The organism is Jiella avicenniae, from assembly GCF_021390325.1.
Lineage (GTDB): Bacteria > Pseudomonadota > Alphaproteobacteria > Rhizobiales > Rhizobiaceae > Jiella > Jiella avicenniae.
Genome location: NZ_JAJUWU010000021.1, coordinates 1 through 56,874, shown reverse-complemented (window position 1 = coordinate 56,874; position 56,874 = coordinate 1). Strand labels below are relative to the sequence as shown.

Sequence of the window (56,874 nt, the reverse complement as noted above, 5' to 3'; positions counted from 1 at the left end):
CGCTCGCGATCATTGCGGCGATGACGAATTCGAACGGTGGGCTCTACGTCGCGATCGTCGGTCAGTACGGCAAGGCCGACGACAAGGCGGCCTATTCGCTGCTCGCTTTGAACGACGGGCCGTTTCTCACCATGGTCGCATTGACGATCTTCGGCGCCATGGGCTTCGTGAATGGGCTCTTCTCGATCGTCTCCTTCGTCAGCGTGCTTTTGCCGATCGTCGTCGGCATCGTCCTCGGCAACCTCGATCCGGACCTGCGCAACTGGTTTGCCAGGGGCAGCGACATGCTGATCCCGTTCTTCGCTTTCGCGCTCGGCATGGGCATCGACTTCGGAGCGATCATCGCGGGTGGCCTCGCCGGCATCGCAATCGGCGTCATGACGACGCTCTTCACGGGCACCGTCGGCTACCTTGTGTTCCGGGCGATCGGCTGGAACCCCATCGTCGGTTCGGCGGAAGGTTCGACGGCCGGCAACGCTGTCGCTACGCCGATGGCGATCGCCGCCGCCAACCCCGTCTTCCAGAGCGTCGCCCAGCTTGCCACCGTCCAGGTCGCGGCCTCGACGGTCACGACGGCGATTCTGCTGCCCCTCTACGTGTCGTTCCTCGTGTCGCGGACGGATGCCCGGCGGATCGAAACGGCGCGGGACGACGAGGCGCTGGACGCTGCGGAGGCAGGGACGCAGGCCCGATGACCGGCCCCGCCGAAACCGCGGCGGCTCGGCGTTCCGCCTCTATCCTCGTTTTGGCGGACGATCTCACCGGGGCGGCCGATTGCGGACTGCAGTTCACCGCGTCCGGTCTGAGGACGCGGGTCTTTCTCGATACTGCAGCAACGGCCGAGACGTCCGGCTGCGATGCGATCGTCATCGATTGCGAGAGCCGGGCGCTGGAAAGCGATGCCTCGAGGTCCGCCATCGAGACCGCGATGAACGGCATCGCTCTCGACGGAGTGCGGCTGTTCAAGAAGATCGATTCGACCATGCGCGGCAATGTCGGCGCCGAAATCGACGCCATGGCCCGCAAGTCGGGATGCCGAACCGTTCTCGTGACGCCCGCCTACCCTTCCATGGGCCGGACCGTCGCCGAAGGGGTTCTCCTGGTCGATGGCACTCCGGTGGACAGGACCGCGATCGCGCGGGATCCCGCTACCCCCGTCGTCGAGAGCAGGATCATCGACCTGATCAGTCCGCAGATGCCGGATGTCCGCATCGTCCCGGTCTTGCCGGACGAGTTGGGCGACGTCGACCGGATCCGGCAATGGGCCACGGCGGCGGCGCAGGCCGGAACCTATCTCTGCCTCGTCATCGACGCGAGAACCGACGATGATCTGCAGCGTGCCGCCGCGCTCGGCGGCGAGATGGAGGGTGTGGCCGGGCCCATTCTGTGGGCCGGGTCCGCCGGGATCGCCGAACACCTCTCGAAGCTCTGGGGTGGCTCGGCCGGCGCCGGGCCGACCGACCTTCCGCCGGCGAGGCGTCCGGCTCTCCTCGTCTGCGGCAGCGTCAATCCCGTTGCGATCGAACAGATCGACGCAGCCTGCGCGGCGCATGGGATCGAACCGGTCGTCATGTCGGCCGAAGCCCTCATTGACGACGCACTGGAGGTCGAAGCCAAACGCTGCGCCGACGAGGTCGCGGCGATCTATGCCCGGTCGAGCAAGATCGCCGTCCTGACCACATCCCATCAGAGCCAGCAGATCCGACGTGTCATGGAGCTCGCGGCGAAGAAGGGGCTCGGCCGCAGGGAGGCCAGCCGCCTCGTCGCCAACGGTCTTGGCCGCGTCGCCAAACTCCTCCTGGATGCAGGGACCATCGGACGGCTCGTCGCCACCGGCGGCGACACCGCCCGCGCCACCATGGAAGCCTGCGGAATCACGGCCGTCGACATTCGCGGAACGGTCCTTCCCGGCATGCCCCTCGTTACGGCAATCGGGCCGCTCGAGTGCCATATCGTCACCAAGGCCGGCGGCTTCGGCCACCGCGAAGCTCTGGCGGAAGCGATGACATATCTGATCGAAGGAACAGTGAACCCATGAAGCCGACCATTGCCATCACCATGGGGGACGTTTGCGGAATCGGCCCGGAGATCGTAGCCCGCACCGTCATCGACCCCGTAACGCTGGAGCTCTGCCGACCGGTCGTCGTCGGCGACGCTGCCGTTCTGGAAAAGGCGCGACAGATCGTCGGCGCGCACTTCCGCATCCAGTCCTTCGAACCAGAGGAAGCCATTCCCGGAAGCGAGGGCGGGACCGTCCTCTGCGCCGATCCTGGGCTCGATCTCGGTGACCTGCCATTCGGCGAGGTTCGGGCCGAGGCCGGCAACGGGGCGTTCCAGTTTCTGAAAGCGGCAGTCGAGATGGCGAAGGCCGGCAAGGTCGCGGCGATCGCGACGGCGCCGCTCAACAAGGAAGCCCTCCATGCCGGAGGCCACATCTACCCCGGCCATACCGAGATCCTCGCCGAGCTGACCGGAACCGAAAGCTACTCGATGATGCTGGCGGCGCCGAAGATGAAGGTCATCCATCTCACCACCCATGTCGGCCTTCTGGAGGCGATCCGCCGGATCGACCCGGATCGGACCTATCAGGTGATCCGCCTGGCACAGGACACGCTGGCGGCGGCCGGCAACCCGCACCCGAAGATCGCCGTCTGCGGCATCAATCCGCATGCTGGCGAGAACGGGCTGTTCGGCGAGGGCGAGGAGGAGAAAAAGCTCGTTCCAGGTATCGAGAAGGCGCAGTGCGAGGGCATCGACGTCAAGGGACCTCTTCCCGCCGACACCCTCTTCTACCGGGCGATGCGCGGCGACTTCGACGTCGTCGTCGCCTGCTATCACGATCAGGGCCACGCCCCGGTGAAGGCCGTCGCCTTCGACGAAGGGATCAACATCACCGTCGGCCTCAAGGGCGGCATCATCCGCACTTCCGTCGATCACGGCACGGCCTTCGACATCGCGGGCAAGGGCGTCGCGCGATACGAGAGTCTCGTCGCCGCGATCCGCTATGCCTGCGAACTCGCGCCGAAGCCGCGCGAGGTCCACGCCGTCCTCTGACGGGACGCGCACCGCCAGCACCGGTCAAAACTCCCTGTTGACAGTCGCGATCGATCAGCGTTTGATCCTGGTATCGTTTGCAGCAAACGTTTGCTGCAATCGCTTGCAGCACGCCATGCGACCTTTGGGAGGAGGGCCATCATGAGCGAAGCGAGGATGGCTTCCGTCGAGTGCCGCGGCGTCTCGAAATCCTATGGGGCGACCGTCGCCCTCGAGGATGTCTCGATCTCCATCGGCCCGGGCGAAGTCCACGCGCTGCTCGGCGAGAACGGTGCCGGCAAGTCCACACTGGTGAAAGTGCTCGGCGGTGTCGTCGAGCCGGACCGCGGGACGATGTCGCTGACCGGCGAGCCCTATGCCCCGAGCTCGATCCTCGGCGCACGCCGCTGCGGCGTCGCCATCGCCTTTCAGGAACTCAGCCTGCTGCAGAACCTGACGGTGGCCGAGAACTTGTGCCTGCCCAAACTGCCGGCGGCAAAAGCCGGACTGTTTTCACGCGGCCGTACGATCGAGAAGGCATCGCAGATTCTGGCGCGTTTCGACCTTCCCCTCGATCCGGAGGAAGCGGTGGGTCGGCTTTCGCTTCCCGATCGTCAGCGGCTGGAGATCGTTCGGGCCTTTTCCCACGGAACGCGGCTTCTGATTCTCGACGAGCCAACCGCTTCACTCTCGGATGTCGACTGGCTCTTCCGGCTGATCGAGAATGCCAGGAAGGCCGGGACCGCGGTTCTGTACATTTCCCACCGGCTGGCCGAAGTCCGCTCGATCTGCAGCCGGGCCACGGTTCTGCGGAATGGCCGAAGCATCGATACAGTCGATCTCGCCGGCGCCGACGACAACCGCATCTTCGAGATGATGGTCGGCCGTTCCGCGAAGAAGACCCTGTCGACCCATGCCGGCAAGCCGAAAAGCTCCGGGGCGGTCTTGTCCGTCAGCGATCTGACGACCGACATACTGGACAGCGTGTCCTTCGAGCTGAAAGAGGGCGAAATCCTCGGCGTGGCGGCCCTCGAAGGGCAAGGGCAGCGGGACCTGTTCCGCAGTCTCGTCGGTCTCGAGAAGCGCCGTTCCGGCTCGATTTCGGTCGATGGCAAGGTCGCCGACATCCGCAGCCCCAAAGGCGCCCTCGCCTCCGGCCGCGGCATGGCGTTTCTTCCCGAGGAGCGGAAGACCGAGGGGATCTTCGCGAGCCTCACCACCGCATCCAACATGACGCTGCCCGTCGTCGGGAACGTCGCCTCCTTCGGCGTCGTCTCCCGGTCGAGGGAGCGCGATGCCGCCGGCGAGACGGCGGACGTCGTCGATCTCGCCCGACGCTATCTCCCGTTCAGGATTTCCGACCTTTCGGGTGGCAATCAGCAGAAGGCGCTGCTTGCCCGGACGGTAATGACCGGCGCGCGGATCCTTCTGCTGTTCGATCCCACCCGCGGCGTCGACGTCGGGACCAAGCAGTCGATCTACGAAGCCATTCGCCAGTTCACCGAAGATGGCGGTTCGGTCCTGTTCTATTCGTCCGAGCTGCCCGAGATCACCAGCCTCGCCCAGCGTTGCCTCGTCCTTTACGGCGGGCGGATCGTCGAAGCGTTCGAAGGCGACGCCATCGAGGAGCAGAACCTCGTCGGGGCGATGATCGGCCATCGGGAGGACAGCGCCGCATCGAAGGGAGCGTACTCGTGAGCTACGCCGCCAGCCTCGCGACAGAACGGACCAGTCGGCCGACACTGCGACTGAAGCGCATGCTGTCCGGCGGCGCGGCGGTGGTCTTCGTCCTCTATCTGGCGATGTACGCACTCTATGCCTGGTTCGAGCCCTCGGCCCTGTCGCTCTACACCTTCACCAATCTGATGAACAATTCCGCGCCGCTCGCCATCGCGGCGGCGGGCGAGACGATGGTGGTGCTGGCGAGAGGATTCGACCTCTCCGTCGCCGGCGTGATCTCACTGACCAACGTCTTCATGGCGATTTATCCGATCGAGGGCCCGCTCGGCGCCCTCGCGAGCCTTGCGATCTGCATGGCGATCGGCGCGGCCGTCGGGGCGATCAACGGGTTTCTGGTGGCGAAGCTCGGCCTGCAGACCATCGCCGCAACCCTCGGCACGATGATCGTCTGCCAGGGGCTTTCCCTCGTCTTCCTCGACGCGCCGGGCGGCTACGTCGCCCAATGGGTCTCCTACGAGCTGACCGACACCCTGTTTGGCGTCCTGCCGATCTCGGGCCTCATCGTTCTGGCTGTCGCGCTTCTGTGGGCTGGATTCTCGCGCACCAACACCGGCCTCGGGATCTACGCCGTCGGTGCGGACGAGCAGGCGGCGTCCCTGTCCGGCATCTCGGTGACGGCGACGCGCTTCGCGGCCTTCGTCGGCGCCGGCATTCTCTACGGCCTCGCCGGTTTCATGCTGAGTGCCCAGACCGCGACGGGCGATCCGAACGCCGGGGAATCGTTCCTGCTGCTCGCATTCGCCGCCGTGGCGCTCGGCGGGACATCACTTTCGGGCGGCCGCGGCGGTATCCTCGGATCGATATTCGGCGCTGGCGTTCTCATGCTGCTGCAGAAAGTGCTCTTCGCCGCCGGGGTCTCGTCCTTCTACACCGGCATGTTCCAGTCGGTCATCCTCGTCGCGGCGATCGTCCTCGGCAACCTGATCGGCCGGACCTTCTCGAAGGGAGCGGTGCGATGAACCAGACGACCGGAAACGACGGTTCGGCCACGGACACCTTCGCGCACGTCGAGGACAGGCGCGCCTCGAGCGGGATCGATCGGGATCTCGTCAACATCGTCGCGGTGTTCGCCCTGTCGGCGGTGCTGATCCTCTGCTCGCGTTTCGTCAGCCCTGCCCTCGGATCATGGAACCAGGTCCTGACGATCCTGACGCTGTCGTCGTTCCTGATCGTCCTGTCCTTCGGCCAGGGTCTCGTCATCCTCGTGGGTGGGCTCGATCTCTCGACGCCCTCGCTCGTCGTCATCGGCGGTGTCCTCGCGACCGTCTACGGCAGCGACGGCAACGCCTTCTACGTCCTGCCGATCGCCCTTTGCGTCTGCGCGCTGATCGGGCTCGTCAACGGCGCGGGCGTCGTGATTCTCGGCATCCCGCCCTTCATCATGACGCTCGCATCGTCGATCTTCGTCGCCTCGGCGGCCCTCGGGCTCACCGGCGGTACGCCGCGCGGCAATTCTCCGGAAATCCTCGCGTTCCTGATGAAAGAGCGTTGGCTCGGCATTCCGGTCGTCGTCTATTTCGTCGTCCTCTTCGCGATCGTGGGCTGGATCGTCCAGAGCCGGACGACGCTCGGCCGCCGCCTCTACGCGATCGGCGTCAACCGGGAAGCCGCACGCATCGCCGGCATCGATGTCGGGCTGACCGAAGCCATTCCCTACGCCATCAGTGCGGCCTGCGCCGGCTTCGTCGGCATGATGCTGGTCGGCTATTCCGACGGCGCGACGCTGCGGATGGGCGACAGCTACCTGCTTCCGGGGATCGCCGCAGTGGTGATCGGCGGCTCCTCGATCCTCGGCGGCAGCGGAAGCTTCGTCGGCACGGTCGGCGGCGCAATCCTTCTGACGACGCTCGGAACCGTCATATCCGCCATTGGTCTCGACCAGGGATATCGGACGATCATCGAGGGTTCGATCATCCTCGTCGCGCTCGTCCTTTTGCGCGAGGACCTTTTTTCCGGGCTGCGGCTGCGCAACCGGAAGGCATGAACGCGGTGCCATTGGGAGGGCCGCGTCGACCCCGATGGAGGGAGGTTCCATCGATCTGCCACGTCCCCCGCACAGGGGACGGACAGCAACAGGGAGTGAAGACACGATGAGATTGAACAAACTGATGAAAGGCGCCGCCTCCGCGACGATGATCGCGGGATTGGCCGCGACGTTCGGCGCGACGCTGGCGCAGGCCCAGGACTCGGGCTCCGACAAGAAGTACAAGATCTATCTCGCCATGAGCTACAGCGGCAATTCCTGGCAGTCGGAAGCCGCCAACATCGTCAAGGCGCTGGCCAAGACCCCGCCTTACGACAAGCAGGTCGAACTGACCGAAGTGATCTCGGGAACCGATCCGCAGGCGCAGATCTCCGCCTATGAGAGCATGATCCAGGCCGGCGCCGATGGCGTCATCAGCTTCCCGATCTCCGCCACCGCCCTCAACCGCACGATCAAGCGCGGCTGCGATCAGGGCGTGAAGTTCTTCATGTACGACGCGACGGTCACCGAACCCTGCGCCTACAATGTCAGCTTCATCACGGCTGGCTTCGGCGAGAACACCGCCCAGGCGCTCGTCAACGAACTCGGCGGCAAGGGCAAGATCTTTCTGTCCCGCGGCGTTCCGGGCAATTCGGTCGACAAGCGCCACACCGACGGCGCCATGCACATCTTCGACCAGTATCCCGGCATCTCGGTCGCGGCCGAATATTACAGCTACTGGGACGACCGCACGACCCAGCAGGAAACCGCAAAGGCCCTCGCTGCTCATCCGGACGTCGACGGCATCTGGGCGCAGGCCGGTGAATACGGTGCCGTCCAGGCTCTTCTCGACAAGGGCGGCAAGCTCGTTCCGATCACCGGCGAGAATTCGGACGGTTTCCGTCTGGCTCTGGCCGATCCGAAGATGCAGGATATGGGCCTGAAGGGCGTCTCCTCCGGTTCGCCGCCCGCCTCTGCCGGCTATGCCTTCAAGATCATGATGGAAGTCCTCACCGGCAAGCGCGACCTCGAGCCGATGAACATCCAATATCCGCTGCCCTGGGTTCCGGCCGCGGACGTGAAGCTCTGCGAGGGCGACACCTTCGAGAACGGATGCAACGTCTTCCCGTCGGAGAAGGTCCCCTCCTCCTTCGTCACCGAGGTCTTCAACCCGACGCTCCTTCCGGAACTGACGCTGACCTCCGCCCTCGACGGCAATCCGACGCCTGGGGCGACCATTCAGCCGCTCCCCGAGGAGATCACGAAGGCACCGGACTCGCCGGGCATCAACTGCCAGCGTTGCGAGGCGCCGGAGAACCAGTATGAGTTGACCAAGGTCAAGGCAACCGTCCAGCCCTGATCCCTGCCCCGTCGGGACGGCCCTGGTCGGCCGTCCCGTCCCATCCGATGACGCCCACCCGATCACAGAGCCGTCACTCTCGAACCGATGAGGAACTCCGATGCCAACCTTTCTCAAGAAGGGTCAGAATCCCGACGAGACGGCCGCGGCCGACAAGAAGACCCGCGAGACGGTCGAAAGCATTCTGTCCGACATCGAAAGCCGTGGCGACGCCGCGGTCCGGGAGTTATCCGAGAAGTTCGACAAGTGGTCGCCCAAGGCGTTCAGGCTGACCGAGAGCGAAATCGCGGACGCGATGTCGAAGGTCTCCGAGCGCGACCTCGACGACGTCAAGTTCGCCCAGGCCCAGGTCCGGAACTTCGCGCAGAAGCAGCGCGAGTGCCTGAAGGATCTGGAAGTGGAGACCCTTCCCGGCGTCATTCTCGGGCATCGCAACGTGCCGGTCGAATCCGTCGGATGCTACGTTCCAGGCGGCAAGTATCCGATGGTGGCCTCGGCCCACATGAGCGTCGTCACCGCGAAGGTGGCCGGCGTCAAGCGCATCATCGCCTGCGCCCCGCCCTTCGAGGGAGGCCCGCATCCGGCGATCGTCACCGCCATGCATCTCGCCGGTGCCGACGAGATCTACGTTCTCGGCGGCGTCCAGGCGGTCGGCGCGATGGCTCTCGGCACGGAGACGATTGCGCCGGTCGACATGCTGGTCGGCCCCGGCAACGCCTTCGTCGCAGAAGCCAAGCGGCAGCTCTACGGCCGCATCGGCATCGATCTGTTCGCCGGGCCGACGGAGACCCTCGTCATCGCCGACGACACCGTCGACGGCGAGATCTGCGCGACCGACCTCCTCGGCCAGGCCGAACACGGGCCGACCTCGCCGGCCGTCCTTCTCACGAACTCCGAAAAGCTCGCCCGCGACACGATGGAGGAGATCGAGCGCCAGCTGAAGGTCTTGACGACCGGCGAAACCGCCCGGCAGGCCTGGGAAACCTTCGGCGAGGTCATCGTCTGCGACAGCCAGGAGGAGATGCTGCAGGAAGCCGATCGCATCGCTTCCGAGCATGTGCAGGTCATGACCCGCGACCCGGACTATTTCCTCAACAACATGCGCAACTACGGTGCGCTGTTCCTCGGCCCGCGCACCAACGTCGCCTATGGCGACAAGGTCATCGGCACGAACCACACTCTGCCGACGAAGAAGGCGGCGCGCTATACCGGCGGTCTGTGGGTCGGCAAGTTCCTCAAGACCTGCACCTACCAGAAGGTGCTCACCGACGAGGCGAGTGCCGAGATCGGCGAGCGGTGCTCGCGCCTGTGCATGCTCGAGGGCTTTGCCGGGCATGCCGAACAGGCCAATATCCGCGCCCGCCGCTACGGCGGACGCAACATGGCCTGACGGGTTGGATCCGGCGGTGAGCACCTTTTCGAACGACCAGGAAATGCGGGCGAGGATCACCGCCAAACAGCTCGCCCGCGACCTCGGCATGTCGATCTCGACCGTCTCGCGTGCCTTCGACCCGAAGTCGGTGGTCGCTACCGAGACCCGTCGCCGCGTGCTGGAGCGGGCGGCGGAGATCGGCTATACGCCCAATCCCCTCGCCCGGAGCCTCGTCACCCGGCGCACGCGGATCATCGGGCTCGTCGTCTCCGACGTCGTCAATCCGTTCTATCCCGAGATGATGGCGCGGTTCACCTCGAGCCTCCGGGACGCCGGCATGAACGCCATGCTGCAGGCATCGAACCCCGACGAGATGATCGACGACGCGGTGCGCATGCTCCTCGACTACCAGCCGGACGCCGTCGTGGTGATGGCAGCGACGCTTTCCTCCGCGGCCGCGCTCGACTGCCGGCGGGCGGGCATCCCCGTGGTGTTCTTCAACCGGCTTTCCAGCGACCCGCATTCGTTCGGCATCGCCTGCGACAATGTCGAAGGTGGACGACGCGTCGCGCAATTCCTGTTCGATAGCGGTCACCGGAAGCTCGCCTACGTCTCGGCTCTGAAAGACGCCTCCACGAACATCGAGCGCTGCCGGGGATTCCAGGAACGATGCGCCGATCTCGGGCTTGAAGAGCCAGCCGTCGTGGAGGCGGGATCGTTCTCTTACGAAGCCGGCTACCACGCCGCCGCAAACCTTGCCGAGCCCGGCTCCTGCGACGGCTACTTCTGCGCCAACGACATTCTGGCGATCGGCTTCATCGAGGGAATCCGCCAGGAAACGAACCTGCGCATTCCGCAGGATTTGTCCGTCGTCGGCTTCGACGACATCGCGATGGCGGCATGGCCCTCTCACGGGCTGACGACCATCCCGCAGCCCGTCGACGAAATGCTCGCCGAAACCTTGAAGACGCTGGAGGGCCTCGGCTCCGCCGGCATGTCGCGGGAACCGTTCGTCCGGCGCATCGCGCCCGGGGAGGTCATCGAGCGGAAGACGACGAGGAGACGTGATGGCTGATTTCAGAACGGATCCGGGCTTTCTCGACCGTGCGGTCACCATCCACCGCGCCGACTGCGAGGCGCTGGCCCGGACGTCGGGCCCTTCGCCTGCCGAAACGCCGCCGTCCCCCGATCTCGACGAAGCCGTGGCTGCCTACGTCCTCGCCGCGCGGCGGGCTTATGACGGGATGCGTCGACAGATCGGCCATCTCGCCGGACTTCTCATTCTGGCCGAAGCGGGCGGACGGGAGGTCCTCGCCGTAGCCGCCCTGTCGGACGCCAGGGAAAAATGGGACGCGATCGAGGCCGTCCTCGAGACGGCCAGAACGCCGCCGCGGCTCGACCACCACCGCGAAAGCCTCCGTCTGGCTCATCACCTCATCGGCACGGCCCTGTCGGCCTTCGACCAGATCGGCCTGCGCGGAAAGGGCGCCGGACCGGCGATCTCGGCGCAGCTCAACGGGGCCTATCGGATTCTCCAGGGCATCGCCGAACCGAGGGCCGGGATGACGATGGTCGATTTCTCTCACGCATGCTGCAGCTGCGCCCAGCATGCCAACCGACGCTGAAGGCGCAAAGACGACAAAAGGGAGGATTCAATGGCAGATTATTCGATCTGGGTGCTCGAATACAGCTACGTCAAGGACTACCACAAGAGCGGCGTGCTCTACGGAGCGCATAACCAGGGTTACGTGAAGCTGCCCTACTGCTACGTCCTCATCAAGGGCAACGGCCATACGGCGATGGTGGACGTCGGCTACAACGACAAGGACTACGGCAAGCATCTCGCCGACAAGTTCGGCGTCGAGAACTGGCATTCGCCGAAGGAGGTTCTCGCCGGGGTCGGTGTCAGCCCCGAGGAGGTCGACACGGTCTTCGTCACCCATTCTCACTTCGACCACTTCGGCAATGTCGAAGCGTTTCCGAACGCGCATTTCTACATCCAGGAGCGCGAAATCTCGAAGAACGTCTGGGCCATGGCCCTGCCCGACCGGATGCGCTGGATGATGACGGCAGTCGATCCGGGCGACATCCTGCGCGGCGTCGGCCTTGCGCAGCAGAAGCGCCTGACCATGGTCGACGGGTCGCTCGAGGACGCGCTGCCGGGGATCGATCTGCACGCCGCCGTCGACAGCCACACCTACGGCTCGATGTGGGTGACGGTGCGCAACGACGGCAAGAAGCAGTCGAGCGACACCTGGGTCCTCGCCGGCGATCTCGTCTACGTCTTCGAAAACGTCGAGGGCAGCGGCTCGGCGGTCGACGTCGACACGCTCTACGTGCCGGTCGGCCTCGCCGCGGGCAGCCAGACGAACCTCGTGCTCGCCACCGAGGAGATGATGAAGCAGACCGGCTACGAAGCGCGGCGCGTCATCCCGATTCACGAAGAGCGTCTGAAGGACACCTTCCCGTGCCGGATCACCGAGGACGGGCTGCGGATCTCGGAGATCTGCCTTGCCGACGGTGAAAGCTCGAAGGTTTGAGGCCCATGAAGCCCATCGAAAAGGTCGCGATCGTCGGATCGGGTCTCGTCGGCCGAGGCTGGACCATTGTGTTCGCCCGCGCAGGCATCGACGTCGGCGTCTACGACAGCGACGTCACCATCAGGGCCGAAGCCAAGGATCGTATCGCGACGAGCCTGGCCGACATGAAATCGGCCGGCCTGATCGACGACGTCGACGGCATCCTCGCCCGCATCCACGTGGTGGACGAACTGGAGGGGGCAGTGGCCGAGGCCGACTACATTCAGGAGTCGGTCCTCGAGCGCACGGATGTGAAGACACAGGCGAGTCTTGCGATCGACGCCGTCATGCGCAGCGACGCGGTCGTCGGCAGCTCGAGTTCGGGCATTCCGGCCTCGGCCTTCACGCAGGCGTGCCGGAACCGTGGCCGGTTCCTGATCGCCCACCCCGTCAACCCGCCGCATCTCGTGCCGGTCGTGGAACTCGTACCGGCACCCTGGACCGACGCTCAGGTCCTGCCGTGGCTACGCGCCGAGATGGAACGGACCGGCCAAGCCCCGATCGTCGTCGATCGCGAGATCGAGGGCTTCATCCTGAACCGGCTTCAGGGCGTGCTCCTGATGGAGGCCTGGAAGCTCTTCGAGGAGGGCTATGCCAGCGCAGCCGACATCGACCTGACGATCTCCAAGGGCCTCGGCATGCGATGGTCCTTCGCGGGACCCTTCGAGACGATCGACCTCAACGCCCCCGGCGGCGTGCGCGACTATGCCGAGCGGCTGGGTCCGCTCTACCAGTCGATCGCAAAGGCGCGCACCGATCCGAAGGTCTGGTCGGACGAACTGATCGCCCGCGTCGAGGCGGAGCGTCGCTCGATCTTGCCGGAAACGGAGCTTCGCCGACGCAGCGAATGGCGGGACCGGCGTCTGATGGCGCTCGCCGCCCACCAGAAAGACCAGCCGCGATGAGGGAGCGACGATGACGGAACAACTCGCCGGAAAAGTCGTGCTTGTGACCGGGGCGACGGGCGGGATCGGCTCGGCGATCGCCACGCGGCTGGCGGCCGCCGGCGCAGACCTGATCCTCGGCTATCGCTCCTCGCGGCAGAGCGCCGAAGCCTTGCTGCAGAGACTCGGCGGCAACGGCCATATGATCGCGAAGATCGACGTGGTGAACTCCACCGACCTTGCGGCGGTCATGGCCGGGGTGGCCGACCGCTATTCCAAGCTCGACATTCTCGTGAACTGCGCGGGGACGACCCGGTTTGTCCTCCATGACGATCTCGATGCGTTGGACGACGAACTGATCGACCGCATTCTTGCCACCAATGTCCGTGGCGCGATCGCCGCGGCCAGAGCAGCAAAACCTCTGCTGATGCAGTCCGAGGACGGCCTGATCGCCAATATCTCGTCGATCGCCGCCCAGACCGCAATGGGTAGCAACATCGCCTACTGCGCTTCGAAGGCAGCGTTGGACAATCTGACGAAATCATTGGCGAGAGCGCTGGCGCCCGCCATACGGGTCGTATCGATCTCGCCCGGTCTCGTCGACACCGAGTTCGTCGCGGGCCTCGATCCCTCGTGGCGCGACAGGCAGCAACTCGCAACGCCGCTCGGCCGTCTCGGTCGCCCGGCGGAGGTCGCAAACGCCGTCCTCGCCGCGGCGACGATGCTGACCTTCACGACCGGATCTGTCATTCCCGTAGATGGGGGACGGCCGCTTCAATAAAGTATGGATGATCCCCGTTGGGATGCCACGGTCTTCGTCGCCGCCCGTTCCGCCGCCAACTCGTCCTCGCTCGAGGCTGCCTCCGCATCCTCGATTGACGCGACCGGACAGCCAATACTTCCCGAGGTCCGCCGAAGGCCGGGCAAGCGTGTCGCTCTCGGCTCTGCCAACGCGAGTGGCAAACGCATGACGGTAAACGCCGAACCGAAGCCGGCAAGGTCGACCTTCCGCCGGACCTCCCGGCGTCATCCGGCCAGCATCGCGGCAGCGAGAGCCGCCAGCCCCGCGAGCACGGTGAGCGGCAGGCCGAGGCGCACGAAATCGCCGAAGCGGTAACCGCCGATGCCCATGGCGAGGGTGTTGTTGTGGTGGCCGAAGGGGGTGGCGAAGTCGAGCGACGCGCCGACGGCGACCAGAAGGAGCAGCGGCTCGATCGGGACTCCGGCGGATCGTCCCATGGCGATCGCCACCGGCGCCAGGGCGACGGCCGCCGACACGTTGTTGACGAAGGGCGTGACGAGGATGGTCGCCGCCAGCACGACGAGGGCGACGCCCCAGGGTCCGCTTGCTCCCGAGGCGGCGAGCAGGCCGTGGGCGATCACGTCCGCCGCGCCCGTCGTTTCGACCGCCGTCCCGAGCGGGATCATCGCCGCGAGCATGATCAGGATCGGCCAGTTGAGATCGGCGACCGCCTGGCGAAGCCGGACGACGCCGGCAAGGGCCAGCACCAGCACCGCAAGGCCGAAGGCGACTTCGGGCGTCAGGAGATCGAGGGCCGATGCCGCGACGGCGGCCGCGAAGGCGGCGACGGTGATCCAGCCCTCGGGCTCCGGCGCGCCGAAGCCTCGCGGGGTGACCGCGAGACAGTCGACTTCCGCCAGCGCCTCGCGCACGGCCGCCGGATCGCCGCGCAGCAGGAAGACGTCGCCGACGCTGAGCGACACGTCGGCGAGCCGACCCTCGATCCGCCGGGCCTGCGGCGAGACGGCGACGAGATCGACGCCATAGCGCTCGAAGGCCGCGATGTTGCCGGCTGCGGTTCCGACGACCACGCTCTGGGGCAGCACCACCGCCTCGATCCATTCGCGCTCCGCGCCGGCGCCTCGCCCCGGCAGCATCTCGGCCTCGCCCTTCCGGCCGAGTTCCATCGCCGTGGCGACGTCCGTCTCGGCGAGCAACACGTCGCCGGCGAAGATTCGCCTCGCCTCCCGGCGACCGAAGACATGCCGGTCGTCCCGGAGCTGCGAATGGACCGTGCCCGCCATCCGCGCTTCGAACTCGCCGAGGCCGAGGCCGACGAGCGACGAGCCTTCCGGGATGCGGAACTCGGCGACGAAATGGCGCGGGCCGGCGATGTCCGGCTTTGCGGCTCCGAGGCCCCGCTCACTCAGAATGCGGCCGGAGAACAGGCAGAGATAGGCCACGCCCGCGATCGCGGCCGCGCCGCCGACCGTCGCCGTTTCGAAGAAGCCGAAGGGCGCCGCCACCGCGTCGCGCGTGAAGCCCGAGACGACGAGGTTGGCGGGCGTCCCGACCAGCGAGCATGTCCCGCCGAGGAGCGTCGCGAAGGATAGCGGCATCACCACCGTGCCGGGGCGCGTCCCGGTGGCGTGGCACAGCGAGAAGGTCAAAGGCAGCATCAGCGCGAGAGCGCCGATATTGTTCATGAACACCGACAGGCCGGCTCCGAGGCAGCAGACCGCGGCAAGGACGGCCGTCTCCGTGTGAAGCCGCTTCGCGAGGCCCTCTGCGAGCCAGTCGACGAGGTGCGAGCGCACCAGCAGCTGCACGATGATCAGAATCTCCGCCACCGTCAGGACGGCAGGGCTGGAAAAGCCGGAGAAGACCGATCCGGCCGGAACGAGGCCGAGCCCCGCGCCGACTGCGAGGCCGCAGAGCGCCACCAGCTCGATCCTGAACCGATCGAGCGCGAAGGCCGCCAGGAGGGCCACCATCAGGACGACGACGGCCGCCTGTTCCGTGGTCATGTCCACCTTCTTCCTTCTCGCGCGCTGGTGTCCAATGAGACGCGGGACAGGAAGCCAGTCATGCTACGGGCAATGCAAGAGGCACCGCCGACACATCCTTGCTGCCCACAGTTCGTTGGGGTGCGGCGGCGGAGTTTCTTGCGGCAAAGCGGTCTGTCTGCTCACCCGAGGCGTCTCAGCGATTCCGCGGCCAAGGGGCCCCGGCAAGCGACGCCCCGATCTCGCGGCGGACGGTCCCCAGAACCCTTTCCGGTTCGAATGGGAGCCAGCCGTGACGGCTGGCGATGGCGCGGCAGCAGGTGTCGCGCGCCTCGCGGGCGGCGGACGACAGGGGCGCCGTGTCGTGCGAGACCCGCCACCTGGCCGCAGCCAGCTCGGCGAAGAGAAAGACGTCGATCTCGACCCTGGAGAGGCGGCCGAACCGCCGCGGCAGCACGACGAGGCGGCACCGTGTCTGCGTCAGCGTCCTGCCGCAATGCCACAAAAGGTAGTTGCGCGGCTCGGCAGACCGGATCCTCCAGCCCGTTTCGGCCATGCCTGCCGCCAGACGGGCGACGGTCGGATCGACAGGGCGATCGGGCTTCCATGGGGTGGTGGTGAGAGAAAGAAGGAGGCGGCCGCCGACGGAAAGGTCCGTTCCGTCCATCGCGGCTGGCATGGCGAGCGAGGTGGAAATGTCCCGTCCCTCCCGCATCCCGTCCCTCCCGCAACGGCCACGTCGTCTATGCGGGAAACACCTGCCACTTGCGTGGCCGCAGGCCGACATGGCCGACAAAGCTGCGCTGGTCGTCGGCCGGCAGCTCGATCTCCAGCCGGTCGCGCCCGGCCACCTCGACCTCGAGCATGCGGGCTCCGGCTGTCCGCCTGACGCCGGAGACGACGCCCGCGATGGCTCCCTCGCCGGCATCGACGACATCGAGATCGTGGGGCCTCAGGAAGAGCCTACCCGCCCCGTCGGGAGCGCCCTTACTCAGTATCCCCTTGGGAGCGGCGTTGCCAGCAATCTCGAGCGGGCGCTCATGCAAGAGGATGCTGCCGTCCTGGATGGTCACCGGCAATTCGTTCGAATCACCGATGAAGGAGAAGACGAAGGGCGTCGCCGGACGGTCGTAGATCTCGTCGGGGGTGCCGACCTGTTCGATCCGCCCCTGGCTCATCACCACCACCCGGTCGGAGAGCTCGAGGGCTTCCTCCTGGTCGTGGGTGACGAACACCGTGGTATGGCCGGTCCGGTCGTGAAGCTCGCGCAGCCACCGGCGCAGCTCCTTGCGCACCTTGGCGTCGAGAGCGCCGAAGGGTTCGTCGAGGAGCAGCACCTGCGGCTCGATCGCCAGCGCCCTCGCCAGCGCCACCCGCTGGCGCTGGCCGCCGGAGAGCTGGGACGGATAGCGGTTGTCGAGGCCGGGCAACTGGACGAGGTCGAGGAGGTCCGAAGCCCGCCTTCGGATCTCCTGCGCCGACGGCCTCGTCCGCCGATCCCGCACCTTCAGGCCGAAGCCGATATTGTCGGCGACCGTCATGTGCTTGAACAGGGCGTAATGCTGGAAGACGAAGCCGACGTTCCGGTCCTGAACGCTTTTGCGCGAGGCGTCCTCCGACCCGAAGAAGATCGAGCCAGACGTTGGAAATTCGAGCCCGGCGATCAGCCGGAGGAGCGTCGTCTTGCCCGAGCCCGAGGGGCCTAGCAGGGCGATCAACTCGCCCGAGCGAATGTCGAGCGAGACGTCGTGGAGGGCGGGATATCGGTCGAATTCCTTGCGGAGGCCGCGGACGCTGATCTGCATGGGAAAACCTTCGTGCCTCCGCCGCCTAGTGCCCGCGGACGGCCTTGAGGCCGTCGGCATGGCGCCATTCGAGGAAGCTCTTGATGGAAAGGGTGACGAGCGCCAGCAGCGCCAGCAGCGAGGCGACGGCGAAGGCCGCCGAGAAGGAGTATTCGTTGTAGAGGATCTCGACATGCAGCGGCATCGTGTTGGTCAGCCCGCGGATGTGGCCGGAGACGACGGAGACGGCGCCGTATTCGCCCATCGCCCGGGCGTTGCAGAGGAGGACGCCGTAGAGCAGCGCCCAGCGCACATTGGGCAACGTCACCAGCCAGAAGGTCTTCCAGCCGCTGGCCCCCAACGAGATCGCTGCCTCCTCGTCGCCGCTTCCCTGCTCCTGCATCAGCGGGATCAGTTCGCGGGCGACGAAGGGAAAGGTCACGAAGATCGTCGCGAGCACGATGCCGGGCACCGCGAAGACGATCTCGATGCCGTGCCGGGCGAGCCAGGGGCCGAGAAAGCCCTGGCTGCCGAACAGAAGCACGTAGACGAGGCCCGAGATCACCGGCGAGACCGAGAACGGCAGGTCGATGAGGGTGATCAGAAGGTTCTTGCCCTTGAACTCGAACTTGGCGATGGCCCAGGCGGCGGCGAGACCGAAGACGAGGTTGCACGGCACGGCGATCGCCGCGACGAGGAGCGTCAGCCGGATCGCCGCGACCGCGTCGGGTTCGACGAGGGCCTCGAAATAGACGCCCACGCCGCTGCGGAACGCCTCGACGAAGACGGCGACCAGGGGGAGGACGAGGAAGAAGCCGAGAAAGGCCAGCGCAACCCCGATGAGCGTCCACTTGACGGCGGGGGATTCGGCCGTCGGGGAGCGCCAGGGTGCGGCGGCCACGGACGGGTGGATGTCGAGCGACGCCTCAAGCGCCATGGCCGAACCTCCTGCGGCTCCATGCCTGGATGAGATTGATGATCAGCAGCATCGTGAACGACACGCCGAGCATGAGCGCGGCGACGGCCGTCGCGGCGGCGTAGTTGAACTCCTCGAGGCGGATCACGATCAGCAACGGCGCGATCTCCGAGACGTAGGGGATGTTGCCGGCGATGAAGATCACCGAGCCGTATTCCCCCACCGCCCGCGCCAGGGCCAGCGCATAGCCGGTGAGGAGAGCCGGCAGCAGCGCCGGCAGGACGACCCGCAGGAACGTGTGCCGACGCGTCGCCCCGAGCGTGGCGGCGGCCTCCTCGACATCGCGGTCGAGATCCTGGAGCACCGGCTGCACCGTTCGGACCACGAAAGGCAGGCTGACGAAGGTCAGCGCAACGATCACGCCGAGCGGCGTGTAGGCGACCTTGAAGCCGAGCGGCGTCAGAACCTGCCCCACCCAGCCGTTCGGCGCGTAGAGCGAGGTGAGCGCGATGCCCGCCACGGCGGTAGGCAAGGCGAAGGGCAGATCGATGACGGCATCGACGAGACGCCGCCCCGGAAAGTCGTAGCGGACCAGCACCCAGGCCAAGAGCAGTCCGAAGACGACGTTGATGCTGGCCGCGCCGAGCGAGGCGAGGAACGACAGCCTCAGCGCTGCGAGCGTCCGCGGGTCGGTGGCAAGCTGCCAGAAGTCGCTCCAGCCGAGGCCGGCGGCGCGCAGGGCGAGCGCCCCCAGCGGGATCAGCACCACGATCGACAGATAGAACAGGGTGAAGCCAAGCGCCGGCCCGAAGCCCGGGACGACGCTTTGCTGCTTGAGCCTCGGGAGGACGGCTGCGGGCATCGACATGGTCTACTGGCCGGGCTTGTAGATCTGGTCGAACACGCCGCCATCGGCAAAGAAGCGCGGCTGCGCCTTCTTCCAGCCGCCGAAGTCGTCGATGGTGGCGAGTTCGAGCTCCGGGAAGCGCTGCATGTCCGACGGGTCGGCGAGTTCCGGCTCGAACGGGCGGTAATAGTGTTTGGCCGCGATCGTCTGCCCCTCCTTGGAGTAGAGGTAGTCGAGATAGGCCTTGGCGACCTCCGTCGTCCCCTTCGCCTCGGCATTCTCGTCGACGAGCGCGACGGGCGGCTCGGCCTTGATCGAGATCGAAGGGACGACGATCTCGAACTGGTCGGGGCCGAGTTCCTCAAGCGCCAGGAACGCCTCGTTCTCCCAGGCGAGCAGCACGTCGCCGATGCCGCGCTGGACGAAGGTCGTGGTCGAGCCGCGGGCTCCGGTGTCGAGCACCGGCACGTGACGGTAGACCTGCCCGACGAATTCCTGCGCCTTGGCCTCGTCCCCCTCGAAGTGCCTTTCCGCCCATGCCCAGGCGGCGAGGAAGTTCCAGCGCGCCCCGCCCGAGGTCTTCGGGTTCGGCGTGATCACCGCGACGTCGTCCTTCACGAGGTCGCCCCAGTCCCGGATCGCCTTGGGGTTCCCCTTGCGCACCAGGAAGACGATCGTCGACGTATAGGGGCAATTGTTGTTGGCGAGACTGCCGCGCCAGTCCGCCGGGATCTTGCCGGTCTTTTCGGCGATCGCGTTGATGTCCGCCTCGAGCGCCAGCGTGACGATGTCGGCGTCGAGACCGTCGATCACCGCCCGTGCCTGCGCACCGGACCCGCCATGCGACATGCGGACGGACACCGCCTCCTTGCCTTCCGCCTCCCAATGCTTGGCGAAGGCCGCGTTGAAATCGCGATAGAGCTCCCTCGTCGGATCGTAGGAGACGTTCAGGAGCGTGGTCTGTGCGCCGGCCGAACCGGCCAGGAGCAGCGTCGCCGCAGCAGCGCCGAACAGGCTTCGTCGAGAAAGGATGATCATACCCCGTAATCCTCACCAGTTTGATCGAGTATCTTTATCTCGACTGACTTGGTAGGCTTTGTCAACTGGGTTTTCGACCAGCTTCTAGCCGGTCGCCTCGATCTCGTCATCGATGATCGGAATGGGCCCGGGACGCCGGAGCGAATCGGCGATCGTCGTGCGGTCGAGGACGTCCCGGGCCGAGGTCGCGACCCGCGCGAAGACCCGGCGGATCTCGCAATTCGTCTCGCTCTGGCAGTCGTCGCAGCGCCGATAGGCGATCCGGCTGAGGCAAGGGAGCGGTGCGATCGGACCGTCGATCAGCCGCAGCACCTCCCCAAAGGTGATCGCGTCGGCCGGCTTCAGGAGGGCATAGCCGCCGAGCTTGCCGCGGCGGCTGTGGACGATGCCCACGCGCTTCATGTCGAGCAGGATCTGCTCGAGAAACTTGCGCGGGATCTTCTGCCGCTCGGCGATCTCAGACGTCGTCATCGCATCCTCCTCGCTGGTCGCCAGCGCAACGAGGGCCCGCAAGGCATATTTGGCTTTTTGGCTGATCATGAGAGAGAGTTTATACTGTTTCCGACGGAGTTAGTAGACATAAAAGGCCTCGTCTGGAGAGGCCACCATCACTTGCGTCGGGCGCCCACCGACGCCGGCCTGCTCTCGCCGGCTGCGGAGCACCAGTTACGATCGACGAGATTGCAGGCCGGACGGACGCGGTCGTCGCGGATCGTCGTCCGAGCCGAGCGACAGCGGCACGACTGGTCGACGTCGAGGCGACGACTGGTGGAGCGAGATCGTGAGTGCGCTCCCAGAGTGCCTCGACGGCATCCGACGCCGCCAAGGCGTCGTAGTCATCGCCGCCTGCAACGACGCGAGCAAGTCGGATCCTGCGCTCATCCGCAGCGGCGGGCTATAGGAAGGCTCTGTCGCGGGCAATGGACGACATCTTCGGAGAAGGCCATGGCTATGTTCGCCCCCTGTTCCGGCACACAGCAGCGAGCCGGCTGATCTGGTCCGGCGAAAAGCTCGATGAGATCGCGAACCACTCGTCGATGTCGATTGAGATGTTGATCCGGACATACGGCCACGACCATCCAGAGGCCGAGATGGCGGTCGTGCGGGCGTTCACCGAGGGAAGCGCCGGTCACAGGAAGGGGCGGTCAAGTCGCGAACGTGGTCTCGAGTCGCCGACGAAGGTCGCGTGCTTTCCGCCGGCGGAATGAGGTTTCCGCCGCAGTTTCCGCCGCATCGTCCGAGGCTATTTCGGGAAATTCGGGCTAAGCCCTTGAGAAAGCTGGTCGGAGTGGCAGGATTCGAACCTGCGACCCCCTCGTCCCGAACGAGGTGCGCTACCAGGCTGCGCTACACTCCGTGACCTGCGGCGCGGTATATAACGGGGCCTTTCCCGGACCGCAAGCATGCGATGGCGATTCCTGAAAATTCCTCGTCCGGCCGGCTCCGACCGGCCTCAGACGCCGGCTTCCACGGCTTCGCCGGCCGCCGCGCGTTGGCGGCAGAGGCTGCACAGGCCGGAAATCTCCAGCGTCGTCGTTCTGGTCAGGAAGCCTTCTGCCTCGGCCCAAGCGCTGAAGCGGTCCTCGATCTTCGAATCGGAGAATTCCCAGACCCCGCCGCAGGTCTCGCAGATCGCGAAGGCCACCATCTCCTCACCGCCATGCTCGTGCGGATGCGAGCAGGCGACGAAGGCCTTGAGACTGTCGAGCCGGTGCACGAGGCCGGTCTCCAGCAGCTTGTCGAGGGCGCGATAGACCTGCAGCGGCGCCCGGAACCCCTCGCCTCGCAGACGATCGAGAATGGCATAGGCGCTGAGCGGCTCGACGGCGGCCGTGAGAGTCTGGAGCACCAGGGTCTGGTTGCGGGTCAGGGCCGGCTTGGCGGTCATGGCGCCCCCTCCTCCGTCGTTCTGCGGCGCGCAAGTCTCGGCAGCGGCAGCAGCGCCAGGAGAAACAGCATCAGCGCGGCGACGACGATCGAGGGGCCGGACGGGGTGTCGTAGCCGAGCGAGAGATAGAGCCCGCCGGTCGACGCCATCGCGCCGACGACGGCGGCGACCAGCGCCATCGTTTCCGGCGAGGTGGCGAAGCGTCGCGCCGTCGCTGCCGGGATGATCAGCAGCGCGGTGATCAGGAGGATGCCGACGATCTTCATGGCGATGGCGATGACGAAGGCCAGAAGCAGCATGAAGGCCGCGCGCGCCAGTTCCGGCGACTGTCCCTCGGCGCTCGCCAGTTCGGCGTTCACCGTTCCGGCCAGAAGCGGCCGCCAGAGCAGGAACAGCGCCGCGCCGACGACGGCCGAGCCGCCCCAGATCGCCGCCAGATCGGCTCGCGTGACCGCCAGGATGTCGCCGAACAGATAGCCGAGGAGATCGACCCGCACCCATGGCATGAAGGCGAGCGCCACGAGGCCGATCGCCAGCGTCGAATGGGAGAGGATGCCGAGCAGCGAATCGGTCGAGAGCCCGCCCCGCCGCTGCAGGAGGATCAGCGCCAGCGAAACGACGGCGGCGATCAGAAAGACCGCCGGCAGCGTCGCCCATTCGAAGGCCAGCGCCAGCGCGATGCCGAGCAGCGCCGAATGGGCCATGGTGTCGCCGAAATAGGCCATGCGCCGCCAGACGACGAAGCAGCCGAGCGGGCCGGCGATGACGGCGATGCCGAGGCCGGCGAGCAGCGCGCGGGTGAAGAAGTCGTCAAGCATGATGGTCCTCCACGGCGCGTGCGTCGGCTTCGTCCGCGTCGCCGGGCCGGCCGGCCGCGTCGGCCTCCCGGGTCGTGCCATGCGCGTGACTGCACGGTCCGTCCCCGTGGCGATGGCCATGGGCGTAGCCGTCGCCGTCATCGTGATCGTGACGAGCCGGGTAGCTGATCTCGCCGCCCGGCAGATGGGTATGATCGTGGTGGTGCCGATAGACGGCGAGAGCCTCCGCGGCGCGATCGCCGAAGAGCTGCCGATAGGCCGGCGAGGCCGCGACCGAACTCGGGCTGCCCTCGCAGCAGACATGGCCGTTGAGACAGATCACCCGGTCGGTCTTCGCCATGACGACGTGCAGATCGTGGGAGATCAGGAGAACCGCGCAGCCCTCGCTGTCCCTCAGCTCCGAAATCAGCTCGTAGAGCGCGATCTCGCCGGAGAAGTCGACGCCCTGCACCGGTTCGTCGAGGACGAGGAGATCCGGCCGTCGCAGCATGGCGCGGGCGAGCAGCGCCCGCTGGAACTCGCCGCCCGACAGGTCGTGTACCTGCGCCCTGGCCAGATGGGCGATGCCGACCCTGTCGAGCGCCGCCTCGACGGCGCCCGCGCCCGCTTTCGTCGTCAGCGTCATCATCCGCGCGACCCGCATCGGCAGCGAGCGGTCGATGGCGAGCTTCTGCGGAACGTATCCGACGACGAGGTCGCGGGCGCGATCGACCCGGCCGGAGTCTGGTTTCAGAATGCCGACGGCGGTCTTCGCCGTCGTCGTCTTGCCGGAGCCGTTCGGCCCGATCAGCGTGACGATCTCGCCCGGCCGGATCACGAGATCGACGCCTTGCACGAGCCAGCGGCCCGAGCGGGACACACCGACGCCGCGCATGTCGATCAACGGTTGGGCGCGGGGGCGGCTCATCGGGTCTGTCATTTTCGAATGGTCCGTTTCTGGCCTTGCTATGCCATGCGTTATAGCATAACGCAAACGATGTAATGATATAACATTGGAGTCACAAGCGATGCCACATCCGCGAAACCTCGTCGAACCGGTCCGAGCTCGGGCGCGGACCTCCGGCCGGACACGACGCGGCGCCAGGGCGACGACGCCAAGTGCCGGCAAATCGCGCCCCCCGGAGGCCGGCGGCGGCTTTCTGGCCGCGAAGGCCTTCGTCGCCGCGCTGATCGCCGGCCTCGCCCTCGCCTCGCAGTCCGCCGAGGCCCAAGAGGCACCCAAGGTCGTCGCCTCGATCAAACCGGTGGAATCGCTCGTCTCGGCGGTCATGCAAGGGGTCGGCAAACCCCATCTGATCGTCGAGGGTGCGGCCTCCCCCCATACGGCGGCGTTGAAACCGTCCGACGCGAGCGCCCTGTCCGAGGCGCAGGCGATCTTCTGGATCGGACCGCAGCTCGAGAACTTCCTGGTCAAGCCGATCGGCTCGCTCGGCAGCGATGCCCGGATCGTTCCCCTCTGGGACGCCGAGGGCGTCGAGAAGCTGAAGGCACGGTCGGGCGCGATGTTCGAGCCCGACGACGACCACGATCACGGCACGGCCGAAGACGACCACGAGAAAGGCGCCAGCCACGAGCACGAAGCCGGCGAATCCGCGGATCACGACCATGATCACGGTGAAAGCGGCGTCAACGAGCACGTCTGGCTCGATCCGGAGAATGCCGTCGCGATGACGAAGGCGATCGCCGCGACGCTGTCGGACGTCGACCCGGCCCATGCGGCCACCTATCGCGCCAATGCAGACGCCTATGTGGAGCGCTTGAAGACGCTGGAAGAGGACGTTCGCGCCAAGCTGCAGGATGCTCCGAAAAAGCCCTTCGTCGTCTTCCACGACGCCTATCAATATTTCGAAGAGCGGTTCGGCGTGCCGGCGGCCGGCGCGATCACCGTCAGCCCCGAGCGGGCGCCCGGCGCGGCGCGGATTCGCGAGATCAAGGACAAGCTCGAAAGCGTCGGCGCCGCCTGCGTTTTCACCGAACCGGAATTCGAGCCGAGCATCGTCGCGACGGTCACCGAAGGCACGTCGGCGACGGTCGGAGTTCTGGACCCCCTGGGTGCCGACCTGCAGGACGGCCCCGATCTCTACCCCACCCTCATCGGGAACATAGCGCAGGGGTTGAGTGACTGCTTCCGTCGCCAATGACCGAGCGGCCCGCCGACCGTCTCCAGTCACCGTGACTTTCACATCAGCAGTTACAAGAATTATTGCGCTGCGGGACAATCTTCCGCAGCGCACTGGCGTTCTGCACCGGCAGCTTCGGCGCCCATTTCTTTAGTCCAAAGTATTATAGCTTGAATTCGTCCCCTCGTAGACGATAGGCACGAATAGGTGATGGTCCCGATGCGGGAGGAGACGGCTCGCGGCCACCACTGTTCGGCTTTCAATTCGGGAGGAGAAGCATGGCTATTGATACGTCGGCCTGGAGCCGCCGCAGACTTCTGAAGACGGGCGCCGCCCTCGGTGCCGGTCTGGCGACCCCGCACTTCTTCGTGCGCAATGCCTGGTCGCAGGATCAGGCCTTCTGCAACAATCCGACCGGCGGCAACGTCGTTCTCGGCTTCAACGTCCCGCAGTCCGGCCCCTATGCCGACGAAGGCGCCGACGAGCTGCGGGCCTTCCAGCTGGCGGTCCAGCATCTCAACGGCGAAGGCGACGGCGGTCTCGTCAAGACGCTGCAGCCCTCCAGCCTCAAGGGCAACGGCATCCTCGGCAAGAAGGTGACCTTCGTCACCGGCGACACCCAGACGAAGTCCGATGCCGCAAGAGCTTCGGCCAAGCGCATGATCGAGGCCGACAAGGCGATCATGATTTCCGGCGGTTCGTCCTCGGGCGTCGCGGTGGCCGTGCAGTCGCTCTGCCAGGACATGGGCGTCATGTTCATGGCCGGCCTCACCCACTCCAACGACACCACCGGCAAGGACAAGCGGCGCTACGGCTTCCGCCACTTCTTCAACGCCTACATGTCGGGCCAGGCGCTCGGCCCCGTCCTCGGCGAGGAATACGGCAAGGACCGCAAGGCCTATCACCTCACGGCCGACTACACCTGGGGCTGGACGCAGGAAGAATCGATCAAGAACGCCACCGAGGCGCTCGGCTGGGAGACGGTGCAGGCCGTGCGCACGCCGCTCGGTGCCGGCGACTTCTCGCAGTATCTGACGCCGGTGCTCAATTCCGGCGCCGACGTCCTGATCCTCAACCACTACGGCGGCGACATGGTCAACTCGCTGCGCCAGGCCGTCACCCAGTTCGACATGAAGAACAAGCAGGTGAACGGCAAGCAGTTCGAGATCGTCGTGCCCCTGTTCTCCGAACTCATGGCCCAGGGCGCGGGAGAAGCGGTCAAGGGCATCCTCGGCACCGCCAACTGGGACTGGAAGCTCGACAACGAGCCCTCCAAGATCCTCGCCAAGTCGTTCGGCGAAGCCTATGGCTCGCCGCCCTCGCAGGCGGCCCAGACCTGCTACGTCCAGACGCTGCTCTACGCCAATGCCGCCGAAAAGGCCGGCACCTTCTACCCGCCGGAACTGATCAAGGCGCTGGAGGACTTCGAGTTCGACGGCATGGGCAACGGTCCGACGCTCTATCGCGGCTCCGACCACCAGTGCTTCAAGGACGTGCTCGTCGTGCGGGGCAAGGAGAACCCGACCAACCAGTTCGACCTCATGGAGATCGTCAAGATCGTGCCGCGCGATCAGGTCACCTACGATGCGTCGATCTTCGGCGGTGATCTCGGCCCCTACGAGGTCAAGGGTTGCGCCGCCTGACCCTCGTCGACTGAAAAGCTGCGGGCGGGTGGCGGAAACGCCGCCCGCCCGGTCGCTCGAAATGACTCCGGCGGGACGCCGCACGACGACGCGCGGCGCGGCACCGGACCCCTCCCGGACAACCGGACATAGCCGACGATGCGGCGCGGCGACCGCCCCCGCACGACCCGGTCCCCGGCAGAAGGCTCACTGGTAGGCTCGATGGACGCCATCATACTTCAGATTCTCAACGGTCTCGACAAGGGCGGCGCCTATGCGCTGATCGCCCTCGGCCTGACGCTCATCTTCGGCACGCTCGGCGTCGTCAATTTCGCCCACGGCGCGCTGTTCATGCTCGGCGCCTTCTGCGCGGTGGCCTTTTCCAGGCTGCTGACGATTTCCGAGCGGGTCCGCGACGAAAGCGTCACCTTCTTCGAGGCCTACAAGGAGATTCCCTATCTGACGCTGTGGTACGGCGATACCGGCCAGGCCATCGTCGACTGGGCGGTGCCGCTGTCGATCCTCCTCGCCATTCCGGTCATGCTGCTCATCGGCTTTGCGATGGAACGCGGGCTGATCCGCTTCTTCTACAAGCGCAGCCACGCCGAGCAGATCCTCGTGACCTTCGGCCTCGCGATCGTCCTGCAGGAAATCGTGAAATACTTCTTCGGCGCCAATCCGATCCCGATGACCGCGCCGCCCGCACTGGCCGGCAGCGCCGACATCGGCGCCCTCTTCGGCATGTCGAACATCAGCTACCCGATGTGGCGGATCGTCTATTTCCTGTTCTCGCTCGCCGTCATCGCCCTCGTCTTCGCCTTCCTGCAGCTCACCACCTTCGGCATGGTTGTGCGCGCCGGCATGGCCGACCGCGAGACCGTCGGGCTCCTCGGCATCAACATCGGCCGAAAGTTCACCATCGTCTTCGGCATCGCCGCCGTCGTCGCCGGCCTCGCCGGTGTGATGTACACACCGATCCTCGCACCGAACTACCATCTCGGCATGGACTTCCTCGTCCTGTCCTTCGTCGTCGTCGTGGTCGGCGGCATGGGCTCGCTCGGCGGGGCGGTGATCGCCGGCTTCCTTCTCGGCATCCTGCAGTCGCTCGCCTCGATGACCGAGATCAAGGCGATCGTGCCCGGCATCGACCAGATCATCATCTATCTCGTCGCCGTCGTGGTGCTCCTGGTTCGCCCACGCGGCCTGATGGGCCGGCGCGGTGTCATGGAGGCCTGACCGATGAGCCAGAGTGTCATGACCCCCGACGAGAACTTGAGCAAGAACATGGGCCGAAGCCCGGCCGAGGGCCACGAGCCCAAGGGCGAAGGCCTGCGCGGCTTCATGAGTTCGAGCCGCAGCGACTATCTGCTGCTCGCGATCTTCGCGCTCGCCATCCTCACCATGCCGATCTGGCTCGCGCCGATCGGCGCCGGCTACCCGGACATCCTGCAGAAGTTCGCGATCTTCGGCATCTTCGCCCTCGGCTTCAACATCCTGTTCGGCTTCTCCGGCTACCTCTCCTTCGGCCACGCCGCATTCCTCGGCACCGGCTCCTACGCCGCCGTGTGGATGTTCAAGCTGTTGTCGATGAACGCGGTGATCGCGCTCGTCTTCGCCATCGTCGTCGCCGGCGTCTTCGCCCTTCTGATCGGCTATGTCAGCCTCAGGCGCTCGGGCATCTATTTCTCGATCCTCACCCTCGCCTTCGCGCAGATGTCCTACAATCTCGCCTATTCGGTGCTGACGCCGATCACCAACGGCGAGACCGGGCTGCAGGTCTCCGGGTCCGATCCGCGCATCCTCGATCATATGTTCGGATCGCCGTCGGGCCGCGGCGTGCCGGACTTCTTCGGCATCGAGCTGCAGGGTTGGCCAGGCTTCTACTTCTGCGCCATCCTGCTCATCCTCGCCTTCTTCGTGACGATGCGCATCCGCAACTCGACCTTCGGTCTGATGCTCTTCGCCATCAAGTCCAACCAGAACCGGATGAACTACACCGGCTTTGCGACGCGGCCCTATCTGCTCGCCGCCTTCGTCATCTCCGGCATGTATGCCGGTCTCGCCGGCGGCCTCCTCGCCGTCACCGACCCCCTCGCCGGCGCCGACCGCATGCAGTGGACGGCCTCGGGCGAAGTGGTGCTGATGACCATTCTCGGCGGCGTCGGGACGCTGCTCGGCCCGGTGATCGGCGCCGCGGTGATGAAGTATCTCGAACAGATCTTCTCCTCCTTCAACGAGGGCGTCCTGCACCGGACCTTCGACTTCCTGCCGCATGGGCTGCAGGAGTTCATGGTGACGATCACCAGCCCCTTCGTCGGCGAAGGCTGGCAGCTCACCCTCGGCCTGTTGTTCATGATCGTGGTGATCTTCCTGCCCGGCGGCATCATGGAAGGCGTGCGGCGCATCAGCCATCGCTTCCGCCGCGGCCGCGGCGAGACCAATGCCGCCCCCGCCCATGACGGCCACTGAGGATACCGCCCCGATGACCAGCGAAATTCTTTCGATCAAGGGCGTCTCGAAGCGCTTCGGCGGCCTGCGTGCCCTCGACGACGTCAATCTCGGCGTCCGCCAGGGCAGCGTCCATGCGATCATCGGCCCGAACGGCGCCGGCAAATCGACGCTCTTGAACTGCCTCGTCGGCCGGATCACGCCCGACGAAGGCTCCGTCACCTTCGACGGCGGTTCTCTGCTCGGGCACAAGCCGCACCAGATCAACCAGGCGGGCATCGCCCGCGTCTTCCAGACGCCGGAGATCTTCGGCGAACTCTCCGTGATGGAGAACGTCATGATCCCCGCCTTCGCGCGGAAGGACGGCGCCTTCCGGATCAACGCCTGGGGCCGGGCGCGCGAGCGCGGCGAAGTGCGCGACGAGGCCGAGCACATCCTCGACGACCTCAATCTTTGGTCGCAGCGCGATCAGATCGTCAATTCGATGTCGCGCGGCGACAAGCGGCGGCTCGAACTCGCCATGTGCCTCGTCCAGCATCCGAAGCTTCTGCTCTTGGACGAGCCCACCGCCGGCATGTCCCGCGCCGACACCAACAACACGGTCGATCTCCTGAAGAAGATCGCCGAGCGCGGCGTCACCAAGGTGATCATCGAGCACGACATGCACGTCGTCTTCTCGCTCGCCGACAAGGTCAGCGTCATGGCCCAGGGAACGGTGATCGCCGAAGGCACGCCCGAGGAAATCAAGGCGAGCCCGAAGGTCCAGGAAGCCTATCTCGGGGGAGCCCATCTATGAGCCAGACACTCGCCCGCCCCTCCGAAGCGCCGCATGCGTCGAGCGGGGCCGCCGCGAAACCGTTCTTTTCGGCGCGAAACATGCACGCCTATTACGGCGAGAGCTATATCGTCCAGGGCGTCTCCTTCGACATCCGCCATGGCGAGATCCTCGCCCTTCTCGGCCGCAACGGCGCCGGCAAGACCTCGACGCTCAGGACCATCGCGCGGGCCGGCACGCCGGAACTGAAGCAGGGCGAGATCTGGCTCGACGGCGAGGCGCTGCACGACATGCAGGCCTATCAGGCGGCGCGGGCCGGCGTGCAGCTGGTGCCGGAAGACCGGCGGATCATCCCGGGCCTCACCGTCGAGGAAAACCTCAAGCTCGCCCGCATCGAGCCGCCGGTCGGCTGGGATCTCGACCGGATCTACAGCCACTTTCCCCGGCTCGCCGAGCGGCGCAACCAGGAAGGCACGACCATGTCCGGCGGCGAGCAGCAGATGCTCGCGGTGGCGCGGGCTCTCGCCCGCGAGGTGAAGCTCCTCCTCCTGGACGAGCCCTATGAGGGGCTCGCCCCGGTCATCGTCCAGGAGATCGAGAAGATCCTCGAGGAGATCAAGGAGATCGGCATCACCACCATCCTCGTCGAGCAGAACGCCATCGCCGCCCTGCATCTGGCCGATCGCGCCATCATCCTCGACATGGGCGAAGTGGTCTTCGACGGCTCGGCCCGGGAGATCATCGACAACGCCGATCTGCGGATGGAATATCTCGCCGTCTGATCTTCCAGGCACACGCGGACTCGAGGCATCGTCCGATCCGGGCGAGGAGACCGGTCCCCTACCTCGTCGGAGTACTTGCGCCACGGTGGCCCGTGGTGGATGGTCGACATGACGTCAATGCGAGACCTGGATCGAGACGACGATGCCCCCGAGCGACGATCCGGTCCGCCGCGGTCGCGGCCGGCCGGTCGAGGACAGCCTCCTCGAAGCGGCTTGGCTCTACTATGTGGAGGAATGGAACCAGAGCCGGATCGCCGATCGGCTCGCCGTCTCCCGCGCCACGATCGTCAACTATCTGCAGCAGGCGCGCGAGCAGGGCTATGTCGAACTGAGGGTCGATCTGGCGGTGTTCAATCGCCAGCGTCTGTCGGCGGCCCTGCGCGAGCGTTTCGGTCTTGCCGCGGCGCTCGTGGTTCCGGGCCGGTCCGCCTCGCTTGCCGCCGTGGCGCTGGCCGCCGCCCGCTACTGTCCGGACCTCATCGAGGAAGGCGACGTCCTCGGCGTCTCCTGGGGGGAAACCATCTACGAGATGGCCGAGCGGATGCTGCCGCGGGTCATCGCCGATCTCACCGTCGTCCAGATGGTGGGCTCCATGCCCAGCCCCTACATCTTCACGTCGGAGGGCTGTTCGACCAACGTCGCCCTGAAGCTCTCCGGCCGGGTGATGAACCTCTATGCGCCGGCCGCCCTCTCCTCGCCTGAAGCGGCCGCGATCCTGCGCGAAGAACCCCTGATCCGTCAGCACTTCGCGCTGCTCGATTCGATGAGGAAGGCGATCTTCGCCGTCGGCTCGATGGATGCCGACAGCCACGTCGTCAGAAGCGGTATCGCCACCGTGGAGGACGTCGCGCACTATGCGCGGAACGGGGCCGTCGGCGTCCTCTGCGGCCGGTTCGTCGATGCCTTAGGCCGACACGTCGAAGGCCCGCTCGATGCACGGATGATCGGCGTGACGCCGGACCGGCTGGCCGGCCTTGCGGCCGGCATGCTGGTCGCCTCTGGGCCCGACCGCGCGCCGGCGATGCGGGGCGTCATGGCGGCGGGCTACGTCACCCATCTCGTCACCGACGAACCGACGGCCGAGGCCGTGCTCGATCTGCCCGAATGAGCCGGGCTTCGCGCCGGCCGTCAGGCCTGCTTTCGCGCGAGTTCGGGAAACAGCGCCGCGAGGCCGGCTTCGCTCGCCTCGCAGACGCCGCGCTCGGTGATCAGGCCGGAAACCAGCCGCGCCGGCGTGACGTCGAAGGCGTAGTTGGCGACCGGCGTCGTCTCGGGGGCGATCCGCACCCGCTCGACCACCCCGTGATCGCTCATGCCGACCACATGCGAGACCTCTTCGCCGCCGCGCTGTTCGATCGGGATCTCGGCGACGCCGTCCCGCACGGTCCAGTCGACGGTCGAGACCGGCAGCGCGGCATAGAACGGCACGCCGTTGTCGCGGGCGGCGAGTGCCTTCAGATAGGTGCCGATCTTGTTGCAGACGTCGCCCCGGGCGGTCGTGCGGTCCGAACCGACGATGCAGAGATCGACCATGCCGTGCTGCATGAGGTGCCCGCCGGCATTGTCGACGACGAGTGTGTGCGGCACGCCGTGATTGCCGAGTTCGAAGGCGGTCAGCCCGGCACCCTGATTGCGCGGCCGGGTCTCGTCGACATAGACGTGGATCGCGATGCCCTTGTCGTGGGCGAGATAGATCGGCGCCGTCGCCGTGCCCCAGTCGACGGTCGCCAGCCATCCGGCATTGCAATGGGTGAGGACGTTGACCGGTTCGCCCGGCGACTTTTCCCGAGCGATCGCCTCGATGAGCGCGAGCCCGTTCTCGCCGATCTGCCGATTGGTCGCCGCATCCTCGTCGCACATCCTCGCCGCGAGCGTCCAGGCCGCCTGCGCCCGATCCGACACCGGCAGCCGGCCGACTTCCTGGCGAACCCGGTCGAGCGCCCAGCGCAGGTTGATCGCCGTCGGCCGCGTGGCGTGGAGCGTGTCGTAGGCGTGTCCCAGAGCGGCGTCGGAGGGATCGCTCCGCAGCGCCAGCGCCATGCCATAGGCTGCCGTCGCGCCGATCAGCGGCGCGCCGCGCACCCACATGTCGGCAATCGCCTTCGCCGCATCGTCCAGCCGCGTCAGCCGAGCGATTTCGAGGGCGTGTGGCAGCTTCGTCTGGTCGATGATCTCGACGCAATCGCCGTCCTCGCCGGGCCAGATCGAACGGAAGTCGCGGTCGCCGATTCTCATAGCAGGTTCCTTTCGCGTCGGATCGCTCGGGCAAGGCAGCTGAGGCCGTAGATGTCGCCGAACGTCGTGCGGTTGACGAGAAGCTCGCGGCCCATCAGCAGCGCCTTCACCTCGCAGGCGGCCCGCCTGTCGGGATCGCCGATCGATTCCATGTCCTCGACATGGGCAAGCCCGACGAGGCGGCGAACCATCTTGGCGCCGGCGAAGCCGACCGCATCCTCGAACACCCCGCCGAGGAACCGATGCAGCCCGATCGTCGCCCCGGTCTCGTCGCCGGCATCTTCGAAGAGCGCGCGCGCATAGAGAATCCCCGTGCGCTCCTCGCGCCACAATCTGGCGAATGTCTCGGAAAACACCGACCAGACGTTTTCGGCCGTCTCCAGCAGCCATTCGCCGTAGGTATGCCGCTCGTCGGGACGGGCCTCATGTCCGTCCTGCGCGAAATAGGCCAGGAAGAGATTGGCGAGAAACGCGCCGATGTCGAAGCCCATCGGCCCGTAAAAGGCGAATTCCGGATCGATGACGCGGGTATCCGACCCCGTCACCATGACCGAGCCGGTGTGCAGATCGCCGTGCAGGAGCGCCTCGCTCTTCGTCGTGAAGCGATACAGCATTTCCTGAACGCCGACCTTCACCGCCCGGTCGCTTTGCAGGGCGCGGGCCGGTCCGTCGAGCTGCGGCCGGGTCCAACGGTTCAGCGGCGCGTCGAAATAGGGCTCGGTGAAGACGAGGTTTTCGGTGATCGCGCACAGTTCGACATTGTCGGCGAATAGCGCCATGTCGGCCTTCTTCTTCGCCTTGTCGAGATGAAAGTCGGAGCCATGAAACAGCGTTTCGGCGAGGAATATCCCCATGTGTTCGGCGAGATGGTCGAAGCGCTTGCCGGCGATCAGTTCCTTGCGGAGGATGACGTGGGGGGTCAGATACTCCATGACGATGAGCGCATTGAGCGCGTCGAAGTGGAACAGGCGCGGCAGCCGGTGGGGCTGGTGTGCCGCCTGACGGGTCAGGGCGTTCCACTCGAAATAGGCGCGCTCGAGCGGAAGCGGCCAGCTGTCGCCGACCAGCCGGACATAGGGAAGCGCCTGCTTGACCACCACGGCGCCGCCCGGCCCTTCGACGATGAAGACCAGATTGAGATTGCCGTCACCGACCTCGCGGGCACGCATCTCGCCCGGCGTCTTCGTCCCGAGTCTTTCCGCGACCTCCTCCTGACCGGCGACGTATTCCTTGACGCTGTCGACGTCGAACGCCCTGTAGGCGCGGCCTCCCGCCAGACTTTCTTCGCTCCTCGCCATCCTCCGAACCCTTCCGCTTCCGCCCCGGTGCATCGCAGTCTATCAATACCTTCGGCAGTCGGAGCGTCCATAGGCCTGACGTCCCGTTTTTCGATTGTCAATTGCTGTTGACTTAAAACACATTTGGCATACGGTCGCATCCGGGAGGATCGAGACGGCATGACCGTGGGAGAGACTGGCGCGTCGCCCGTGCTGGAAATCGCCGCGCTGGAGCGGGCGTTCGGGCAGAACCGTGTGCTGAAAAACGTCGACCTTGCCGTGTCGCCGGGCGAAGTTCTCGTGCTGATGGGCGCCAACGGCGCCGGCAAGTCGACGCTCGTCAAGATCATCGCCGGCGTCCTCGCACCCGGCGCCGGCCGTATGACGCTCGCCGGGCGGCCCTATCGTCCGGCTCGCCCGATCGACGCGGTCGCGGCGGGGCTCTCGGTCGTCCACCAGCAGATCAACGACGCCGTCGCGCCCGATCTGTCGGTCGCACAGAACCTGCTTCTCGACCGGCTGTGTTCCGGCCGGACCGGCGCGTTCTACTCGCCGCGCCGGGCGCGGCGCGAGGCGGAGGCGATCCAGGCGATCCTCGGCCTGTCGCTGCCGCTCGACCGGGCCGTCAGCGAGATCCCGCTCGCCGACCGCCAGCTCGTCGCCATCTGCCGGGCGCTCGCCGAAGACCCCAAGGTGCTCGTCCTCGACGAGCCGACCTCCTCGCTGTCGCAGCGCGAGGCCGAGCGGCTGTTCGGCATCGTCGAGATGCTGAAGGCCCGCGGCGTCGCCATTCTCTACATCACCCACCGGATGTCCGACATCCGCCGCCTCGCCGATCGGATCGTCACGCTTCGCGACGGTCGCATCACCGGCGAGTTCCGGCCGCCGCTGGACTACGAAGGCGCCGTGACGGCGATGCTCGGCGCACCGATCCAGCGCGGCGGCGAAACGATCCGCTCCGGGACACGTCCGGTCCTTTCCGTGGAGGACATACGCCTGACGAGCTGGTCGCGGCCGTTTTCCTTCACCCTCGACGCCGGCGAGGTGACCGCGATCACCGGCCTCGTCGGCACCGGCAAGAGCCGGCTCGCCGAAGTGGTCTTCGGCCTCGCCCCGGCCGCGAAGGGCCGGATGCGGCTGATGGGCGAGCCTTACGGCCCGCACGATTGCGGCGCGGCGATCGAGGCCGGCGTCTTCTTGGCCGCCAAGGACCGGGCGACGAGTTCGATCGTGCCGGGCTTTGACATTGCCCGGAACCTCTCGCTGCCGTTTCTGAGCCATCGCTCCCGGGCCGGCTTCGTCGATCGGGCGGGCGAGCGCCAGCGCGCGCGACGCACCATCGCCGACCTGTCGATCGTCTGCCAGGGCGAGGCCGACGACATGGCGACGCTCTCCGGCGGCAACCAGCAGAAAGTCGTCGTCGGCCGCTGGCTGGCGGAGCCGTGCAAGCTGCTGATCCTCGACGAACCATTCCAGGGCGTCGACATCAAGGCCCGCGGCGACATCGCCCGCCGGCTGCGCGAGACGGCCGGCGACCGCGCGACGCTCGTCCTGGTCACGGAGATCGACGAGGCGCTCGAGGTCGCCGACAGGATCCTCGTGATGTCCGATCACACCATCGTCGGCGACCACCGGACCGGGCCGGGCTTCGATCTGTCGCGCCTTCTCGCCGAGGTCGCCGGCGAGATCGATGTCGACCCCCTTCCTTCACCAGACCGTCTCGAAAGTGCCGCAGGATGACGATCGCCGCCCGTGACCTTTCCATCCGCTACGGGTTCTTCGTCCTCCTCGTCGCCCTGGCGCTGTTCTTCTACGTGGCGCAGCCGGCCTTCCTGTCCGTGCGCTCATTCGTCTTCGTCTTCCAATCGGTGTCGATCACCGCAATCCTCGCCCTCGGCGTGACCGGCACGCTGGTCGTCGGCGGCTTCGACCTGTCGATCGGCTCGGTCGCCGCCTCGTCGATGATGGCCGCCTCCTACGCCATGGTGATCTGGGGCTGGGGAACGGCCGAGACCGTTCTCCTGTGCATCGGTTTCGGCCTGCTCGCAGGGCTCCTCAACGGCCTCATCATCGTCTACGGCCGGGTGCCGGATCTCCTGGCGACGCTTGGAACGATGTTCCTCCTGCTCGGCCTGCAGCTCGTGCCGACCGCAGGCCGCTCGATCGCCCGCGGCATGACGCTGCCCGACGGCACGACCGCCTCCGGCAGCTTCGATGCGAGCTTCCTCGCCCTCGGGCGCGCCCGGCTGTTCGACGTCCTGCCCGTGTCGGTCGTCGTCATGCTGACGCTGGCGGTGGCGATCTTCGTCTTTCTGGAAAGCACCCGCTGGGGCCGGGTCATGTATGCCATCGGCTCCAACGAACAGGCGAGCCGCCTCGCCGGCGCGCCGGTCGCCCGCTACAAGATCGCCGCCTACATGATCTCCGGCGCCTTCGCCTCGATCGGCGGCATTCTTCTCGCCGCCCGCGTCGGGCGCGGCGACGTGTCTTCCGGCAACAATCTGCTGCTCGACGCCGTCGCGGCGGCGCTGATCGGCTTCGCCGTCCTCGGCGCCGCCAAGCCGAACGCCTTCGGGACGCTGATCGGGGCGCTGTTCGTCGGCATGCTCTTGCAGGGCCTGACAATGATGAATGCCCCCTACTACACGCAGGACGCGGTGAAGGGCGGCGTCCTCGTCATCGCCTTGCTCTTCACCTTTTCGCTGACGCGGCGCGCCGGGCGCTGACGCCGGACAATCCAGGGATCCGGCGGGAACGGCCGGGCCGTATCGGGAGGAAATGAACATGAATCTGACGATTGTCACGCGACGCCGGTTCGCCCGGCTGGTCATCGGCGGCGCCACGGCGCTGCTTCTCGGCGGTCTGCCGGCCTTCGGCCAGGATCGGCCGGCGCCCTTCGACAAGCCGGAGAACGTTTCGATCGCCCTCGTGCGCTATCTCTCGACCGGGGACTTCTTCCAGGCCTATCTCACCGGCGCCCAGGAACAGGCCAAGGCCCTCGGCGTCGAGCTTCGCGTCCTCGATTCGCGCCAGGATGCCGCGCTGCAGGCGGACATGGTCGACCAGGCGATCGCGCTCGGCGTCGACGGCATCGTCGTCCAGCACGGCCTGACGGAATCGATGACCGCCGCCGTCCAGCGCGCCGTCGACGCCGGCATCAAGGTCGTCGCCTTCGACGTCAATGTCGAGAACGACAAGGTCCCGCAGATCGAGCAGAGCGACCGCGATCTCGCCCGCCTCGCCCTGGAACAGGCGGTGAAGGACAATGGCGAAAGCTTCGAGGCGGCGTATGTCTACGTGCCCGGCATCGCGCCGCTCGACCGCCGCGACGAGACCTGGAAGAAGTTCAAGGACCAGTATGCCGGGATCGAGGAGGTCGCCCAGTTCGGCACCCTCGACAATCCGATCGCCAATTCCGTCGCCAACCAGGCCTCGGCCGTCCTCAGAGCCAACCCGGGCATCACCGTCGTCTTCGCGCCTTACGACGAATTCGCCAAGGGCGTGAAGATCGCCGTCGACGAGGCCGGGCTCAGCTCCGACATCAAGATCTACAGCGCCGACGTCTCCACCGCCGACATTCAGGCGATGCGAGAGGATCCGAGTGCCTGGGTGGCGACGGCCGCAACCAATCCGCAGCTGATCGGCGAAGTCTCCGTACGGGCACTGGCCATGCTGCTCGCCGGCGAGGACCCGGGCCACAACGTCGTCGTGCCACCGACGCTGGTGACGCGCGACATGCTTTTGGAAAACGACATCAACAACATGGAGCAGCTTTCGCAGAAACTGCCGCAATTCGCTGCGACCGACGTCGCCAAGCCCGAATGGATGCCGGCGGTCGGCAAGTAGGCGCAAGGCGGGGCCTGCCGCTCGTCACGGCGAATGGTGGTAGCGGGTCCCTGCGGCCGTGACAGGCGCGGATGGACCGCGCCGCCGGCATCCGAGCAATCGGCTGCCGGCGCGCGCACCTGAAGGGCAACCCGTGGGTCGTTTCTCGGGCGGAATGCCCGGCGCTTCGCGGCGCCTGTTCCGACGCGGAACTCGCTGACCGGACGATCTCCGAGCGGGCGTTGGCCCTCCTGCTCGCAGGGACGCTCGACGAATAGGCGGGCGGGCGGCCACCGGGGTGCGGACGTCGGTTCTCGCGTGGCGATCCCCGCTTCGAGAGCCGCAGGCGGCGCCGTTCACTGCACGCAGAGCGCCAGAGACTCGCCGATCTCTTCCGAGGTGTAGGGCTTCTGGAGGATCGGAACGGCGGTCCAGCGCTGATCGACGCCGTCGCGCCCGTAACCCGTCGCGAAGATGAACGGGATGCCCATCTGTGTCAGTCTCTCGGCGATGGGATAGACCATCTCGCCGCAGACGTTGACGTCGAGCACCGCGCAGTCGATGCCGACGCCGGAATCGAGAAGCTCACCCGCCGCGCGAAGGCGCATCGCCGGCCCGACGACCTGACAGCCCAGATCGAGCAGCATGTCCTCGAGCTGCAGCGCCACCAGGCTCTCGTCCTCGACGACGAGAACGCGCATGCCCTCGATCCGCATCCCCATCTGTGCCACCTCAAACAGCAATGCCTGCGGCCTCCGTCAGTCCCACCTCGAATGTGCAGATGAGGCCGGTTTCAGTTAGTTCAATAGCCAGGCTGCCCGCAAGCTCGCCCTCGACGATACTTCTGAGAATCCGCATCCCCATCCCCGGGCGCAGAGAGGCCCCGGACACCGTCGGACGGAATTCCCGCCAGGTCACCGTCAGCCGGTCGCCCGCCGCATGATCGCACGCCCAGCTGATCTGGACATGACCATCGGCCTCACGCAGCGCCCCGTGCCGCTTTGCGTTGGACAGCAATTCATGGCTGACGATCGCGAGGGCGACCCCGGTCTTCGGCGAAAGCAGCAGATCCTCGCCGCGGCAGTCGATCCTGGCGGGATCGATCCCCTGCGCGTTGCCGCAGAACAGCGCCGTTAGCGGCACCGCCTCCCAGCGCCGGTCGGCGAGGACGTTATGGACCCGGCTGAGAGCCATGATCCGGGCCTCGAAGGCGTAGCGCGCGTCGTCGAGATCGGCCGGATCGCGAAAGCTCTGCCGGGCCATCGATTGGATCGTCGCCAGGGTGTTCTTCACGCGGTGGTTCAATTCGTCCATCAGCATGCGCTGGTGATGCGACGCGCGCATCGCCTCCGTCCGGTCGACCCCCTGGACGAAGACGCCGTAGATCGTCCCGTTCGCGTCACGGACGGGATTGCAGAAGAAGTCGACGTAGGACGTCTCGTCCAGATGGTCGGGAGAGCGACGCATGTGGATCGGCAGACCCTCGCGCGTCACGCTGGCGCCGGTCTCCGTCGCCTCCGTCAACATGGCGACGAAGTCCTGACCGACGAGTTCCGGAACGGCTTCGAGCAGCGGCCTCGCGACGATCGGGCGCCGACCGACGAAGCGGGAGAACGTGTCGCTGACGAAGGTCGCCAGCATCTCCCGCCCTTCGAAGACCGCGATCATGCCGGGCGCCTGGCTGAACAGACGGTGGAATTCCTCGTTCTCGGCGAGGGTCTGCTGATAGGCCTCCTCGACGGCCTCGGCGTTTCTCCAGAGCGCCAGTTCGGCCGTCGCCGCGTGGTCGGCAGGCGGTTGGCCAGGCGGCCTCATCTTGGCGATCGCCGTCACGTCGTTGGTGTTCTGGATCACGTAGACGACCCGGCCGCCGTCATCGACGAGCGGCGTGTGCGTCGCGCTCCAGTACCGAACTTCGCGTCCGCCGCCTTGCGCGGCCGGCCGATCGAGTTCGTAGGGAATGAGTGCGATCGTATCCGGCTCGCCGGTCTCGAACGCCGCCACGATGGAAGCGTTCAGCCGGTCCTGCGCATCGCTGCTCTCAGGGAACATGTCGAACAGCTTGTTGCCGATCAGCTCTTCCCGAGCCCGCATCGTCACCTTTTCGTAGGACCGGTTGACCGCGACGAAGCGCAGCTCGCGGTCGAGGATCATGTGCGGCGAGTTGCTGAGATCGAAGACGCGGAAGAAATCCACCGTCGAACCGTGGTCGATGGGGGCGTCCGGACCGCTGCCCACGCTCGTATCCATTCGTCCTGCGTCAATCATTCGAGGAACTCTTCCCGGACACCCGAAGCCCGTTTCTCGGCGGCCGGTCGTCGACGGCGTATGAAAGACGAGCGCCACCCCGCCGCCGAAGAGCCTTCGCGCGCGATCGTTCCTGCCCGCTCGCGGCATCGTCGGGGACGCCTTCGTCACTTCGCATGCGATTTGCGGCCGGCAGAAGGAAGCGCCCAGCGCCGATCCCCGTCGAGCCCGAGAGGCGCCTACTGGCGCCCGGAAGGCAACTGTCTTCGTCGGCATTGGCCGCCCGCGCTCGGCGCATGATGAATTCCCGCTCCCTTCCACCTCCGAGGCGTCCGGCATCGCGTCGCCGTCGCGCCCGATCGGAGTGCCGCTCGGCAAGAAAACCGCCCGGCATCCGGATTGATCGGACAATATGGAAGGCATAGCCAGTCCGACTATCCCATTGCAAACGTTCGTGAGAAATTTGACGACGATGGGTCATGGGATCAAAGCCGGTCTGCGGCCCCTCTCGTCCGGGCCAGCCGTATGAAAAAGAGTTACGGCCTCGCCGGAGAGGCTGTCAGCCGGAGACGCCCGGCGCGAGGGCCGACGGCTCCGACTGCCGGCCATAGCTGGCGAACCCCTTCCCCACTTCGGCGATTTCGGCATCCGAGAGGATCACCGGGCCGCCCTCGATCTGCAGGCTGTGATAGTACTGCCTGGCCAGGGTCTCGAGCTCCACGGCCCGCCACATCGCCTGATCGAGATCGCCACCGAGTGCCACCATGCCGTGGTTGGCCATCAGGCACGCGTGGCGATCCGCCAGCGCCTCCACCACCAGCGCCGAAAGCTCCGCGGTGCCGTAGCGGGCATATCCGCAGCACCTCACGTCGTTGCCGCCGAAGGCCGCGACCATGTAGTGGCACGCCGGGATCGGCCGGCGGGTGATCGCGATGGTCGTCGCGAATATCGGATGGGCGTGGACGACCGCGCCGGCGTCGGGCCGGGCCCGAAGGATGTCGCGGTGGAAGCGCCACTCGGTCGAGGGCTTCAGCGGCCCGAACCAGGTTCCGTCTTCGCCGTCGAGCGGCATGCGGGCGATCATCTCCGGCGTCATCCGGTCATAGGGCGTGGCGCTCGGCGTCAAAAGCATCGATTCGCCGAAGCGCGCCGAGATGTTGCCGGAGGTGCCCTGATTGAGGCCGGAGCGATTCATTTCCAGGCAAAGATCGATGATCTTCTGGCGCAGCGCGCCCTCGCTTTGCATTCGTCCGCTCTCCCCTTGCGTCGCGCGCATCCTAGCCGGCGCCGGCGCATTGGCAAACGGACCTTTCGGCGCGGACGCCTTTTTCGAGGAGCGCAGGGGCCTGGCGGCACGACGCCCTGCCTGAGACGCCGCAAAACCCCGATTGCAGCGAGTGAACTGATGTCATAAAACCGTCATGCTGGCCTCTGCGACCATGTCCGCCTCAAAGGCGGCAGCGTCATCAAACTGTTGCACGGCCTCGCCAATAAGCGGACACCGCAAGCGCAATAGAGGAAACCCCATGTCTATCCGCAGCCTGATTCTGTCCGGCGTTCTCGCCGCGACCACGGCCATGCCGGCCTTCGCGCAGACCGAGATCCAGTGGTGGCACGCCATGACCGGCGCCAACAACGAGGTCGTCGATACGCTCGCCAAGGAATTCAACGACAGTCAGGACGACTACGAGATCGTCCCGGTCTTCAAGGGAACCTATCCCGAAACGCTGAACGCCGGCATCGCCGCCTTCCGTGCCAAGCAGACGCCCGGCATCATCCAGGTCTTCGACGTCGGCACCGGCGTGATGATGGGCGCCGAGGGCGCGGTGAAGCCGGTTGCGGAAGTGCTCGAGGCCGCCGGAGAGAAATTCGACAAGTCGAAATATCTCCCGGGCATCGTCGCCTATTATTCCAAGCCCGACGGCACCATGCTGTCCTTCCCCTACAATTCCTCCTCGCCGATCCTCTACTTCAACAAGGACATCTTCGAGAAGGCCGGCATCGACACCGCCAGCCCGCCGAAGACCTGGCAAGAGGTGTTCGAGACCGCCCGCAAGATCAAGGAATCCGGTGCGGCCGACTGCGGCTACACCTCGACCTGGCTGACCTGGATTCACCTCGAGAACTTCGCGGCCTGGAACGACGTGCCCTACGGCACCGAGGAAAACGGCCTCGCGGGCACCGACGTCAAGCTCGAGCTGAACGCGCCGATCTTCGTCGAGCATTTCAAGGAGCTCGCCTCCCTCGCCAAGGACGGCGTCTTCCGCTACGGGGGCCGCACCTCCGAGGCCAAGCAGCTCTTCCTCTCCGGCGAATGCGCGATGCTGACCGAATCTTCCGGCGGCCTCGGCGACGTGGTGAAGTCCGGCATCAATTACGGCATCGGCCAGCTTCCCTATGATGCCAATGCCGAAGGCGCGCCGCAGAACACCATTCCCGGCGGCGCCAGCCTCTGGGTCTTCGGCGGCAAGTCCGACGAGGAGTACAAGGGCATCGGCGAATTCTTCAAGTTCCTCTCGCAGACCGACGTGCAGCAGCGGCTGCACGAGAAGTCGGGCTACCTTCCCGTCACCGAGGCCGCCTACGAGGCGACCAAGAAGTCGGGCTTCTACGAGAAGAACCCGGGCCGTGAAACGCCGATCACCCAGATGATGGGCAAGCAGCCGACGGAAAATTCGAAGGGCGTGCGCCTGCCCAACCTGCCGCAGATCCGCGACATCGAGAACGAGCAGTTCGAGGCGCTCCTCGCCGGCAAGCAGGACGCCCAGACGACGATGGACAACATCGTCAAGCTCGGCAACGAGGCGATAGCCGAAGCGCAGTAAACGGGCGCCTTCGACCACGGGCGCCGCCTCCCGGCGGCGCCTCGCTTCCTCGGCCCGGGGAAGCCGCCCGTCCCGCCCGCTCGCGCGGCTGACGTGGGCGGCCCGGGCGTCATCTTTCGCAAGGCTGCGCGTGCAGAAAGCCGTCTTTCCCAACAGGGTGCTCCCCTATCTGCTGCTCGCGCCGCAGGTGGCGATCACCATCGTGTTCTTCTACTGGCCGGCGAGCCAGGCACTCTATCAGTCGATGCTGAAGGAAGATCCCTTCGGGCTGAAGAGCAAATTCGTCGGGCTTCAGAACTTTACCCAGGTGCTGGGAAATCCCGACTACCTGAACTCCGTCAGGGTCACGGTCGTCTTTTCCGTCTCGACGGCGGTGCTGGCCATGGCGCTCGCCCTATTCCTCGCCACAGCCGCCGAGAAGGTGGTCCGCGGCAAGGGCTTCTACCGCACCATGCTGATCTGGCCCTATGCCGTCGCGCCCGCGGTTGCAGGTCTGCTCTTTCTCTTCATGTTCAACCCGTCGATGGGCACCTTCGCCTATCTCCTGCGCGATGCCGGCTATCGCTGGAACCCGCTGCTCGACGGCGATCAGGCCATGCTGCTGGTGGTGGTCGCCGCAGCCTGGAAGCAGATCAGCTACAATTTCCTGTTCTTCGTCGCCGCGCTGCAGTCGGTTCCCCGTTCGCTGATCGAGGCCGCCGCCATCGACGGCGCGTCCTCGACCAAGCGCTTCTGGACCATCGTCTTCCCGCTGATCGCGCCGACGACCTTCTTCCTCCTCGTCGTCAACACCGTCTACGCCTTCTTCGACACCTTCGGCATCATCGACGCGGTGACCGGCGGCGGCCCGGCCCAGGCGACGCAGACGCTGGTCTACAAGGTCTACAACGACGGCTTCGTCAATCTCGACCTCGGCGGTTCGGCGGCCCAGTCGGTCATCCTGATGGCGATCGTCATCGCGCTCACGGCCATCCAGTTCCGCTATGTCGAAAAGCGGGTCCACTATGCCTGAGGCCCCAATCCGATGATCGAAAAGCCCGGCATCGGCCGCCCCCTCGCCCACGTCGTCCTGGTCCTCGGCGTTCTCGTCGTCGCCTTCCCGATCTATTACACCTTCATCGCCTCGACCCAGTCGCTGACGACGATCCTGCGACCGCCGCTGCCGCTGACGCCGGGCGACCAGATCGCGGCGAACTACGGCGAGGCGCTGTTCGGCGGCATCGGGCGGATCGGCGGCGTCGCCGTGACGACGCTCCTCTTCAACACCCTCGTCATGGCGCTCGGCATCGCGCTCGGGAAGATCTTCATCTCGATCCTCTCGGCTTTCGCCGTCGTGTTCTTCCGCTTCCCGCTGCGGATGGTGTTCTTCTGGCTGATCTTCGTGACGCTGATGCTGCCCGTCGAGGTCCGCATCCTGCCGACCTACAAGGTCATGGTCGATCTCGGGATGATCGACACCTATGCCGGGCTGATCCTGCCGCTGATCGCCTCGGCGACGGCGACCCTCCTCTTCCGCCAGTTCTTCATGACCATCCCGTCGGAACTGGTCGAGGCGGCGCGCATCGACGGCGCCGGGCCGCTGCGCTTCCTGCGGGACATCCTGCTTCCGCTCTCCAAGACGAACATCGCGGCGCTGTTCGTCATCCTCTTCATCTACGGATGGACGCAATATCTCTGGCCGCTGCTCGTCACCAACGACAATCAGATGAACACGATCGTCATCGCGCTGAAGAAGATGGTCTCCTTCGCCGATGCCGACACGCCCTGGCACATGGTGATGGTGACCTCGATCCTCGCCATCCTGCCGCCGGTGCTGGTCGTGGTGCTGATGCAGCGCTGGTTCGTGCGCGGCCTGGTCGAATCGGAAAAGTGACGTGGCGAAGATCGAACTGAAAGACGTCCGCAAGGTCTATCACGGCGGGGTCGAGGCGGTGAAAGGCGTTTCGCTGTCCGTCGAGGACGGCGCCTTCGTGGTGCTGGTCGGACCGTCGGGCTGCGGCAAGTCCACGCTCTTGCGCATGGTCGCCGGGCTGGAATCCATTTCGTCCGGCACGATCGCGATCGGCGACAGGGTGGTCAACGAGCTGGAGCCGGCCGAGCGCGACATCGCCATGGTGTTCCAGAACTACGCGCTCTATCCGCACATGACGGTGCGCAAGAACCTCGAATACGGCCTGAAGAACCGCAAGATGGCCTCCGGCGAGATCGCCCGAAGGGTCGACGAGGCGGCGAAGATGCTGGAGATCGGCGCCCTGCTCGACCGCCGGCCCGGCCAGCTGTCCGGCGGCCAGCGCCAGCGCGTCGCCATGGGTCGGGCGCTCGTGCGTGAGCCGGCCGCCTTCCTCTTCGACGAACCGCTGTCCAATCTCGACGCCAAGCTCCGCGTCCAGATGCGCGCCGAGATCCGCCGCCTGCAGCGCCGGCTGAAGACGACCAGCCTCTACGTGACCCACGACCAGCTCGAGGCGATGACGCTCGCCGACACGCTGGTGGTGCTGAACGCTGGCAGGATCGAACAGGCGGGCTCGCCGATGGAGGTCTACGAACGGCCCGCCAGCCTTTTCGTCGCGACCTTCATCGGCTCCCCGGCGATGAATCTCCTGCCGCTCGGCGCAGGGGGCATTGCCGGCCTGACGGCGCCGGACGGTCTCCTCTCCGGGGCCGGCCCTGCCAAGACGCTCGGCATCAGGCCGGAACACATGCGCCTTGCGGACGGCGAAGCCCCGCGGCCGGGCGAGATGCGCTTCGACCTCACGGTCACCGGCGTCGAGGTCGTCGGGGCCGAGAGCTTCGTCTACGGCACGCTGCCCGAAGGCGGGCCGGAAGTCGCCGTCAGGGTCGCGGGCTACAGCCACGTCGAACCGGGGACGCGGCTCGCCGCCGCCGCCGACCCGGCGTATCTCCACCGCTTCGACCGCGAGACCGGCCGGCGGATCTGATCCGGCGCAGCCCCGACGTTGCAACCGATCGGCCGAGTCGCTAAGCAGCCTGCGAGCGGCCGAGGGCGCGCGTTTCAGGCACTCTTCGGTGCGTCCGGGAAGGCCTGAAAGGCACCCGCCACGTTCTGAACAGCAGGTCACAGGAGCTTTCCACCATGCGCATCGACGCCATCAAGCGCGGCATCAATCCCCCCGAGGACATCAACGTCATCATCGAAGTCCCCGTCGGCGGCCATCCGATCAAATACGAGATGGACAAGGACGCCGGCTGCCTCGTCGTCGATCGCTTTCTCTACACGCCGATGACCTATCCGGGGAATTACGGCTTCGTGCCGCACACCCTGTCCGACGACGGCGATCCGATCGACGTCCTCGTCTGCAACACCCGCCCGCTGTTTCCCGGCTGCGTCATCAACTGCCGGCCGATCGGCGTCCTCATCATGGAGGACAACAAGGGCCAGGACGAGAAGATCCTCGCGGTCCCCTCGCCCGAACTGACCCAGCGCTATGCCAAGGTGTTCGAGCCCTCCGACCTCCCCGAGATCACGCTGAAGCAGATCGAGCACTTCTTCGAGCACTACAAGGATCTGGAGCCCGGCAAGTGGGTGAAGATCGGCGACTGGGCCGGATCGGACATGGCGCGCAAGCTGATCACCGAGGCCGTCGCGCGATCCGACGCGGCGAAATCGCAGGGCTGAGGAAGGCGCATCGGAACGTCGCGCCCGCCACGGGCGGAAGAGCCGATCGGGTGTCTCGAAGGCACTCGTCGCGAGCCGGGAAGGAGGGGCGCATCTCCCTCCTCGCCCGGCTTTTTCGATACGCGGCCGACCGACAGGTTTCGATAAACGGACGACCGGCAGGCCGCCTCGGCCGATTCGGATTCGGCAACCCGCTCGATTCTCCGCTCGGTGCGAAAACCGCCCCCTCGCCGTTCGCCTTGGCAACGCCGCCGGCGCACCGACCTTGCCTATGAAGGCGGCGGGCTGCTTGTGTTTTTCGGTTTACAGATCAATGACCTACGCGAAATTTCAGCGAAACCGATCGATGCCTTCCACAGGCCGTTCGAAATTCTGTCGCGGAATTGCCAGACCCCCCTTTTCATTCATCCAACTGTCGCATACATAGCGCTCACCGACGGCGCCGAGGGCGACGTTGCTGACGCGGGGTGGAGCAGCCCGGTAGCTCGTCAGGCTCATAACCTGAAGGTCAGAGGTTCAAATCCTCTCCCCGCAACCATCGATCTCGTCGAAGCCTCGCTAGAAATGGCGGGGCTTCGTCGTTTTGCGGCCAGGTCGTTTCGAGTGGCGGTTCCGGCTGAACGACGCTCGGCCTTTCGTGAGCACCGATGGCGCTTCCGGTTTGGCCGACTTCTACAGGCGCTGCTCTGCCTTTCCACGCTGCGAGCATGGTCGCTCAAGGAAGGGGAAAATCCCGATCTTTCGTGTTGCCGGCCCCCGTTCGACGATTGCCGTCGAAAGAATCGCACCCCCGTCACGAGGCCGTAGGCCCTTTCCCTTTCGTTCAAAAATTGCTTGAGTTCACTCAACAGGCAGATTGAGTTTCACCAACACCAGGGGATCGGTGTCATGTTCCGTGCCATCAGCACTCTCGCGGCCCTGCGCTTTGGCCGCACGGACGTCCAGAACCACGTCATCGACGAACTCCTGGCCGGCCGGCTGGATCGCCGGTCGTTTCTGCGTCACGGCAGCCGCGTCGGGCTTTCCATGGCGCTGATGGCGGCGGCGATGAAGACCGCCGGCCTGTCGACGATCGGCAGCGCCCTCGCCCAGTCCGGCACGCCCGGCGGCACCATCCGCGTCGCGCTGATTGCGCCCTCCGGCACCATCGATCCGGTCACCGTGGCGGACCAGTACGGCCTCCTCGTCCTGCAGCAGGTCGGCGACTTCCTCGTCCTCGACGGCCCGGATCTCGTCCTGCAGCCGATGCTCGCCACCGAATGGTCGCCCAACGAGGACGGCACCGTCTGGACGTTCAAGCTGCGCGACGACGTAAAATTCCACGACGGCCGGACCATGACGGCGGACGACGTCGTCGCCTCGATCGACCGCCTCGCCGACCCGGAAAACGGCTCCAACGCGCTGTCGGCCTTCAAGGGCGTCCTGTCGAAGGGCGGCACGAAGAAGGTCGACGACCACACGGTGGCCTTCCATCTCGACGCGCCGAACGGCAACTTCCCTTATTACCTGTCCTCGGACAACTACAACGCCATCATCCTGCCCGCCGACTACTCAGGCAATTTCGAGGCCGAGATGGTCGGCACCGGCCCGTTCAAGCTGGAACGCTACACGCCGAAGGTCGGCGCCACCTTCGTCAAGAACCCCGACTACTGGGGCGGCGAACCGAAGCTCGACCGGGTCGAGATGAGCTTTTATGCCGACCAGCAGCCGCAGGTGCTGGCGCTGCTCGGCGGCCAGGTCGACGTCGTCCAGCAGGTGACGGTGCAGGGCTCCCAGAGCCTGTTCGACAATCCGGCCGTGAAGATCCTCGAGCTGCGCTCGAACGCCCATCGCCAGATCCACATGAAGACGCAGTCCGGCCCCTTCGCCGACAAGCGGGTGCGCCAGGCGATGGCGCTGACCCTCGATCGGGAGCGGCTGATCCAGGGCCTCTTCCGCGGCATGGCCGACATCGGCAACGATTCGCCCTTCGCGCCGGTCTTCCCCTCGACCGACTCGACGGTCGAGCAGCGGGCGAAGAACATCGAAAAGGCCAAGCAACTGATGGCCGAGGCCGGCACCTCCGGCTTCGACACGACCTTCACCACCATGTCGATCCAGGAGTTGCCGGCGCTGGCGAGCCTGATCAAGAACGCCGCTGCCGAGATCGGCATCAACGTCACTCTGAAGATCGAGGATCCCGGCGCCTACTATGGCAGCGCCGTCCCCGGCAAGTCGGACTGGCTGGATTCGGAATTCGGCATGACCGACTATGGCCATCGCGGCATTCCGAACGTCTTCCTGACCGCGCCCCTGAAGAGCGACGGCACCTGGAACGCGGCGAACTTCCAGAATTCCGAATACGACAAGCTGGTCGAGGATTACGTCGCCGCCCTCGATCTCGACGCGCAGAAGGACGCGGCCGGCAAGATCCAGCGCCTGCTGCTCGACGAGACGCCGATCATCTTCCCGTATTTCTACAACTGGCTGACGGCGACGGCGCCGAACGTCGCCGGCGTCCAGCCGACCGCGATGGGCCAGCTCTTCCTCAAAGACGCGACCGTCGGCTGACGGTCGTGCGATCGCCGTTCGGGCGCTTCCTTTTGCGCCGGCTGGGCCTCAGCCTGCTCACTTTGTGGCTGGTCAGCGTCGTGGTGTTCCTCGGCGCGCAGGTTCTGCCGGGCGATCCCGGCCGGGCCGTCCTCGGCCCCCTCGCCGATGCGAGGGCCGTCGCCGCGCTCAACAGGGAGATCGGCGCCGACCGGCCGCCGGTGGAGATCTACGTCTCCTGGGTCGGCGGCATGCTGCAGGGCGACCTCGGGCAGTCCTATGCCTACCGGGCGCCGGTCGCACCCTTCGTCGGCGACGCGATGCTGAAATCCCTGAAGCTCGTCGGCATGATCTTCGTCATCGTCGTGCCGCTCGGTGTGGGCGCCGGGGTCGTCGCAGCCTTGAACGTCGGCAAGCCGATCGACCGGATCATCTCGGTCGCAAGCCTGTCTTTGACGGTCATTCCCGAATTCGTCTCGGCGATCGCGCTGATCCTCGTCTTCGCGGTGATCCTGAGATGGCTGCCCCTTTCGGCCAGCTGGCCGGCCGGTGCCGGCCCGCTCACCCAGCTCGAACATCTGATCCTGCCTGCCTTGCCGCTGGTCATCGTGCTGTTCGGCTACATCGCCCGGATGGCGCGGGCCGGCACGGTCGAGGCGCTTTCCTCGGACTACACCCGCACCGCGGTCCTCAAGGGCCTGCCATGGCGCACGGTGCTGACGCGCCACGTCCTGCGCAACGCCCTCGTCCCGACCATCACCGTCATCGCCGCCCAGACCGGCTACGCCCTCGGCGGCCTCGTCGTCGTCGAGACGCTGTTCCGCTATCAGGGGATCGGCAATCTCGTCCTCAGCGCCGCCAAAGCCAAGGATTTCGCCATGCTGCAGGCCGGCATCCTGGCGATCGGCGCCTTCTTCATCGTCGCGACGCTGATCGCCGACTGCATCACCGTCATGCTCAATCCCCGTCTGCGCGCGGAACTCGGCCGATGAGCGCGGCCGCCGAGACGACCACCGCCGACGGGAACGCCGCAAAGACGCCAGCCGCGAGGAAGGAGCGCACGACGCTCGCGATCCTTTTGCGCAGTCCGGCCTTTCTCGTCGGCGCGGCGATCGTCCTGTTCTGGGCCTTCTGCGCCGCCTTCGCCCCCTATTTCGTCCCCTACGATCCCCTGGCCGACGACCTTCTCAACACGCTGGCGCCGCCCTCGGCCGAGCACTGGTTCGGCACCGACCAGATCGGCCGCGACGTCTTCTCCCGCGTCCTCGTCGGCGCAAGGGACATCCTGACCATCGCCCCGCTCGCCACCCTCCTCGGCACCACCGTCGGCACGGCGGTCGGCCTGGTGATGGGCTATTTCGGCGGCTGGGTCGACGCGATCATCGGCCGGCTGATCGAGGTGCTCCTGTCGCTGCCGCTGATCATCGTCGCCCTGATGGTGCTCGTCGCCCTCGGCCCGTCGACGCCGACGGTCGTCGTCGTGGTCGGCCTCGTCTTCACGCCGCTCGTCGCCCGCACGGTCCGCGCTGCCGTCCTTTCCGAGCGCCATCTCGACTACGTGCCGGCCGCGGCGGTGCGCGGCGAAAACGCGCTCCACGTCATGTTCGTGGAGATCCTGCCGAACATCTGGCCGCCGATCATCGTCGAGGCGACGGTGCGGCTCGGCTATGCGATCTTCACCATCGCCTCGCTCTCCTTCCTCGGCTTCGGCGTGCAGCCGCCCTCGCCCGACTGGGGCCTCGCCATCGCCGAGAACTACGGCGTCCTCGTCGGCGGCTTCTGGTGGACCGTGGTGCCCGCCACCGTCGCGACGGCCTCGCTCGTCGTCGGCGTGAATCTCGTCGCCGAGGGCCTGCAGCGGGCCGTCGCCGAATGAGCCGGACATCGACCATCTCCCCCGACGCGGCAGAGGCGAGCCCGGCCCTCGAACTCGACGACCTCTCCGTCGCCTACACCGTCCGCGGCCGCGACCTTCCGGTCCTTGCGAATGTCAGCCTGACCATCGCGCGCGGCGAAGCCTACGGCCTCGTCGGCGAAAGCGGCTCCGGCAAGTCGACGGTGGCGCTGGCGCTGCAGCGCGTCCTTCCGGCGAACGGGCGCATCTGCGGCGGCTATGCCCGCGTCGCCGGCAAGGACGTCGCCGAACTCGGCGCCGCGGAACTGCGGCGGATGCGCGCCAAGGACGTCGCCATGGTCTTCCAGGACCCCGGCAAGGCTCTGAACCCCTCGCTCACCGTCGGCCGTCAGATGGCCGAGGTGTTCGAAATCCTCGGATCGTCGGGAAGCGAGGCCAGGAAGCGCGGCGAGGAGATGCTCGGCCGCGTGCGCATCTCCGATCCCGCCCGCGTCATGGCGAGCTTTCCGCATCAGCTGTCGGGCGGCATGCAGCAGCGGGTCGTCATCGCCATGGCGCTGGCGAAGGACCCCGCCCTCCTCATCCTCGACGAGCCGACGACGGGGCTCGACGCGACGATCGAGGCGGAAGTGCTCGACCTCGTCGACACGCTGCGCCAGGAGTTCGGCGCCGCGGTCCTCTTCATCAGCCACAACCTCGCGGCCGTCGCCTCGCTGTGCAACCGGGTGGGCGTGCTCTATGCCGGCAAGCTCGTCGAGGAAGGGCCGGCCCGAGAGCTGTTTTCCGACCCGCGTCATCCCTACACCGCCGGCCTTCTGCGCTGCCTGCCGCGCGCCGGCTTCAAGGGCGGCGCGGCGCTCGACAACATTCCCGGCTTTCCGCCCCCGCCGGGTTCGATCACGAGCGGCTGCGTCTTCGCGCCGCGCTGCGGGCTCGTTCAGGACCGCTGCCGCATCGACGAGCCGCCGCTCTACGAGGTCGGAAACGGCCGCGGCAGCCGCTGCCATTTCCACGACCGGGTCGACGACCTCCCGCGCATGAGCGAGGCGCCGCCGGTGAACACGCCGGAGCGCGGCCCCGAGGTCGAGCCTGTGCTGAAGCTCGAGCATCTGTCGAAGACCTACACCCTGCCCGGCAACCGCAAGGTCCAGGCGCTGCGGGACGTCTCGCTGACGCTCGATCCGGGCGAGACGCTCGGCCTCGTCGGCGAGAGCGGCTCCGGCAAGTCGACGCTCGCCAACCTCGTCCTCGGGCTTGCCGAACACGACGAAGGCGGCAGGATCGACCTCGACGGAAAGCCGATCCCGGCCGACGTCCATGCCCGCCCGCGCGAGGCGGTGAAGGCGATCCAGATCGTCTTCCAGAACCCGGATTCGGCGCTCAACCGCGCCCACACGGTCAAGCATCTCATCGGCCGGGCGGTCGAGAAGCTCGCAGGCATCGCCGGGAAGCAGCGCGATAGCCGGGTGCGGCATCTCCTCGAAGCCGTGCGCCTGACCCCGCGCCAGCTGCCGGCCAAGCCTCGCCAGCTTTCCGGCGGCATGAAGCAGCGCGTCGCCGTCGCCAGGGCCTTCGCCGCCGATCCCCGCGTCATCGTCTGCGACGAGCCGACCTCGGCGCTCGACGTCTCGGTGCAGTCGGCGATCCTCAACCTCCTGTCCGAGCTTCAGGCCGAACGGCAGGTGAGCTACATCCTGATCTCCCACGATCTCGGCGTCGTGCGGCATCTGTCGGACCGGATCGCTGTGATGTATCTCGGCCGGCTGATGGAGATCGGCCCGGCCCGCTCGGTGATCGAGGGCCCGCATCACCCCTATACCGAGGCGCTCCTTTCGGCGGCGCCGACCGTCACCGGCGAGCGCGGCGCGCGCATCCGCCTCGAAGGCCAGATCCCCAGCCCGATCGATCCGCCCTCCGGCTGCGTCTTCAACACCCGCTGCCCGCGCAAATTCGCTAAGATCTGCGAGACCGAGGAGCCGCCCTTCGTTCTCGACGACGAGGGTCACGCCATCCGCTGCCACCTGCCGCGGGAAAAGCTCGGGCGCGGCAGGAAGATGGAGGGGGTGGCGGTCGGCGAGGCGGGAGCTTGAGCACTCCTCGCCTGTTCGACGCGGCGTCGTTGGTATTGCGGGACACCAGCGGGGTCGCTTGCCGGCCGCGACCTCACCGTAAAATCGGATAGCCCGCCGCAACCGCCTCCCGCTCGGAACCCAGCACCACCGCATAATCGCCCACGCTCACGGACGCGACCCCCGACAGCCCCAGCGCCTCCACCGCGCTGGCCAGATCCGGATCGGCGATCGTCTCCCTCAGCACTGAGAAGAGCATGCCTATCTCGTCCCTCGAAGCGCTCCCGCGCGTCACGAACGGCAACGCCGGACTTTTCGCCGTCTCGCCGATCACCCGGACACCTTCGACCAATTCCGGCCGATGCCGCCGAACCAGCCCGAACGTCACGCAGTCGATTGCGGCGACCTCCGCCTTGCCCGTCGCGACGTGGTCGAGGCTGGCGAGATGACCCCCGGTGATCACGACCTCTCCGAAGAACCGCCCGCCCCTGGCCAGAGGCACGACGGCGTGGCGAAACAGGTTCATGCCGGAATTGGAGTCCCGCCCGTTGATCGCCGCGCGCCGGCCGCGCAGATCGGCCAACGTCTCGAATGAAGAGCCCGTCGCGACCACGATGACGCTGCAATGGCTGGCACCCGCGCAGCCCGGTACGGAATAGACCGGCGCCGCAATCGGCGTGACGACGTCCTTCAGCGCCGTCACCAGCGGATAGCCACAGGTCTGCGCGAACAGCAGCGCGGGATCGTGCCAGATCTCCGCCAATGGCTGCGTCCGATCGAGGGTCTCCGGCACATCCGCCATTCCCGCGTCCCGCAGCCGCGCGGCAAGGCCCGCCCACACGGCGTCGTTGGCAGCATGCAGCCACGGCATGTCGTACATCCCGAGGCTGGCGATGCGGGTCATGAAGGAAACCTCGTTGCGGGCCGCCGGATCGTCCACCCCCTGGACCGGCCGGCGATCACCGAGCCGATTCCGCGCCCCGAGACGTCGTGAGGTCAGGCCGCCGCCTCGCCGCTGCCCGCCCCGTCCGGCGCCCGACCGAGGGGATGGGCCGGCCGATCGTGGGGCGCGACGAAGAAACGGCGGAAGACGTCCTTGTAGCCGTCATAGAGCAGGCCGCCATTGGCGCCGAGCAGCGCCGCGCGGTTGTCGCGATACCAGGCCGGCAGCCTGTACCAGGGCAAGGTCGGATGGGCATGGTGCGCGGCGTGGAGATTGTTGTTGAGGAAGAGCAGGCCCAGCACCGGCGAACCTTCGACGATGGCGGTCCGCTTCTCGACGCTGCCCTCCGCCTTGTGCTCGGCGAAGGAGCGGATCAGGAGCAGCGCCGTGCCGGGATAGACGAAGATCGCCAGATAGGCGAGCGGGCTCAGGCCGCAGACGCTCCACAGCCAGGTCAGCACCACGGCGCAGCCGAGGAGATGCCGCGCCCAGATGCCGGCGAGCAGCCTGTCGCCTGCCGCGATCGCCCTGGCCTCCGTCCACAGGAAGCGGCTGATCGACCAGGCCGGGCCGATGACCAGCCGGCCGGCGAGGCAGGTCTGCGCCTCGACGAGACCGCGACCGAGCGGGCTCAGCCGCGCCCAGTCCGCTTCCGTCCAGTAATAGGATTCCGGGTCGTCGAGCGGATCGGTCAGGCGTTCGTCGCGGTGGTGGCAAAGATGCATCGTCCGATAGCGCGCGAACGGGATCCACAGCGCCAGCGGCACGAAGCCGAGCGCCCGGTTGAAGCCTCGCCACCGGGTCGGATGGCCGTGGATGATCTCGTGCTGCAGCGAGCCGTGCCAGGCGATCGTCCAGGCCGCCGCGGGCACCAGCAGCACCAGCGGGATCAGGTGGTGGAAGAAGGTCAGCGCGCCCCAGCCGCCATAGATGGCGATCGAAAGGAGCAGGGTTGGCCATTCGACGGCACGGCGGCGGAGGGGTTTTGCTGAGATTCGAGGCGCTGAGGTCATGCGCACAGGATTCGGGCAAATCAGTTGCGTTGACAATGCCTGACTTCACCAAGCCGTGATGAGAGTTGTCGCGTCCGGTGGCCGGCAAATGACAATTGTCAACAGTCGTGATTTTATACGCGAACCATGCCAGGCACAGGCGATTGACCGTCAGGATCAAACGAGCGCTAGAGTTCCCCGCGTTTCGTGAAAACGCGCCGCCCACTCAGCCCAGTGCCCGTGCCTCTTCCAGGCTCATCCGGCCGGCCGCCATTCGCACCGTGTCCGCGTCCGAGACCTCGCCGGCGATCGCCGCGGCAACTCCGTCGCCGATCAGCGGGCCGAGCTTGAAGCCGTGGCCGGAACAGGCGCTGACCACCCAGCTCTTCGCCCCCCAGGGCTTCACCTGGAACTCCTCGCTGGCATCGCGGGTGACGGTGTAGAAGCAGATCTTCCGCTCCAGAACCCGGTAGCGCTCGAAGTCGCGATAGGCGAGCCGGGCGGCCCTGTTCAGCCGGGCGACGTCGGCGTCGGTTGCGATGCGGTCGCCATCGGCGTCGCCGGAGCGGGTGAAGACGTGGTCGCCGACCTTCAGCCGTGTCCCCATCCTCGGCGGCAGGGTGTAGGTGCCGCTCTCGGTGCCGAGATCGATCAGCACCGGTGCGGACTTCCACGCCTCGACGTATTCCGCCGGCGGGCTGAGATACATCACCGCCTGCCGCGACGGCACGACGGCGTCCGCCACCTGCGGCGTCAGCTTGTTCACCCAAGCGCCGGCGGCGATCACGATCCGGTCGGCGCGGTGGGTCTCGCCATTGGCGACGAGCGTGCCCGCTTCGGGGTCGACCTCGCTCACCCGCGCCTCGGAATGAAACGTCACGCCCTGATTGCCGAGCCACACCGTGAGGTCGGTGAGGATGCGGATCGGAAAGAGCATGCCGCCCTCGTCGGTCTCGACGCAGCGCGCGAGGCTCGTCGTCTCGATCATCGGGAAGCGGTCAGGCACCTCGGCCAGCGGAATGTCCCGGTAGCCCTTGCCGAGCGCCGTCAGCGAGCGCGAGACCGGCTCGTACCAGTCGACGTCGTCGCGCAGGAAATAGAAGACGCTGCCCGGCGAAAAGTGCCGCGCGCCGATGTCCTGGAAAAGCTGCTCGTAGAGCCGGAAGGCGCGGGGCATCAGATAGGCGTACCCCTCCAGCGTCCCGTAGGCGTGGCGGGTGATCCGATGCTCGTCATAGGAGGAGGCGCGCGGGTTGGGGATCGGCCCCTGCTCGAACACCTCCACCTGAAAGCCGCGGCGCGTCAGCGCCCAGGCGGTTGAAAGGCCGGCAATGCCGGCGCCGACGACGATGATCTTGCCGCGGGAGTTTGCCATGGGATCGAACGCTTTCTGGTGGGGCGCAATGGGGCGGATCGGAGCGTATTTTCAGTTTGCAGGCGTGGCGGACGGAGCGCGAGCCGGAAGGGGCGCTCCCATCGACGCCTCGTCATCCCGGGCTTGACCCGGGACCCATTCCTCCGCGCTGAGTCTGCCTCTTCGGTTCGGATAAGACAACGCGGCAGCTACGGGCGCTTACGTGCTGGCGACGATTTGGAATGGCAACTGTGTTCATGCAAAGGCCTTTTTGTCCCTCTGCATGGCATTGAGGACGGTGAGAAGCTTTCTGGCGACGGCGATGATCGCGACCTTCTTGGATCCCGATCTTTCGGTGACGGCGTTGAA

The 56,874-nt window shown here is 66.5% G+C and carries 51 protein-coding genes and 2 tRNA genes (1 of these 53 only partly in view); 34 read left to right on the top strand and 19 right to left on the bottom strand.

The annotated features are described in order from the left end of the window. The 13 genes from LZD57_RS19475 to LZD57_RS19415 all read left to right on the top strand — a co-directional run. A protein-coding gene (locus tag LZD57_RS19475; RefSeq protein WP_233721250.1) for a 2-keto-3-deoxygluconate permease crosses the window boundary here: on the top strand, positions 1-695 show its 3' portion. The gene continues 319 nt to the left of window position 1, outside the view; only the last 695 of its 1,014 coding nucleotides appear in the window; its start codon lies beyond the left edge, outside the window; it ends in the stop codon at positions 693-695. After that, positions 692-2,038, top strand: coding sequence for a four-carbon acid sugar kinase family protein (locus tag LZD57_RS19470; RefSeq protein WP_233721249.1), 1,347 nt, complete (start codon positions 692-694; stop codon positions 2,036-2,038). The genes LZD57_RS19475 and LZD57_RS19470 overlap by 4 nt, the downstream gene beginning before the upstream one ends. Next, complete coding sequence (pdxA, locus tag LZD57_RS19465) at positions 2,035-3,054, top strand: 4-hydroxythreonine-4-phosphate dehydrogenase PdxA (protein WP_233721248.1); 1,020 nt, start codon at positions 2,035-2,037, stop codon at positions 3,052-3,054. The genes LZD57_RS19470 and pdxA overlap by 4 nt, the downstream gene beginning before the upstream one ends. A 141-nt stretch (positions 3,055-3,195) precedes the next feature. Then, a complete protein-coding gene (locus LZD57_RS19460; protein WP_233721247.1) occupies positions 3,196-4,731 on the top strand; it encodes a sugar ABC transporter ATP-binding protein in 1,536 nt (511 codons plus the stop codon). Beyond that, positions 4,728-5,732: an ABC transporter permease gene (locus LZD57_RS19455; protein WP_233721246.1), complete on the top strand. Its 1,005-nt coding sequence runs from the start codon at positions 4,728-4,730 to the stop codon at positions 5,730-5,732. Before LZD57_RS19460 ends, LZD57_RS19455 begins: the two co-directional genes overlap by 4 nt. Continuing rightward, positions 5,729-6,757, top strand: coding sequence for an ABC transporter permease (locus tag LZD57_RS19450; protein ID WP_233721245.1), 1,029 nt, complete (start codon positions 5,729-5,731; stop codon positions 6,755-6,757). The genes LZD57_RS19455 and LZD57_RS19450 overlap by 4 nt, the downstream gene beginning before the upstream one ends. A gap of 106 nt (positions 6,758-6,863) precedes the next feature. Continuing rightward, positions 6,864-8,096 carry a sugar ABC transporter substrate-binding protein gene (locus LZD57_RS19445; protein ID WP_233721244.1) on the top strand — a complete coding sequence of 411 codons (1,233 nt, stop codon included), beginning with the start codon at positions 6,864-6,866 and terminating at the stop codon, positions 8,094-8,096. 100 nt (positions 8,097-8,196) lie between these two features. After that, complete coding sequence (hisD, locus tag LZD57_RS19440; RefSeq protein WP_233721243.1) at positions 8,197-9,486, top strand: histidinol dehydrogenase; 1,290 nt, start codon at positions 8,197-8,199, stop codon at positions 9,484-9,486. 16 nt (positions 9,487-9,502) lie between these two features. Beyond that, the gene (locus LZD57_RS19435) at positions 9,503-10,543 is read left to right on the top strand and encodes a LacI family DNA-binding transcriptional regulator (RefSeq protein ID WP_233721242.1); all 1,041 of its coding nucleotides are present in this window, start codon (positions 9,503-9,505) and stop codon (positions 10,541-10,543) included. Then, positions 10,536-11,093: a hypothetical protein gene (locus LZD57_RS19430; protein ID WP_233721241.1), complete on the top strand. Its 558-nt coding sequence runs from the start codon at positions 10,536-10,538 to the stop codon at positions 11,091-11,093. Before LZD57_RS19435 ends, LZD57_RS19430 begins: the two co-directional genes overlap by 8 nt. 30 nt (positions 11,094-11,123) lie before the next feature. Further along, complete coding sequence (locus tag LZD57_RS19425) at positions 11,124-12,008, top strand: N-acyl homoserine lactonase family protein (RefSeq protein ID WP_233721240.1); 885 nt, start codon at positions 11,124-11,126, stop codon at positions 12,006-12,008. A gap of 5 nt (positions 12,009-12,013) precedes the next feature. Then, on the top strand, positions 12,014-12,952 hold the full coding sequence (locus LZD57_RS19420; RefSeq protein WP_233721239.1) for a 3-hydroxyacyl-CoA dehydrogenase: 939 nt from the start codon (positions 12,014-12,016) through the stop codon (positions 12,950-12,952). A 10-nt stretch (positions 12,953-12,962) separates the two neighbouring features. Next, a complete protein-coding gene (locus tag LZD57_RS19415; protein WP_233721238.1) occupies positions 12,963-13,712 on the top strand; it encodes an SDR family NAD(P)-dependent oxidoreductase in 750 nt (249 codons plus the stop codon). 245 nt (positions 13,713-13,957) lie between these two features. Here the strand turns inward: LZD57_RS19415 and LZD57_RS19410 are convergent, their stop codons facing one another. From LZD57_RS19410 to LZD57_RS19380, 7 genes are all read right to left on the bottom strand, one after another. After that, positions 13,958-15,700: an SLC13 family permease gene (locus LZD57_RS19410; RefSeq protein WP_233721237.1), complete on the bottom strand. Its 1,743-nt coding sequence runs from the start codon at positions 15,698-15,700 to the stop codon at positions 13,958-13,960. 175 nt (positions 15,701-15,875) lie between these two features. Continuing rightward, positions 15,876-16,394 carry a hypothetical protein gene (locus LZD57_RS19405; RefSeq protein WP_233721236.1) on the bottom strand — a complete coding sequence of 173 codons (519 nt, stop codon included), beginning with the start codon at positions 16,392-16,394 and terminating at the stop codon, positions 15,876-15,878. A gap of 28 nt (positions 16,395-16,422) precedes the next feature. Next, positions 16,423-17,484 carry a sulfate/molybdate ABC transporter ATP-binding protein gene (locus LZD57_RS19400; protein WP_233721235.1) on the bottom strand — a complete coding sequence of 354 codons (1,062 nt, stop codon included), beginning with the start codon at positions 17,482-17,484 and terminating at the stop codon, positions 16,423-16,425. A gap of 25 nt (positions 17,485-17,509) precedes the next feature. Next, positions 17,510-18,400, bottom strand: a complete 891-nt coding sequence (cysW, locus tag LZD57_RS19395; RefSeq protein WP_233721234.1) for a sulfate ABC transporter permease subunit CysW — start codon at positions 18,398-18,400, stop codon at positions 17,510-17,512. Beyond that, the gene (gene cysT / locus LZD57_RS19390) at positions 18,390-19,241 is read right to left on the bottom strand and encodes a sulfate ABC transporter permease subunit CysT (protein ID WP_420844836.1); all 852 of its coding nucleotides are present in this window, start codon (positions 19,239-19,241) and stop codon (positions 18,390-18,392) included. Before cysT ends, cysW begins: the two co-directional genes overlap by 11 nt. A gap of 9 nt (positions 19,242-19,250) precedes the next feature. Beyond that, positions 19,251-20,264 carry a sulfate ABC transporter substrate-binding protein gene (locus tag LZD57_RS19385; RefSeq protein ID WP_233721232.1) on the bottom strand — a complete coding sequence of 338 codons (1,014 nt, stop codon included), beginning with the start codon at positions 20,262-20,264 and terminating at the stop codon, positions 19,251-19,253. 84 nt (positions 20,265-20,348) lie between these two features. Continuing rightward, on the bottom strand, positions 20,349-20,804 hold the full coding sequence (locus LZD57_RS19380; RefSeq protein ID WP_233721231.1) for an RrF2 family transcriptional regulator: 456 nt from the start codon (positions 20,802-20,804) through the stop codon (positions 20,349-20,351). Positions 20,805-21,184: 380 nt separating this feature from the next. Here LZD57_RS19380 and LZD57_RS19375 point away from each other — a divergent pair, with 380 nt between their 5' ends. After that, on the top strand, positions 21,185-21,472 hold the full coding sequence (locus tag LZD57_RS19375; protein WP_233721230.1) for a hypothetical protein: 288 nt from the start codon (positions 21,185-21,187) through the stop codon (positions 21,470-21,472). A 72-nt stretch (positions 21,473-21,544) separates the two neighbouring features. Here LZD57_RS19375 and LZD57_RS19370 read toward each other — a convergent pair. The 4 genes from LZD57_RS19370 to LZD57_RS19355 form a co-directional block, all read right to left on the bottom strand. After that, positions 21,545-21,621: transfer RNA gene (locus tag LZD57_RS19370), tRNA-Pro, on the bottom strand. A 96-nt stretch (positions 21,622-21,717) separates the two neighbouring features. Then, entirely contained in the window at positions 21,718-22,152 is a 435-nt protein-coding gene (locus LZD57_RS19365; protein ID WP_233721229.1) for a Fur family transcriptional regulator, read from the bottom strand. Beyond that, positions 22,149-22,970 carry a metal ABC transporter permease gene (locus LZD57_RS19360; RefSeq protein WP_233721228.1) on the bottom strand — a complete coding sequence of 274 codons (822 nt, stop codon included), beginning with the start codon at positions 22,968-22,970 and terminating at the stop codon, positions 22,149-22,151. Before LZD57_RS19360 ends, LZD57_RS19365 begins: the two co-directional genes overlap by 4 nt. After that, positions 22,963-23,889: an ATP-binding cassette domain-containing protein gene (locus LZD57_RS19355; protein ID WP_476733808.1), complete on the bottom strand. Its 927-nt coding sequence runs from the start codon at positions 23,887-23,889 to the stop codon at positions 22,963-22,965. Before LZD57_RS19355 ends, LZD57_RS19360 begins: the two co-directional genes overlap by 8 nt. Before the next feature lie 88 nt (positions 23,890-23,977). On the opposite strand from LZD57_RS19355, the gene LZD57_RS19350 reads away from it, so the two are divergent. The 7 genes from LZD57_RS19350 (at position 23,978) to LZD57_RS19320 (ending at position 31,825) form a co-directional block, all read left to right on the top strand. After that, on the top strand, positions 23,978-25,111 hold the full coding sequence (locus LZD57_RS19350) for a zinc ABC transporter substrate-binding protein (protein WP_233721226.1): 1,134 nt from the start codon (positions 23,978-23,980) through the stop codon (positions 25,109-25,111). 257 nt (positions 25,112-25,368) lie between these two features. Next, complete coding sequence (locus tag LZD57_RS19345; protein ID WP_233721225.1) at positions 25,369-26,733, top strand: substrate-binding protein; 1,365 nt, start codon at positions 25,369-25,371, stop codon at positions 26,731-26,733. A gap of 201 nt (positions 26,734-26,934) precedes the next feature. After that, the gene (locus LZD57_RS19340; RefSeq protein WP_233721224.1) at positions 26,935-27,948 is read left to right on the top strand and encodes a branched-chain amino acid ABC transporter permease; all 1,014 of its coding nucleotides are present in this window, start codon (positions 26,935-26,937) and stop codon (positions 27,946-27,948) included. A 105-nt stretch (positions 27,949-28,053) separates the two neighbouring features. Next, positions 28,054-29,181 carry a branched-chain amino acid ABC transporter permease gene (locus LZD57_RS19335; protein WP_233721288.1) on the top strand — a complete coding sequence of 376 codons (1,128 nt, stop codon included), beginning with the start codon at positions 28,054-28,056 and terminating at the stop codon, positions 29,179-29,181. Positions 29,182-29,194: 13 nt separating this feature from the next. Further along, positions 29,195-29,956 (top strand): ABC transporter ATP-binding protein, encoded by a 762-nt coding sequence (locus LZD57_RS19330; protein ID WP_233721223.1) that lies wholly within the window; start codon positions 29,195-29,197, stop codon positions 29,954-29,956. After that, complete coding sequence (locus tag LZD57_RS19325) at positions 29,953-30,717, top strand: ABC transporter ATP-binding protein (protein WP_233721222.1); 765 nt, start codon at positions 29,953-29,955, stop codon at positions 30,715-30,717. The genes LZD57_RS19330 and LZD57_RS19325 overlap by 4 nt, the downstream gene beginning before the upstream one ends. A 142-nt stretch (positions 30,718-30,859) precedes the next feature. Next, positions 30,860-31,825, top strand: coding sequence for a sugar-binding transcriptional regulator (locus LZD57_RS19320; RefSeq protein ID WP_233721221.1), 966 nt, complete (start codon positions 30,860-30,862; stop codon positions 31,823-31,825). Between the two features lie 20 nt (positions 31,826-31,845). Here the strand turns inward: LZD57_RS19320 and mtnA are convergent, their stop codons facing one another. After that, the gene (gene mtnA, locus LZD57_RS19315) at positions 31,846-32,952 is read right to left on the bottom strand and encodes an S-methyl-5-thioribose-1-phosphate isomerase (protein ID WP_233721220.1); all 1,107 of its coding nucleotides are present in this window, start codon (positions 32,950-32,952) and stop codon (positions 31,846-31,848) included. After that, on the bottom strand, positions 32,949-34,250 hold the full coding sequence (mtnK, locus tag LZD57_RS19310; RefSeq protein WP_233721219.1) for an S-methyl-5-thioribose kinase: 1,302 nt from the start codon (positions 34,248-34,250) through the stop codon (positions 32,949-32,951). The genes mtnA and mtnK overlap by 4 nt, the downstream gene beginning before the upstream one ends. 159 nt (positions 34,251-34,409) lie before the next feature. On the opposite strand from mtnK, the gene LZD57_RS19305 reads away from it, so the two are divergent. From LZD57_RS19305 to LZD57_RS19295, 3 genes are read left to right on the top strand one after another with little or no spacing between them, the layout of a single operon-like run. After that, on the top strand, positions 34,410-35,969 hold the full coding sequence (locus tag LZD57_RS19305; protein WP_233721218.1) for a sugar ABC transporter ATP-binding protein: 1,560 nt from the start codon (positions 34,410-34,412) through the stop codon (positions 35,967-35,969). Beyond that, entirely contained in the window at positions 35,966-36,955 is a 990-nt protein-coding gene (locus tag LZD57_RS19300) for an ABC transporter permease (RefSeq protein ID WP_233721217.1), read from the top strand. The genes LZD57_RS19305 and LZD57_RS19300 overlap by 4 nt, the downstream gene beginning before the upstream one ends. 52 nt (positions 36,956-37,007) lie before the next feature. Beyond that, positions 37,008-38,075, top strand: coding sequence for a substrate-binding domain-containing protein (locus LZD57_RS19295; RefSeq protein WP_420844835.1), 1,068 nt, complete (start codon positions 37,008-37,010; stop codon positions 38,073-38,075). Between the two features lie 335 nt (positions 38,076-38,410). Here LZD57_RS19295 and LZD57_RS19290 read toward each other — a convergent pair whose 3' ends face one another. The 3 genes from LZD57_RS19290 to LZD57_RS19280 all read right to left on the bottom strand — a co-directional run bounded on the left by LZD57_RS19290 (position 38,411) and on the right by LZD57_RS19280 (position 41,547). Beyond that, entirely contained in the window at positions 38,411-38,797 is a 387-nt protein-coding gene (locus tag LZD57_RS19290) for a response regulator (RefSeq protein WP_233721215.1), read from the bottom strand. Further along, complete coding sequence (locus LZD57_RS19285) at positions 38,787-40,640, bottom strand: sensor histidine kinase (RefSeq protein ID WP_233721214.1); 1,854 nt, start codon at positions 40,638-40,640, stop codon at positions 38,787-38,789. Before LZD57_RS19285 ends, LZD57_RS19290 begins: the two co-directional genes overlap by 11 nt. 220 nt (positions 40,641-40,860) lie before the next feature. Further along, positions 40,861-41,547 carry a class II aldolase/adducin family protein gene (locus LZD57_RS19280; protein ID WP_233721213.1) on the bottom strand — a complete coding sequence of 229 codons (687 nt, stop codon included), beginning with the start codon at positions 41,545-41,547 and terminating at the stop codon, positions 40,861-40,863. Positions 41,548-41,827: 280 nt separating this feature from the next. On the opposite strand from LZD57_RS19280, the gene ugpB reads away from it, so the two are divergent. The 10 genes from ugpB (at position 41,828) to LZD57_RS19230 (ending at position 53,237) form a co-directional block, all read left to right on the top strand. Continuing rightward, positions 41,828-43,126, top strand: coding sequence for a sn-glycerol-3-phosphate ABC transporter substrate-binding protein UgpB (ugpB, locus tag LZD57_RS19275; protein WP_233721212.1), 1,299 nt, complete (start codon positions 41,828-41,830; stop codon positions 43,124-43,126). A gap of 130 nt (positions 43,127-43,256) precedes the next feature. Next, complete coding sequence (ugpA, locus tag LZD57_RS19270; RefSeq protein ID WP_233721211.1) at positions 43,257-44,138, top strand: sn-glycerol-3-phosphate ABC transporter permease UgpA; 882 nt, start codon at positions 43,257-43,259, stop codon at positions 44,136-44,138. A 12-nt stretch (positions 44,139-44,150) separates the two neighbouring features. Continuing rightward, the gene (gene ugpE / locus LZD57_RS19265; protein ID WP_233721210.1) at positions 44,151-44,999 is read left to right on the top strand and encodes a sn-glycerol-3-phosphate ABC transporter permease UgpE; all 849 of its coding nucleotides are present in this window, start codon (positions 44,151-44,153) and stop codon (positions 44,997-44,999) included. Between the two features lies 1 nt (position 45,000). After that, positions 45,001-46,065, top strand: coding sequence for a sn-glycerol-3-phosphate import ATP-binding protein UgpC (locus LZD57_RS19260; RefSeq protein ID WP_233721209.1), 1,065 nt, complete (start codon positions 45,001-45,003; stop codon positions 46,063-46,065). A gap of 155 nt (positions 46,066-46,220) precedes the next feature. After that, on the top strand, positions 46,221-46,763 hold the full coding sequence (ppa, locus tag LZD57_RS19255; RefSeq protein WP_233721208.1) for an inorganic diphosphatase: 543 nt from the start codon (positions 46,221-46,223) through the stop codon (positions 46,761-46,763). A 461-nt stretch (positions 46,764-47,224) separates the two neighbouring features. Next, positions 47,225-47,301 (top strand) — tRNA-Met (locus LZD57_RS19250). A gap of 350 nt (positions 47,302-47,651) precedes the next feature. Continuing rightward, positions 47,652-49,313 (top strand): ABC transporter substrate-binding protein, encoded by a 1,662-nt coding sequence (locus LZD57_RS19245; RefSeq protein ID WP_233721207.1) that lies wholly within the window; start codon positions 47,652-47,654, stop codon positions 49,311-49,313. A 5-nt stretch (positions 49,314-49,318) separates the two neighbouring features. Beyond that, the gene (locus LZD57_RS19240; protein ID WP_338034721.1) at positions 49,319-50,284 is read left to right on the top strand and encodes an ABC transporter permease; all 966 of its coding nucleotides are present in this window, start codon (positions 49,319-49,321) and stop codon (positions 50,282-50,284) included. Beyond that, positions 50,281-51,168 (top strand): ABC transporter permease, encoded by an 888-nt coding sequence (locus tag LZD57_RS19235; RefSeq protein WP_233721206.1) that lies wholly within the window; start codon positions 50,281-50,283, stop codon positions 51,166-51,168. The genes LZD57_RS19240 and LZD57_RS19235 overlap by 4 nt, the downstream gene beginning before the upstream one ends. After that, positions 51,165-53,237 carry an ABC transporter ATP-binding protein gene (locus LZD57_RS19230; RefSeq protein WP_233721205.1) on the top strand — a complete coding sequence of 691 codons (2,073 nt, stop codon included), beginning with the start codon at positions 51,165-51,167 and terminating at the stop codon, positions 53,235-53,237. Before LZD57_RS19235 ends, LZD57_RS19230 begins: the two co-directional genes overlap by 4 nt. A gap of 73 nt (positions 53,238-53,310) precedes the next feature. On the opposite strand, the gene LZD57_RS19225 is transcribed toward LZD57_RS19230, so the two are convergent. The 3 genes from LZD57_RS19225 to LZD57_RS19215 form a co-directional block, all read right to left on the bottom strand. Further along, on the bottom strand, positions 53,311-54,120 hold the full coding sequence (locus tag LZD57_RS19225; RefSeq protein ID WP_233721204.1) for a phosphate/phosphite/phosphonate ABC transporter substrate-binding protein: 810 nt from the start codon (positions 54,118-54,120) through the stop codon (positions 53,311-53,313). A gap of 92 nt (positions 54,121-54,212) precedes the next feature. Beyond that, positions 54,213-55,172: a fatty acid desaturase gene (locus LZD57_RS19220; RefSeq protein WP_233721203.1), complete on the bottom strand. Its 960-nt coding sequence runs from the start codon at positions 55,170-55,172 to the stop codon at positions 54,213-54,215. A 205-nt stretch (positions 55,173-55,377) separates the two neighbouring features. Continuing rightward, positions 55,378-56,526, bottom strand: a complete 1,149-nt coding sequence (locus LZD57_RS19215; RefSeq protein WP_233721202.1) for an NAD(P)/FAD-dependent oxidoreductase — start codon at positions 56,524-56,526, stop codon at positions 55,378-55,380. Positions 56,527-56,874 lie beyond the last annotated feature (348 nt).

Coding starts and splice junctions, on each gene's coding strand:
- LZD57_RS19470 (WP_233721249.1), top strand. CDS start 692: ATGACCGGCCCCGCCGAAACCGCGGCGGCTCGGCGTTCCGCCTCTATC.
- pdxA (WP_233721248.1), top strand. CDS start 2,035: ATGAAGCCGACCATTGCCATCACCATGGGGGACGTTTGCGGAATCGGC.
- LZD57_RS19460 (WP_233721247.1), top strand. CDS start 3,196: ATGAGCGAAGCGAGGATGGCTTCCGTCGAGTGCCGCGGCGTCTCGAAA.
- LZD57_RS19450 (WP_233721245.1), top strand. CDS start 5,729: ATGAACCAGACGACCGGAAACGACGGTTCGGCCACGGACACCTTCGCG.
- LZD57_RS19445 (WP_233721244.1), top strand. CDS start 6,864: ATGAGATTGAACAAACTGATGAAAGGCGCCGCCTCCGCGACGATGATC.
- hisD (WP_233721243.1), top strand. CDS start 8,197: ATGCCAACCTTTCTCAAGAAGGGTCAGAATCCCGACGAGACGGCCGCG.
- LZD57_RS19430 (WP_233721241.1), top strand. CDS start 10,536: ATGGCTGATTTCAGAACGGATCCGGGCTTTCTCGACCGTGCGGTCACC.
- LZD57_RS19425 (WP_233721240.1), top strand. CDS start 11,124: ATGGCAGATTATTCGATCTGGGTGCTCGAATACAGCTACGTCAAGGAC.
- LZD57_RS19420 (WP_233721239.1), top strand. CDS start 12,014: ATGAAGCCCATCGAAAAGGTCGCGATCGTCGGATCGGGTCTCGTCGGC.
- LZD57_RS19415 (WP_233721238.1), top strand. CDS start 12,963: ATGACGGAACAACTCGCCGGAAAAGTCGTGCTTGTGACCGGGGCGACG.
- LZD57_RS19410 (WP_233721237.1), bottom strand. CDS start 15,700: ATGACCACGGAACAGGCGGCCGTCGTCGTCCTGATGGTGGCCCTCCTG.
- LZD57_RS19405 (WP_233721236.1), bottom strand. CDS start 16,394: ATGCGGGAGGGACGGGACATTTCCACCTCGCTCGCCATGCCAGCCGCG.
- LZD57_RS19400 (WP_233721235.1), bottom strand. CDS start 17,484: ATGCAGATCAGCGTCCGCGGCCTCCGCAAGGAATTCGACCGATATCCC.
- cysW (WP_233721234.1), bottom strand. CDS start 18,400: ATGGCGCTTGAGGCGTCGCTCGACATCCACCCGTCCGTGGCCGCCGCA.
- cysT (WP_420844836.1), bottom strand. CDS start 19,241: ATGCCCGCAGCCGTCCTCCCGAGGCTCAAGCAGCAAAGCGTCGTCCCG.
- LZD57_RS19385 (WP_233721232.1), bottom strand. CDS start 20,264: ATGATCATCCTTTCTCGACGAAGCCTGTTCGGCGCTGCTGCGGCGACG.
- LZD57_RS19380 (WP_233721231.1), bottom strand. CDS start 20,804: ATGATCAGCCAAAAAGCCAAATATGCCTTGCGGGCCCTCGTTGCGCTG.
- LZD57_RS19375 (WP_233721230.1), top strand. CDS start 21,185: ATGGACGACATCTTCGGAGAAGGCCATGGCTATGTTCGCCCCCTGTTC.
- LZD57_RS19365 (WP_233721229.1), bottom strand. CDS start 22,152: ATGACCGCCAAGCCGGCCCTGACCCGCAACCAGACCCTGGTGCTCCAG.
- LZD57_RS19360 (WP_233721228.1), bottom strand. CDS start 22,970: ATGCTTGACGACTTCTTCACCCGCGCGCTGCTCGCCGGCCTCGGCATC.
- LZD57_RS19355 (WP_476733808.1), bottom strand. CDS start 23,889: ATGACAGACCCGATGAGCCGCCCCCGCGCCCAACCGTTGATCGACATG.
- LZD57_RS19350 (WP_233721226.1), top strand. CDS start 23,978: ATGCCACATCCGCGAAACCTCGTCGAACCGGTCCGAGCTCGGGCGCGG.
- LZD57_RS19345 (WP_233721225.1), top strand. CDS start 25,369: ATGGCTATTGATACGTCGGCCTGGAGCCGCCGCAGACTTCTGAAGACG.
- LZD57_RS19340 (WP_233721224.1), top strand. CDS start 26,935: ATGGACGCCATCATACTTCAGATTCTCAACGGTCTCGACAAGGGCGGC.
- LZD57_RS19335 (WP_233721288.1), top strand. CDS start 28,054: ATGAGTTCGAGCCGCAGCGACTATCTGCTGCTCGCGATCTTCGCGCTC.
- LZD57_RS19330 (WP_233721223.1), top strand. CDS start 29,195: ATGACCAGCGAAATTCTTTCGATCAAGGGCGTCTCGAAGCGCTTCGGC.
- LZD57_RS19325 (WP_233721222.1), top strand. CDS start 29,953: ATGAGCCAGACACTCGCCCGCCCCTCCGAAGCGCCGCATGCGTCGAGC.
- LZD57_RS19320 (WP_233721221.1), top strand. CDS start 30,860: ATGCCCCCGAGCGACGATCCGGTCCGCCGCGGTCGCGGCCGGCCGGTC.
- mtnA (WP_233721220.1), bottom strand. CDS start 32,952: ATGAGAATCGGCGACCGCGACTTCCGTTCGATCTGGCCCGGCGAGGAC.
- mtnK (WP_233721219.1), bottom strand. CDS start 34,250: ATGGCGAGGAGCGAAGAAAGTCTGGCGGGAGGCCGCGCCTACAGGGCG.
- LZD57_RS19305 (WP_233721218.1), top strand. CDS start 34,410: ATGACCGTGGGAGAGACTGGCGCGTCGCCCGTGCTGGAAATCGCCGCG.
- LZD57_RS19300 (WP_233721217.1), top strand. CDS start 35,966: ATGACGATCGCCGCCCGTGACCTTTCCATCCGCTACGGGTTCTTCGTC.
- LZD57_RS19295 (WP_420844835.1), top strand. CDS start 37,008: ATGAACATGAATCTGACGATTGTCACGCGACGCCGGTTCGCCCGGCTG.
- LZD57_RS19285 (WP_233721214.1), bottom strand. CDS start 40,640: ATGCCGGACGCCTCGGAGGTGGAAGGGAGCGGGAATTCATCATGCGCC.
- LZD57_RS19280 (WP_233721213.1), bottom strand. CDS start 41,547: ATGCAAAGCGAGGGCGCGCTGCGCCAGAAGATCATCGATCTTTGCCTG.
- ugpB (WP_233721212.1), top strand. CDS start 41,828: ATGTCTATCCGCAGCCTGATTCTGTCCGGCGTTCTCGCCGCGACCACG.
- ugpE (WP_233721210.1), top strand. CDS start 44,151: ATGATCGAAAAGCCCGGCATCGGCCGCCCCCTCGCCCACGTCGTCCTG.
- ppa (WP_233721208.1), top strand. CDS start 46,221: ATGCGCATCGACGCCATCAAGCGCGGCATCAATCCCCCCGAGGACATC.
- LZD57_RS19245 (WP_233721207.1), top strand. CDS start 47,652: ATGTTCCGTGCCATCAGCACTCTCGCGGCCCTGCGCTTTGGCCGCACG.
- LZD57_RS19235 (WP_233721206.1), top strand. CDS start 50,281: ATGAGCGCGGCCGCCGAGACGACCACCGCCGACGGGAACGCCGCAAAG.
- LZD57_RS19230 (WP_233721205.1), top strand. CDS start 51,165: ATGAGCCGGACATCGACCATCTCCCCCGACGCGGCAGAGGCGAGCCCG.
- LZD57_RS19225 (WP_233721204.1), bottom strand. CDS start 54,120: ATGACCCGCATCGCCAGCCTCGGGATGTACGACATGCCGTGGCTGCAT.
- LZD57_RS19220 (WP_233721203.1), bottom strand. CDS start 55,172: ATGACCTCAGCGCCTCGAATCTCAGCAAAACCCCTCCGCCGCCGTGCC.
- LZD57_RS19215 (WP_233721202.1), bottom strand. CDS start 56,526: ATGGCAAACTCCCGCGGCAAGATCATCGTCGTCGGCGCCGGCATTGCC.